This is a genomic window from Kribbella alba, assembly GCF_039529635.1.
GTDB lineage: Bacteria > Actinomycetota > Actinomycetes > Propionibacteriales > Kribbellaceae > Kribbella > Kribbella alba.
The window spans coordinates 182,646-240,316 of record NZ_BAAANE010000006.1 but is presented as its reverse complement, the minus strand read 5'-3'; the positions used below and the strand labels follow the sequence as shown (position 1 = coordinate 240,316).

General features: G+C 67.6%; 44 protein-coding genes, 1 pseudogene and 1 other annotated feature. Of the genes and pseudogenes, 32 read left to right on the top strand and 13 right to left on the bottom strand.

Annotated features, from left to right (window positions below; translation table 11 throughout):
• Positions 1 to 149: 149 nt before the first annotated feature.
• Both ABD210_RS17970 and ABD210_RS17965 read right to left on the bottom strand, forming a co-directional pair.
• The gene (locus ABD210_RS17970; RefSeq protein WP_344112752.1) at positions 150 to 1,358 is read right to left on the bottom strand and encodes a mandelate racemase/muconate lactonizing enzyme family protein; all 1,209 of its coding nucleotides are present in this window, start codon (positions 1,356 to 1,358) and stop codon (positions 150 to 152) included.
• Positions 1,359 to 1,426: 68 nt separating this feature from the next.
• Positions 1,427 to 2,437, bottom strand: a complete 1,011-nt coding sequence (locus ABD210_RS17965) for a zinc-binding dehydrogenase (protein ID WP_344112750.1) — start codon at positions 2,435 to 2,437, stop codon at positions 1,427 to 1,429.
• Between the two features lie 91 nt (positions 2,438 to 2,528).
• Between ABD210_RS17965 and ABD210_RS17960 the strand changes: the two genes are divergently transcribed.
• Together ABD210_RS17960 and ABD210_RS17955 are read left to right on the top strand one after the other, a co-directional pair.
• Positions 2,529 to 2,909, top strand: coding sequence for a winged helix-turn-helix transcriptional regulator (locus tag ABD210_RS17960; protein ID WP_344112749.1), 381 nt, complete (start codon positions 2,529 to 2,531; stop codon positions 2,907 to 2,909).
• A 68-nt stretch (positions 2,910 to 2,977) separates the two neighbouring features.
• Positions 2,978 to 3,751: an SDR family NAD(P)-dependent oxidoreductase gene (locus tag ABD210_RS17955; RefSeq protein WP_344112747.1), complete on the top strand. Its 774-nt coding sequence runs from the start codon at positions 2,978 to 2,980 to the stop codon at positions 3,749 to 3,751.
• 167 nt (positions 3,752 to 3,918) lie between these two features.
• On the opposite strand, the gene ABD210_RS17950 is transcribed toward ABD210_RS17955, so the two are convergent.
• Entirely contained in the window at positions 3,919 to 4,677 is a 759-nt protein-coding gene (locus tag ABD210_RS17950) for a DUF427 domain-containing protein (RefSeq protein WP_344112745.1), read from the bottom strand.
• A gap of 61 nt (positions 4,678 to 4,738) precedes the next feature.
• Entirely contained in the window at positions 4,739 to 6,937 is a 2,199-nt protein-coding gene (locus ABD210_RS17945) for a fibronectin type III domain-containing protein (RefSeq protein ID WP_344112744.1), read from the bottom strand.
• A 231-nt stretch (positions 6,938 to 7,168) separates the two neighbouring features.
• On the opposite strand from ABD210_RS17945, the gene ABD210_RS17940 reads away from it, so the two are divergent.
• Together ABD210_RS17940 and ABD210_RS17935 are read left to right on the top strand one after the other, a co-directional pair.
• A complete protein-coding gene (locus ABD210_RS17940; protein ID WP_344112743.1) occupies positions 7,169 to 8,734 on the top strand; it encodes a lysyl oxidase family protein in 1,566 nt (521 codons plus the stop codon).
• A gap of 102 nt (positions 8,735 to 8,836) precedes the next feature.
• Entirely contained in the window at positions 8,837 to 9,559 is a 723-nt protein-coding gene (locus ABD210_RS17935; protein WP_344112741.1) for an SRPBCC family protein, read from the top strand.
• A gap of 4 nt (positions 9,560 to 9,563) precedes the next feature.
• Here the strand turns inward: ABD210_RS17935 and ABD210_RS17930 are convergent, their stop codons facing one another.
• Entirely contained in the window at positions 9,564 to 11,096 is a 1,533-nt protein-coding gene (locus ABD210_RS17930; RefSeq protein WP_344112740.1) for an MFS transporter, read from the bottom strand.
• A 108-nt stretch (positions 11,097 to 11,204) separates the two neighbouring features.
• On the opposite strand from ABD210_RS17930, the gene ABD210_RS17925 reads away from it, so the two are divergent.
• Both ABD210_RS17925 and ABD210_RS17920 read left to right on the top strand, forming a co-directional pair.
• Positions 11,205 to 12,098, top strand: a complete 894-nt coding sequence (locus ABD210_RS17925; RefSeq protein ID WP_344112738.1) for a LysR substrate-binding domain-containing protein — start codon at positions 11,205 to 11,207, stop codon at positions 12,096 to 12,098.
• Positions 12,099 to 12,158: 60 nt separating this feature from the next.
• Complete coding sequence (locus ABD210_RS17920) at positions 12,159 to 13,934, top strand: thiamine pyrophosphate-requiring protein (protein ID WP_344112736.1); 1,776 nt, start codon at positions 12,159 to 12,161, stop codon at positions 13,932 to 13,934.
• On the opposite strand, the gene ABD210_RS17915 is transcribed toward ABD210_RS17920, so the two are convergent.
• On the bottom strand, positions 13,923 to 14,771 hold the full coding sequence (locus ABD210_RS17915) for a UbiA family prenyltransferase (protein ID WP_344112735.1): 849 nt from the start codon (positions 14,769 to 14,771) through the stop codon (positions 13,923 to 13,925). The two genes, ABD210_RS17920 and ABD210_RS17915, sit on opposite strands and share 12 nt — an antisense overlap.
• 18 nt (positions 14,772 to 14,789) lie before the next feature.
• On the opposite strand from ABD210_RS17915, the gene ABD210_RS17910 reads away from it, so the two are divergent.
• Genes ABD210_RS17910 through ABD210_RS17900 form a run of 3 tightly spaced genes read left to right on the top strand, consistent with a single transcriptional unit; the run spans position 14,790 to position 17,472 of the window.
• On the top strand, positions 14,790 to 15,836 hold the full coding sequence (locus ABD210_RS17910; protein ID WP_344112734.1) for a type III polyketide synthase: 1,047 nt from the start codon (positions 14,790 to 14,792) through the stop codon (positions 15,834 to 15,836).
• A complete protein-coding gene (locus ABD210_RS17905; protein ID WP_344112733.1) occupies positions 15,836 to 16,363 on the top strand; it encodes an isoprenylcysteine carboxyl methyltransferase family protein in 528 nt (175 codons plus the stop codon). The genes ABD210_RS17910 and ABD210_RS17905 overlap by 1 nt, the downstream gene beginning before the upstream one ends.
• On the top strand, positions 16,360 to 17,472 hold the full coding sequence (locus ABD210_RS17900) for an NAD(P)/FAD-dependent oxidoreductase (protein WP_344112732.1): 1,113 nt from the start codon (positions 16,360 to 16,362) through the stop codon (positions 17,470 to 17,472). Before ABD210_RS17905 ends, ABD210_RS17900 begins: the two co-directional genes overlap by 4 nt.
• A gap of 274 nt (positions 17,473 to 17,746) precedes the next feature.
• On the opposite strand, the gene ABD210_RS17895 is transcribed toward ABD210_RS17900, so the two are convergent.
• On the bottom strand, positions 17,747 to 19,294 hold the full coding sequence (locus ABD210_RS17895) for a PucR family transcriptional regulator (RefSeq protein WP_344112731.1): 1,548 nt from the start codon (positions 19,292 to 19,294) through the stop codon (positions 17,747 to 17,749).
• Positions 19,295 to 19,384: 90 nt separating this feature from the next.
• Between ABD210_RS17895 and ABD210_RS17890 the strand changes: the two genes are divergently transcribed.
• Entirely contained in the window at positions 19,385 to 20,662 is a 1,278-nt protein-coding gene (locus ABD210_RS17890) for an NAD(P)/FAD-dependent oxidoreductase (RefSeq protein WP_344112729.1), read from the top strand.
• 272 nt (positions 20,663 to 20,934) lie between these two features.
• Here ABD210_RS17890 and trxA read toward each other — a convergent pair whose 3' ends face one another.
• Together trxA and ABD210_RS17880 are read right to left on the bottom strand one after the other, a co-directional pair.
• On the bottom strand, positions 20,935 to 21,324 hold the full coding sequence (gene trxA, locus ABD210_RS17885) for a thioredoxin (protein WP_344112728.1): 390 nt from the start codon (positions 21,322 to 21,324) through the stop codon (positions 20,935 to 20,937).
• Positions 21,325 to 21,423: 99 nt separating this feature from the next.
• Complete coding sequence (locus ABD210_RS17880) at positions 21,424 to 22,299, bottom strand: aldo/keto reductase (RefSeq protein ID WP_344112727.1); 876 nt, start codon at positions 22,297 to 22,299, stop codon at positions 21,424 to 21,426.
• Between the two features lie 906 nt (positions 22,300 to 23,205).
• Here ABD210_RS17880 and ABD210_RS17875 point away from each other — a divergent pair.
• From ABD210_RS17875 to ABD210_RS17835, 9 genes are all read left to right on the top strand, one after another.
• Entirely contained in the window at positions 23,206 to 24,012 is an 807-nt protein-coding gene (locus ABD210_RS17875; RefSeq protein ID WP_344112726.1) for a conjugal transfer protein, read from the top strand.
• Between the two features lie 25 nt (positions 24,013 to 24,037).
• On the top strand, positions 24,038 to 24,322 hold the full coding sequence (locus tag ABD210_RS17870; protein ID WP_344112725.1) for a hypothetical protein: 285 nt from the start codon (positions 24,038 to 24,040) through the stop codon (positions 24,320 to 24,322).
• Positions 24,322 to 24,882 (top strand): hypothetical protein, encoded by a 561-nt coding sequence (locus ABD210_RS17865; RefSeq protein WP_344112724.1) that lies wholly within the window; start codon positions 24,322 to 24,324, stop codon positions 24,880 to 24,882. The genes ABD210_RS17870 and ABD210_RS17865 overlap by 1 nt, the downstream gene beginning before the upstream one ends.
• Positions 24,882 to 27,884 (top strand): ATP-binding protein, encoded by a 3,003-nt coding sequence (locus tag ABD210_RS17860; RefSeq protein WP_344112723.1) that lies wholly within the window; start codon positions 24,882 to 24,884, stop codon positions 27,882 to 27,884. Before ABD210_RS17865 ends, ABD210_RS17860 begins: the two co-directional genes overlap by 1 nt.
• Positions 27,881 to 29,863, top strand: a complete 1,983-nt coding sequence (locus ABD210_RS17855) for a TrbL/VirB6 family protein (RefSeq protein WP_344112722.1) — start codon at positions 27,881 to 27,883, stop codon at positions 29,861 to 29,863. The genes ABD210_RS17860 and ABD210_RS17855 overlap by 4 nt, the downstream gene beginning before the upstream one ends.
• Before the next feature lie 72 nt (positions 29,864 to 29,935).
• Positions 29,936 to 30,685, top strand: a complete 750-nt coding sequence (locus ABD210_RS17850) for a hypothetical protein (protein ID WP_344112721.1) — start codon at positions 29,936 to 29,938, stop codon at positions 30,683 to 30,685.
• 81 nt (positions 30,686 to 30,766) lie between these two features.
• Entirely contained in the window at positions 30,767 to 31,858 is a 1,092-nt protein-coding gene (locus tag ABD210_RS17845) for a VldE C-terminal domain-containing protein (protein ID WP_344112719.1), read from the top strand.
• A gap of 106 nt (positions 31,859 to 31,964) precedes the next feature.
• The gene (locus tag ABD210_RS17840) at positions 31,965 to 33,020 is read left to right on the top strand and encodes a M48 family metalloprotease (RefSeq protein ID WP_344112718.1); all 1,056 of its coding nucleotides are present in this window, start codon (positions 31,965 to 31,967) and stop codon (positions 33,018 to 33,020) included.
• Positions 33,017 to 34,672: a type IV secretory system conjugative DNA transfer family protein gene (locus ABD210_RS17835; RefSeq protein ID WP_344112717.1), complete on the top strand. Its 1,656-nt coding sequence runs from the start codon at positions 33,017 to 33,019 to the stop codon at positions 34,670 to 34,672. The genes ABD210_RS17840 and ABD210_RS17835 overlap by 4 nt, the downstream gene beginning before the upstream one ends.
• 552 nt (positions 34,673 to 35,224) lie before the next feature.
• Here the strand turns inward: ABD210_RS17835 and ABD210_RS17830 are convergent.
• Both ABD210_RS17830 and ABD210_RS17825 read right to left on the bottom strand, forming a co-directional pair.
• Positions 35,225 to 36,331, bottom strand: a complete 1,107-nt coding sequence (locus tag ABD210_RS17830) for a winged helix DNA-binding domain-containing protein (RefSeq protein ID WP_344112716.1) — start codon at positions 36,329 to 36,331, stop codon at positions 35,225 to 35,227.
• A complete protein-coding gene (locus ABD210_RS17825) occupies positions 36,328 to 37,431 on the bottom strand; it encodes a winged helix DNA-binding domain-containing protein (protein ID WP_344112715.1) in 1,104 nt (367 codons plus the stop codon). The genes ABD210_RS17830 and ABD210_RS17825 overlap by 4 nt, the downstream gene beginning before the upstream one ends.
• Before the next feature lie 224 nt (positions 37,432 to 37,655).
• Here ABD210_RS17825 and ABD210_RS17820 point away from each other — a divergent pair, with 224 nt between their 5' ends.
• From ABD210_RS17820 to ABD210_RS17805, 4 genes are all read left to right on the top strand, one after another.
• A complete protein-coding gene (locus ABD210_RS17820; RefSeq protein WP_344112714.1) occupies positions 37,656 to 39,164 on the top strand; it encodes a M36 family metallopeptidase in 1,509 nt (502 codons plus the stop codon).
• A 47-nt stretch (positions 39,165 to 39,211) separates the two neighbouring features.
• Entirely contained in the window at positions 39,212 to 40,123 is a 912-nt protein-coding gene (locus ABD210_RS17815) for an oxidoreductase (protein WP_344112713.1), read from the top strand.
• A gap of 84 nt (positions 40,124 to 40,207) precedes the next feature.
• Entirely contained in the window at positions 40,208 to 41,791 is a 1,584-nt protein-coding gene (locus ABD210_RS17810) for a CocE/NonD family hydrolase (protein ID WP_344112711.1), read from the top strand.
• Between the two features lie 154 nt (positions 41,792 to 41,945).
• Positions 41,946 to 42,851, top strand: a complete 906-nt coding sequence (locus tag ABD210_RS17805; protein WP_344112710.1) for an aldo/keto reductase — start codon at positions 41,946 to 41,948, stop codon at positions 42,849 to 42,851.
• Here ABD210_RS17805 and ABD210_RS17800 read toward each other — a convergent pair.
• Positions 42,848 to 43,723, bottom strand: coding sequence for a hypothetical protein (locus ABD210_RS17800; protein WP_344112708.1), 876 nt, complete (start codon positions 43,721 to 43,723; stop codon positions 42,848 to 42,850). The genes ABD210_RS17805 and ABD210_RS17800 overlap by 4 nt on opposite strands.
• Positions 43,724 to 43,956: 233 nt before the next feature.
• On the opposite strand from ABD210_RS17800, the gene ABD210_RS17795 reads away from it, so the two are divergent.
• From ABD210_RS17795 to ABD210_RS17780, 4 genes and pseudogenes are all read left to right on the top strand, one after another.
• On the top strand, positions 43,957 to 44,991 hold the full coding sequence (locus ABD210_RS17795; protein ID WP_344112706.1) for an AAA family ATPase: 1,035 nt from the start codon (positions 43,957 to 43,959) through the stop codon (positions 44,989 to 44,991).
• A gap of 4 nt (positions 44,992 to 44,995) precedes the next feature.
• The gene (locus tag ABD210_RS17790) at positions 44,996 to 45,988 is read left to right on the top strand and encodes a DUF58 domain-containing protein (protein WP_344112704.1); all 993 of its coding nucleotides are present in this window, start codon (positions 44,996 to 44,998) and stop codon (positions 45,986 to 45,988) included.
• Positions 45,988 to 46,941, top strand: coding sequence for a VWA domain-containing protein (locus tag ABD210_RS17785; RefSeq protein WP_344112702.1), 954 nt, complete (start codon positions 45,988 to 45,990; stop codon positions 46,939 to 46,941). The genes ABD210_RS17790 and ABD210_RS17785 overlap by 1 nt, the downstream gene beginning before the upstream one ends.
• Before the next feature lie 518 nt (positions 46,942 to 47,459).
• Positions 47,460 to 48,685: pseudogene (locus ABD210_RS17780) on the top strand (IS3 family transposase); the annotation flags it as partial.
• Positions 47,738 to 47,869: a sequence feature (AL1L pseudoknot), on the top strand. Its footprint overlaps the pseudogene before it by 132 nt.
• A gap of 218 nt (positions 48,686 to 48,903) precedes the next feature.
• Here the strand turns inward: ABD210_RS17780 and ABD210_RS17775 are convergent.
• Positions 48,904 to 52,224 (bottom strand): glycoside hydrolase family 9 protein, encoded by a 3,321-nt coding sequence (locus tag ABD210_RS17775; RefSeq protein ID WP_344112701.1) that lies wholly within the window; start codon positions 52,222 to 52,224, stop codon positions 48,904 to 48,906.
• Between the two features lie 392 nt (positions 52,225 to 52,616).
• On the opposite strand from ABD210_RS17775, the gene ABD210_RS17770 reads away from it, so the two are divergent.
• The 5 genes from ABD210_RS17770 (at position 52,617) to ABD210_RS17750 (ending at position 57,456) form a co-directional block, all read left to right on the top strand.
• Entirely contained in the window at positions 52,617 to 53,900 is a 1,284-nt protein-coding gene (locus ABD210_RS17770; protein ID WP_344112699.1) for an ABC transporter substrate-binding protein, read from the top strand.
• Positions 53,897 to 54,853, top strand: a complete 957-nt coding sequence (locus ABD210_RS17765) for a carbohydrate ABC transporter permease (protein WP_344112698.1) — start codon at positions 53,897 to 53,899, stop codon at positions 54,851 to 54,853. Before ABD210_RS17770 ends, ABD210_RS17765 begins: the two co-directional genes overlap by 4 nt.
• Positions 54,850 to 55,695, top strand: a complete 846-nt coding sequence (locus tag ABD210_RS17760) for a carbohydrate ABC transporter permease (RefSeq protein ID WP_344112697.1) — start codon at positions 54,850 to 54,852, stop codon at positions 55,693 to 55,695. Before ABD210_RS17765 ends, ABD210_RS17760 begins: the two co-directional genes overlap by 4 nt.
• Before the next feature lie 67 nt (positions 55,696 to 55,762).
• A complete protein-coding gene (locus ABD210_RS17755; RefSeq protein ID WP_344112695.1) occupies positions 55,763 to 56,776 on the top strand; it encodes a LacI family DNA-binding transcriptional regulator in 1,014 nt (337 codons plus the stop codon).
• A 182-nt stretch (positions 56,777 to 56,958) separates the two neighbouring features.
• Positions 56,959 to 57,456 carry a DUF3145 domain-containing protein gene (locus ABD210_RS17750; protein WP_132193951.1) on the top strand — a complete coding sequence of 166 codons (498 nt, stop codon included), beginning with the start codon at positions 56,959 to 56,961 and terminating at the stop codon, positions 57,454 to 57,456.
• The last annotated feature ends 215 nt before the right edge of the window (positions 57,457 to 57,671 follow it).

Below are 57,671 nucleotides of genomic sequence, written 5' to 3'. Positions count from 1 at the left end.
ACACCCCACCCAGCCCTCCGCGGCCCCCTGCCGAAAGGCATCATCACCCGCGTTCGCGCCGCCATCACCCGCACCAGGCGAGGCACCACCGTCCGCGCCACCGTCATCACGAACTACGGCGGTCGTACTGGTTGCCGACCGCACCCGAGTTAGTTGCCGAGGGCGCCGGAGACCATCCGCTCCACCTGATCGCCCTCGGCCAGCCCTTCCAGCAGCTTGACCCCATGGCCCGGCGCCGCGGTCGCGCCGACCCGGCCGTCGACGATCTCCGGCAGCCCTTCGACCAGTTCGGCGTACCAGGTGCGGAGGAAGGCCCGGACCGTTTCCTGGATCAGGCCGTTCGGAACCGCCTGGGTCAGGTGGATACAGGCGGCCAGAGTCGCGGGTCCAGTGCAGTCGTGCGGTGCCACCGGTACGCCGTACGTGTCGGCGAGGCTGGCAATCTTGCGAGCCTCGGTCAGTCCGCCCGTCCACTGGACGTCGACCGTCACCACGTCGACCGCGCCGCGTTCGAGCAGCGGCAGGAATCCGCGCCGCCCGACGACAGTCTCACCCGTCGCGATCGGCACGTCGACATCGCGGGCCAGAGCGGCGAGTGCGTCGACGGCGTCCGGGCGGATCGGATCCTCAACCCAGTAAGGGCGATAGGGCTCAAGCGCCTGCAGGATCGTGGTCGCGCCACGGCGGTTCCACAGCCCGTGCAGCTCGACCATCAGCGCCATCTCGAAGCCGACCTCGGCCCGGATCGCCTCGATCACCCCGAGCCCGCGGGCGAGTTCGGCCGCGGAGATGTCGGTACCGTTCGTCGCCTCGGCCGCTTGGTCGAACGGCCACACCTTCATGCCCCGGATGCCTTCGTCCCACAGTTCGCGAGCGAGCGCCGCCGGGCGGTTGAGGAAGGCGTCGAGGTCGTCCCAGCGCTCCGGCCCGCCGACCGGAACGCCCCAGTTGTCGGACCGCTGCCGCGTGGTTCGGCTGATGTAGCCGGGACCGGCGCAGGTGTTGTAGGTCGGCAGCGACTCGCGAACCGGTCCACCGAACAAGGCGACCAGCGGAAGTCCCGCCTCCTGCCCGACCAGGTCCCACAAAGCGAGATCCACTGCTCCGTTGCCCCGCGTCTCGACTCCGGCGCCGGCGTAGCCCGTGTACGACGACAACGTGCGGGCGACGGCCTCGGGCGTCGGGTTCTCGGTGGTCAGCAGGATGTCGGCGACGGACTCGTGCAGGTAGGACTCGACCGTCCGGCCGCCGAAGAACGCCTCGCCCAGCCCGATCCGGCCGTCATCCGCATGCAGTCGCACGAACAACAGGTTCGGTTGAATCCGGGGCCGGATGGTCTCGACCGCGGTGATCCTCATCCAGCGTCCTCCCAGTCGGCTGACCCCATCTTGTCAACCATCGGTGCGAAGGGCACCCGCGGGCGTGGTCAGTGTCGAGGTACTCGCGGACCCCGGCGATCAGGCCGTGCCTCGACGGAGTGGGTCACGACCGTTCTCGGATCGGTGCTGCTCACCGGTGCTGTCTCCTTCCGGATGCTGAGGACGGCGTTCCCGCGGATGCGCCGGTCCCGCAGGTCTTCGAGTACTTCGGTCGTGGCGGACCAGTCGTCGATCCGGCCGAGTTCGGGGTGTAGGCGTCCTGTGTCGACCAGCCGGACGAGGGTCGCGAGATCGGGTCCGTCCGCGGGCTCGGAGTCGTAGTGGAAGTGCTGGATCTGCGCCGAGTCGGGTCCGGCGAAGAAGTCGAAGAAGTCGATCCGGGGCGCCTGCCGGCTTGCCTGGCCGAACCAGATCAGCGTGCCGCCCGGCCTGACCTTGGACAGCGCGATCGGCAAGCTCGTCCCGCCCACCGATTCCAGTACGAGGTCGAACGGCCCGCGCGCGTCCGCAACGTCGTGCACGAGGGTTTCGGCACCCAGTTCGAGCAGCCGCTCGCCGCGTGCCGGCGACGACACGACGCTCGTGATCGAAGCACCGGCCGCGGCCGCGAGTTCGGTGAAGTAGTGCCCGACGCCGCCCGATGCTCCCGTCAGCAAGATCCGCCGGCCGAGGACGCTGCCGGCCGTGCGCATCAACCTGAGCGCGGTCAGCCCGGCCAGGGGAAGCGCCGCTGCTTGCTCGATCGAAACCGAATCAGGCAGTACTGCGACTTGCTCGACGCGGGCGACGGCGCGTTCGGCCCAGCCCGAGTGCGGCAGATGGGCGACCACCCGAGCTCCTATCGGCGGGCCGGAACCATCCGCGGCGGCCCTCAGCACCCGTCCGGCGATGTCCTTGCCCGGGCGCCAGCCGTCGCGCGGCAGCTCCAACTGGAACGTCTCGCCGCGGTTGACCGAGTAGGCGCCGACCTCGATCACAAGTTCGTGAGCGGCGGGCTCAACCTCCTCGATGTCGGTCACCTCGATCTTGCCGAGCCCGGCTGGTAAGACTGCCTTCACCGTTTCGCTCCTGTCACTAGACTCGGCAAGGACGCTACGGACCAGGCCGTGGCGGGCGGAAGACGGCACTTTCTACTGCTATAGGCACCGAATGGATACCGACCAGGTCAGCGGCAGGTGGGACGCCAACAAGGGCGCCTGCCCGACCCGTCAGGTGCTCGGCCGCATCGGCGACACCTGGACGATGCTGATCATCAGCACGCTCGAACGCGAGGGCACGCTGCGGTCGGGCCAGTTGAAGGCGAGCATCGAGGGCATCACCCAGAAGATGCTTACGCAGACCTTGCGGCACCTGGAGCGCGACGGAGTGGTCCGGCGTGAGGTGATTCCTACGGTGCCGACCACCGTCACCTATACGCTGACGCCGCTCGGCCAGAGCCTGGGGGCGGCCGTCGCGACCATGCGCACCTGGGCGTACGACCACATGGACGAGATCGTTGCCGCACGCAATGACTACGACACCCGCGACTGAGCCGCACCATACTGAGCCGCACCAGACTGAGCCGCACCAGACTGAAGCTGGGAACGAGGAGAGACAGAGTGGATCTGCAACTGTCCGGACGGACTGCCGTCGTCACCGGGGCGAGCAAAGGAATCGGCCTCGCGTGCGTCGAGGCGCTGGCCCGGGAGGGCGCCAAGGTGATCGGTATCTCCCGCGATCCCGCGAACCTCGCAGCCGCACAGCAGGCACTCGCCGACCAAGGGTTGACGTTCGAGGTCGAGGCCGTCGACCTCACCGATCCCGAGGCGTCCGCGGCGGCCTTCGACCGGATCGGCGCGATCGACGTCCTGATCAACTGCGCGGGCGCGGCCCGGCGGACGCCGCCGGCCGAGCTGGACAGCAAGGCGTTGCACGCGGCGATGGAAGCCAAGTACTTCACCTATATGCATGCGACCGAGGCTGTCATCCGCGGCATGGCGGAGCGCGGCGGCGGTGCGATCGTGAACGTGGTCGGCCAGGGCGGGCGGGCGGCGAACCCGCTGCACATCGGCGGCGGCGCGGCAAACGCGGCGCTGATGCTGGCGTCCGTCGGTTATGCGAAGGCGTACGCCGATCGCGGCGTCCGGGTGAACGTCATCAACCCCGGCATGACGCGCACCAGCCGCGTGGACGAGGGACTCGAGGCCGCCGTCCGGGCCACCGGCCGCCCGAAGGAGGAACTGCTGGCCGAGCAGGTCGCCGAGATTCCGATGGGCCGCGCGGGCGAACCCGCCGAGGTCGCCGACGTCGCCGTCTTCCTCGCCTCGCCCCGAGCCGGCTACGTCACGGGAGCGATCATCACCATGGACGGTGCGGTCACCTCGGCGATCTAGTCACGAAGCGGCGACCTTGAACACCAAACAGGGACCGCGGACACGAAATAACGTGTTCAAGGTCCCCACTACCTGTCCCAGGTCCCCACTCTTGGTCAAGGCCGCACCCCACCCAGCCCTCCGCGGCCCCCTGGCGAAAGGCATCATCACGAACTACGGCTGTCGTACTAGCTGGGATGGTGGCTCAGGTCCAGTCCGGGGTCGGAGAACGGGGTGTGGGGCCGGGGGATGAACTGACCGTCGATGCTCAGGTCGGTCTTCTCGTTGAAGAAGGCGACGTGGCCGGCGACCGGCAGCAGCGCAGCGGTAGGGAAGTCGTAGGACCAGGCCAGGTCGGGCCGGTTGCCGATCGACCAGTAGGCGCTCGTGATGCCCTTGTATGGACACGCGGTCTGGGTGTCGCTCGGCGTCAGGTGCGCGAAGTTCACCGCGGTACGGGGAAAGTAGTACCTCGGCGGCAGCCCGGTCTCGAACACCATCACCGTCGAGCGGGAGTCCGCCAGCACGGCACCGTCGAGCGCGACCTGCACGTGGCGGGACGACTTGACCGCGTCGACCCGGCTGTAGGGATTCCGCGGGTGGACGAATACCTCCTCGTCCTCCTCGAACCAGCTGTCCAGCGCATCCCAGTCGAACCGCACCCGCCCCGCGACCAGCCCCTCGTCGTACACGCGCGCCTTGCCTTTGCCGACCGTGTGGACCCGGGCGGTGCCACGATCGTGCTCCTCGATCTCGCCGGTGTCGAAGAGCACATCGTCGACCACATCAGCCAGCGGTACGTAGTACTGGGGATACGGCGGCCATTCCCACAGGTAGCTCGCCCGGGTGGTGTCCAGGATGACCTTCCCGTCCAGGGTGCCGCGGATCCTCCGCGGGACGGGTTCGGTGTGGTCGACCGGGACGAGGGGCTGCGGGTAGTTGCTCATGCGACCAGTAAAGGACGCGGGGCCGACCCCAAGGAAGGGCCGGCCCCGCGCAGGTCGTGGATCAGACGGTGATCCAGTCGATGTCGGCGATGTAACCGGTGGGGTTGCTCACCTTGATGGAGTTGGCCCCGGCGGCCAGCTTCATCGGCAGGTAGACGACCTGCGGTGTACCCCAGTCGTTGTCACCCAGACCGTGGTAGTTCACCCAGTAGCTGTCGGCGTTGTTGACTGTCAGCATGCTCTGGCGGCTGGTGTCGCCATCGGTGTAGGCGATCTTGACCAGGTACGTGCCGGCGGTCGGCACGGTGATGTTGTTCAGGGTCACCGTCGCGTCACCACCGATGTTGCCGACCTTGGCGCCACCGGAGCAGAGGGTGCAGCCCGAGACGCCTGCGTTACCGGTCAGCGTGCTCGTCGACGCCTCCGCCTCGTAGCGGACGGGACCGCCCGACTTCGAGGTGAGCATGTCGACCGGTGCGCTCGTTTCAGACGTCTTGCTGCCACTGACAGCCTTGACCTCGAACTTGTATTGCGTCTGCGGCAGCAGGCCGTTCACCACGACACTGGTCGTCGTGCTCGTCGCCACCTGCTTGCCGTTCGCGTAGACCTTGTAGGAGGTCGCGCCGGTGCTGGGACGCCAGGCGAGCGACACCGTCGTACGGCTGACGTCGGTCGCGTGGACGTTGGCCGGCTTGCCCGGCGAGACCACCGTGTTGGGGGTGATCTTGTACAGCTTCGACCCGTGCGCGGGTAGCGCGGCGCTGACCTGGCCGCTCACGTTACGGGTGTTCTGGCCGGCCCAGATGTCGCGGACCGTGGCCTTGCCCGTGATGCCCAGCTGGTCGAAGCTGCCGGTCACCGTGGCCGGGGTTTCGGCCAGGTTGAACAGGGCGACCGTCACGCTGCCGTCGGCGTTCTTGGCATACCAGGTCTGCTGCAGCTGGTCCTGGTTCAGCGGCCGGGCGGGGTTGCCGGACTGGTTGATCGCGATGACCTCGCGGTTGGTGAGCAGCTTCAGGCCGTACGGGTCCAGTTTGGTCAGGTCGTCACCGGCGAACAGCGGCGCCGCGTTGATCGCCCAGAACGTCATGTAGCTCTGCCGCTCGGCCTCCGTGAGGCCGTCCATCGCGCCGACGCCGACGTTGACGGCGTCGAGGTTGTTCCAGTGGCCTGGTCCGGCGTCGTCGATCCACTGCGGCAGGTCCCACCAGCGCGCCTTCACCGAGCTGTCCCAGCGGACGATGGTGTCGCAGTAGCACTCCACGTCGGTGTCGATCCGCCAGCCGTTGGAGTTGGCCTTCCAGGTGTCGGCGTACCGGTGGCTGAGCGACCAGGACAGGATGTACTGCATCGGGCGGCCGGAGTTCTGCACCGCACGCCACCAGGACTCGACGTCCTCGGTGTTGTTGTGGTTCGGGTCGTCCGGGGCGCCCTTCCAGGAGCCGGGGCCGACGCCGTCCATCTTGATGAAGTCGACACCCCAGTCGGCGAACAGCTTCGCGATCGAGTCCGCGTACTTCTGCGCGCAGGGGCTGGCGTAGTTGATCTTGTACGACATGTCCCAGCCGTTGGTCGTCCGCAGGTCCGGGTAGACGATGTCACGGGTGAAGCAACCCGGCGCGTCGTAGATCGGGGTGTTCCCGTCCCGGTAGGCGTCCATGCCGAGACCGACCACGGTGTAGATGCCGAACTTCAGCCCGAGCTTGTGGATGTCGTCGCCGAGCGGCGTCATGCCGCGCGGGAAGCGATGGGTGTTGGCGATCGGTCGGCCGTACTCGTCGGCGCCGTTCTGCCAGCCCGCGTCCACGTTGATGTACTCGTAGCCGTACGGCTTCAGCTTGGTGGCGAGGGCGTTCGCCTGGGTCAGGATGTTCTTCTCATTGATGAAGCTGCCGCCGCCTTCCAGGTTGTAGCCCGGATAGTTGGTGGACTGCAGACTCCAGCTGCTCCAGCCCATGTACGGCTTGGCGGCGACCTGGGGGTACTTGGCCGGCACCGGCATCTTCGCCAGTGGGGCTTCGATCGGGGTTTTGCCCTGGAAGCCGGAGTCCGGCTTCACCAGCGTCGGCTTGGGTCCTGGCTGGATACCGGCGGCCTGGACGCCGGCGCCGGGCTGGCTGGCGCTGGCAGGTGCGATCGAAGCCGCCGCCGACACCAGGGCGATAGCGGCTACGGCGGCGATCCCCGCGCGGCGCCTGCCGCCTCCGGGTAGTCGGCGTACCGGGTCCGCGGCGGGCGCGGTACCAGAGGGGACTGACATGTGTTCCTCCGTCTCGTCCGAGATCGGGGGGAGCGGGCGGTGCTCACCCCCGGCCGGCGCCCACGACCAACGACTGGGTAAGACGGCCCGGGCGGCGGACGCTGCCGAGCCTAGGGGTGATTAATTTACGCCGTCAAGTAACAAGCGCTCCTAACTGTCTGTAACGCAACTGCCATTCAACTGAGATCAACCGAAAGGGCCCGGCGACGGTCGTACTCCGGTGAGGGACTCGTGACCCGTGAGGCGGGTCAGCCCGAACGCGAGGGGTGGATCATCAACAATTCCAAGAGAATCGGTCGTACCGCGATCGCCATGACCGGAGCCGCCGCACTGGTGGCACTGGCCGCCGGCGCCGCCGGTGCCGCGGCATCCACGACCACGACGACAGCTGCCGAACCGGCTCTGAAGCTGGCTGCCGGCAGCACCGACGTGACGCTGTACCGGGTTCCGGACTACGGCGTCGACCTGGACCTCGGCACCCACCTGGTGGCCGGGAGGAAGCCCATCGAGGTGCGCGCCACGCGCAAGTCGTACGGCGATCCGATCGTGGCCTATCAGGTCGTCAACGCCCGATCGAAGGCGTTGCCGAAGGGCGCCGTGACGGACTTCGCCGGGCTCGGGAAGTTCTTGCACGTCACCATCACCGACTCGACCGGCAAGAAGGTGGCCGAGAAGGACCAGGCGGTCTGCCTGAACGGGGAGGGCTCTCGGACCCGGCCGGACGCGCCGGACACCTCGCCGTACCCGGACGGCTGCAGCGCGAACCCGTTCACCCTCGGTGCGGTCTGGGGTCTGCAGGCCGGGTGGTCGGCCAGCACGTTCACCTACGCCTGGGACGGTGGCAGTGCACCCGTCGACCTGCCGGTCGGCAAGTACAAGGTCAAGGTCAGCATCAACAAGCTCTACCGCGACTTCTTCAAGCTCGGGTCAGCCGGCACGAGCCTGTCGTTGAACGCCACGGTGACCGATGTCGACCAGTGCGGCCCACACGGCGTCCGCGGGTGTGTCGCGGCCAGGTTCGCGAAGAGCACCGAGGTTGCCAAGACGAGCGTGGCGCCGACTCCCAACGCGAAGCGGCCGACTGGCAAGGCGAGCGTGCCGAACGGTCCGAAGCCGGACCTGCGCCCGCTCCCGGCCTGGGGGATCAGCGTCGCCCCGGGAGAGGACGGTAACGCGGGTCGCGACTACCTCCAGTTCGCCGCGAACGTGTGGAACGCGGGTCCGTCCAACCTGGTGCTTGACGGGTTCCGCCAGCCCGGCAAGGACCTGATGGACGCGTACCAGTACTTCTACGACGCGAACGGCAAGCAGGTCGGCTACCAGAAGACCGGCACGATGGAATGGGATCCCCGCGACGGCCACACCCACTGGCACTTCACAGACTTCGCTCGCTACAGCCTGCTCGGCAGCAACCAGTCCGAGGTGGTCCGTAGTCAGAAGGAAGCCTTCTGCCTGGCCGCGACCGACTCGATCGACTACACGGTGAAGAACGCCAACTGGCACCCACAGAACACCGATCTGCACACCGCCTGCGGTGACCACGGCTCGCTGTCGGTCCGTGAGGTGCTGGACGTCGGTTCGGGTGACACCTACACCCAGACGCTGCCGGGTCAGTCCTTCGACGTGACCGACCTGAAGAACGGCACGTACTACGTGCAGGTGGTCGCCAACCCGGCGAACCGCCTGTTCGAGTCCAACACGAGGAACAACGTGTCGCTGCGCAAGGTCGTCCTCGGCGGCACCCTGCACCACCGCACGGTCAAGGTCCCGCCGGTCGGCCTGATCGACGCCCCCTGACCGGGTCTCGCGCCCCCGGCCCCCAACCCGGGGGCGCGAGCCCTTTCACCGTCTCTGACAGGACGTAGGTTGTCGGTGAGAACTCCTGTCAGGAGGCGCACGATGAGTGAGGAACGACGGATCGAGGTCGAGGTCCCTCTGGAGGGGACTCCCGAGCAGGTGTGGGACGCGATCACCACGGTCGAGGGAATGACCGCCTGGTTCGCGCCGATGAACCCCGCGCCGGACGAGAACGGCATCTCGGCCGACGGGGTGGTGACCCGGTGGGAGCCGGGCCACGGATACGCAGTACAGGCCGGCGAGAGCTCGTATGAGTACCTGATCGAGGCGGTCGACGGTGGTTCGGCCGTCCTGCGCTTCGCCCAGACGGGTTTCCAGAGTGATGACTGGGAAGCGGAGTACGAGGTGACCGCGCGTGGCTGGGACTTCTACTTCCACACGCTCGAGGTCTACCTGTCCGAGTTCAGGGGACAGCCGGCTACGTACGTCGTTGCCGAGGGTCCACAGTGGTCGAACACGGCCGAGGCCTGGGGCAAGCTCCTCGAGGTACTCGGCGCCTCGGCTGTCGGCGACACCGTCGAGTTGGACCTCTACGGTGTCGGCCCCGTGACGGGCGAGGTCGACTACCTGGGACCGAGTCAGCTCGGCATTCGGACCGACCAGGCGCTGCTGCGCTTCCACGGTCGCCACTTGCTCGGCATGTCCGTTGCCCTGGGCCACCACTACTACCAGCGCGGGCGCCGGGCGCGACCAGTCAGTGCCGAGGACGCCAGACGTCTGGAGGACGCCTGGCAGTCCTGGCTCACCGAGGTGTTCTTGGTCTGACGGTTCAGTGGTGCAGCGGCTTGCGCCTGGTACGGCGAGGACGCGCGTGCGGGTCGGTGCGTTGGTGGTGCCGGCGACCCAGCAGGAACGGGCGGTCCGCCCGGGGGATCGGTCGACCCTCAGGGGCAATGATCCGGATCGGCAGCTGCTCCAGGCCGAGGCGAACCGGCGGCGGCATCCACGGCGACCGGTTCGCGCGCACGATCACGACGCGGAACCGCCCTGCCCGGGCGAGTTTGATGCCGATCGCGATCGTCGCCGTGGCCGGGATCAGCCCAGCCAGCAGTAGGCCCGTCCGGGCACCCCAGTGCTCGGCGATCCAGCCCACCGTCGGGCCGCCGATCGCGCCGCCACCGATGAAGACCAGGTTGTAGATCCCGGCCACCCGGCCGCGGAGCCCGTCCGGCGTGGTGAGCTGAACCATCGACTGCGCCGCGGTGAGGAACATCAAGGTGGCCATGCCCAGCGCGCAGAGCAGCGGCAGGAACGTCCACAGCGACGGCTGGAGCGCGGCCACCATCTCGGTGATGGCCAGAATTACCGCGATCCCCACCAGGTTGCGCAGCCGCGTCGGCCGGATCCGGCGCGCCGACAGCAGCGCCCCCGCCAGTGAACCGACCGCGACGACCGAGTTCAGTACGCCGTAGCCGGTCGCGCCGGTGTGGAACACGACATCGGCGAAGGCGGTCAGCGTCACCGGCAGGCTGATGGTGAACATGCCGAAGATGCCGACCAGGACGACGGCCCAACGGACGGCCGGCTCGTGGAACGCGTACCTGACCCCGTCGCGGAGACCGTCCCGGATCCGGATGCCCTGGCTGGCCTTGCGAGCCGCCGACAGGCCGGGCATCTCGTGCTCGCGCATCATCAGCAGCGCGGAGATCGAGCCGAAGAAGGTGGCCGCGTTCAGCGCGAACGCCCAGCCGGTGCCGACCGCGCCGATCATCGCGCCGCCCAGTGCCGGGCCGATCAACCCGCCGAGCTGGAACGTCGAGGAGACCATGCTGATCGCGTTGCGCAGCCGCTGCTTGCCGACCAGCTCGGTCACGAAGGACTGCCGGGTCGGGTTGTCGACCGCAGTCGCCAGGCCGAGGATCAGCGCCAGCGTGTAGACCTGCCAGACCCGCACCTCGCCGAGCAGAGCGAGGGTCGCCAAGATCGCGGCCAGGGTGCCCATCGTCGACTGGGTGACCAGCAGGATCTTGCGCTTCGGGAAGCGGTCCGCGATCACGCCGCCGTACAGGCCGAGCAGGAGGGTGGGCAGGAACTGCAGTGCGGTGGTGATGCCGACAGCGGTCGCGCTGCCGGTCAGGGTCAGGACCAGCCAGTCCTGGGCGATGCGCTGCACCCAGCCGCCTGTCGAACTGACGAACAGGCCGCTGACAAGGAGGCGGAAGTTGCGAACCTCCAAGGCGCTGAAGGTCTCGCGGAAGCCCGGGCGGCGCTGCGCTGCCGGGATCTCGTCCGGCGTGGCCGGGGTGCGGTGGGTGTGGAAGTCGGGGACAGGGTGGACAGAGCCGGTGGCCCGGGTGGTCAAGAGTCATCCCTACGAAGTGGACGTGTCAGGGGAGGTCTGTTCTATCCTCACGGCAGTGGGCCGGATTCCGACAGCGAATTACTCCTATTACTCTTATTGCGTCCCGCAATGAGAGGTTTCAATCCTGTGGCCTATGACCCGGACCAGCTGCGCACCTTCCTCGCGGTCGCGCAGTCGCTGAGCTTCACCCAGGCCGCCGACCGGCTCGGCATCCGCCAGCCGACGGTGAGCCAGCACGTTCGCAAGCTGGAGACCGCGGTCGGCCGGCCGCTGTTCGTCCGTGACACCCGGACGGTGACGCTGACCGCCGACGGCGAGGCGATGGCCGGCTTCGCCCGCACTATCCTCGCCGCGCACGAGGAGGCGGCCGGCTACTTCACCGGCTCGGAGCTGCGCGGCCGGCTGCGGTTCGGCGTCACCGACGACCTGGCGCTCACGCCGCTGCCGCGGATCCTGCGCGACTTCCGGCAGCTCTACCCCCGGATCGACCTCGAGCTGACTGTTGCGCAAAGCCCCAATCTGCTCCGCCGGGTCGAGTCGGGCCACCTCGACCTCGCCTACGTCAAGCACCCCGTGGGCGCCGGGTACGAGCCGAACGGACGGCTGGTCCGGCGCGACCCGCTGGTGTGGGCCGGCATCTCCGGCACCCGGATCGCTGCCGACGGCCCGGTCCCCCTGGTGGCGTACCAGGCGCCGAGTCTGAGCCGATCACTCGGGGTGCAGACGCTGGAACAGGCCGGGCGGTCCTGCCGGATCACCTGCATCGTGCGCGGCGTCAACGGCGTACTGGCCGCGGTCCGCGCGGGGCTGGGGATCGCGATCTTCGCGCGCAGCCTGATGCCGGCCGACCTGGTCGAGCCACCGCCGAGCGCGGGACTGCCGGAGCTGCCGCCGATCGACCTCGTCCTGATCACCAATCCGCGGGCCGGCAAGGAGCCGGCCGAGGCGCTCACGGCCGCGATCCTCGGTAGCAACGCCCCCCTCAAGCCAGACGCTGCTTAGAGCTCCGACCACGGGGCACCGGGTTCCGCGAACGGACCCCCGACCGGCTGGAGGACGAGCATGACGGCGACGGTAGGCGACTACCTCTTGGAGCGGCTCCGGGCCTGGGAGGTCGACACCGTCTTCGGCTACCCGGGCGACGGCATCAACGGGCTGTTGGCCGCTTGGACCCGCGCTGAGGGGCCGCGGTTCATCCAGGCCCGGCACGAGGAGATGTCGGCGTTCCAGGCTGTCGGCTACGCCAAGTTCACCGGCCGTGTCGGCGTCTGCGTGGCCACCTCCGGCCCCGGCGCGATCCACCTCCTGAACGGTCTGTACGACGCGAAGCTCGACCACGTGCCGGTGGTTGCCATCGTCGGCCAGACGAACCGTTCGGCGATCGGCGGGTCCTACCAGCAGGAGGTCGACCTGCACTCGCTGTTCAAGGACGTGGCCAGCGAGTTCGTCGAGACCGTGATGGTGCCGGAGCAATTGCCGAACGTGCTCGACCGGGCGATCCGGACGGCTCTGGCTCGCTCCGCGCCGACCGCGCTGATCCTGCCGGCCGATGTCCAGGAACTCGAGTACACCCCGCCCTCGCACGCCTTCAAGATGGTGCCGTCGAGCCTCGGGTTCGAGCGGGGTACAGCTGTGCCGGACGAAGCGGCGCTGCGCCGCGCAGCCGACGTCCTGAACAGCGGCGAGCGCGTCGCGGTACTGGCTGGGCAGGGTGCTCGGGGGGCTCGGGCCGAACTCGGGGAAGTGGCCGAGTTGCTCGGCGCGGGCGTAGCCAAGGCGCTGCTCGGCAAGGACGTGCTGAGCGACTATCTGCCGTATGTGACCGGGTCGATCGGGCTGCTCGGGACGCGGCCGTCGTACGAGTTGATGCGTGAGTGTGACACGTTGCTCACGGTCGGCTCCAGCTTCCCCTATTCACAGTTCCTGCCGGAGTTCGGCCAGGCGCGGGCCGTTCAGATCGACGCGGACCCGACGATGATCGGGATGCGGTACCCCTACGAGGTGAACCTGGTCGGGGACGCGGCGGCCACCCTGCGCGCGCTCACGCCGTACCTGGAGAAGAAGCAGGACACCTCGTGGCGCTCGGGGATCGAGGAGAACGTCGCACGCTGGTGGGATGTGATGGCCGACGTCGCGCAGGTCGAGGCGGATCCGGTGAACCCGCAGCGGTTGTTCTCCGAGTTCTCGACCCGGCTGCCGGAGAACTGCATCGTGGTCGCGGACTCCGGCTCCGCCGCCGACTGGTATGCCCGGCAGTTGCGCTTCAAGGACTCCACCCGCGGATCGTTGTCCGGGACTCTCGCGACGATGGGCTCCGCCGTGCCGTACGGGATCGGCGCCAAGATCGCGCACCCGCGACAGCCGGTGGTGGCGTTCTCGGGCGACGGCGCGATGCAGATGAACGGACTCGCGGAACTGATCACGATCAAGCGGTACTGGCAGGAGTGGGGTGACCCGCGGCTCGTCATCGCAGTACTGCACAACAACGATCTCAACCAGGTGACCTGGGAGATGCGGTCGTTGCAGGGGGCACCGAAGTTCCCGGACTCGCAGACGCTGCCGGAGGTCGACTACGCCGGCTTCGCCCGGTCGGTCGGGCTGGCAGCGATCACCGTTCGCGAGCCCGACGCGCTCGCCTCCGCCTGGGAGACCGCGCTGGCCGCCGATCGGCCGACCGTGCTGGACGTGTACTGCGACCCGGACGTCCCGCCGATTCCGCCGCACGCGAGCTGGGACCAGATCACCAAGCTGGCCAAGTCGCTGGCGAAGGGTGACGAGGACCGCTGGGGCGTGCTGAAGGAAGGCGTGAAGTCGAAGCTGCAGGAACTAAGGCACTAGCGCGTTGCCGCGGGCTACCAAGGCCAGGATGCTGACGGCCGCCACCGCGATCGTGACCAGGAAGGGCGCGTTCTTCCACGCCACGATCGCCACCAGCAGGACAGCGTTGACGGCGAGGGTGACCCAGCCGATCACGCCGATCGGCCCGTCGGGCGCGACCACCAGCAGCACAGTCGCAACGGCCAGTGGAAGCGGGGCGAGCAACCGCGAGAGTGACCCGAGCCGCTGCGGCCAGCCTCGAACGCCGGTGGCCAGATCGTCGGCCAGATCCGGTACTACGTTCGCGAGGTGCGCGCCGACCCCGAGCAGAGCCGTGGCGGCTGACGCCCACCAAGGCGCCCAGGTATCAGCGGTTCCGAGCGTGACGAACGAAGGCAGCAGGCCGAACGCGACGGCATACGGAACCCATGAGACCGGGGTCGATTTGAGCTTCAGGTTGTATGCCCAGGCGGCCGCGACAGTGCCGATATGCGTCAGGCCGGCGAGGAACCCGCTGGCCAGGGAGAGCGGGAGGCAGACGGCCGCCATCACGACGGCGCCGATCCAGACGGTACGGCGACTCACCAGTCCGATCACGATGGGTTTGTCTCTTCGGTCCACACTGGAGTCGCGGGTTGCATCGATCGCGTCATTGCTCCAGCCGATTGAGAGGTGGCCGGTGAGGACTGCTGCGGCGACTAGGAAGCACCCGGCGGCGCTCCTGCCGGTTGACCAGGCGACCACCGTGACCAGCGTGGTGACGGCAACCGTCGGCCCGGGGTGGCTCGCCATCGCCAGGCCCTTCAGCGTGCGCGCCAGGCTGCTCCCGGCCGGTGCGGTACCGCTCGCGCTCGTCACTGAAGCAACGATGCCACGATGACGCGCATCGCCGCCGTCCAGGCCGCGTTGCCGCCGAACCGCTACGCGCAGCACGAACTCACCGACGCCTTCGCCGAGATCTGCCTCCCCGATGGCAAGGGGCACGCGCTGCTCCGCCGTCTGCACGCTAACGCCGGGGTGTCTTATCGACACCTGGCCCTGCCGCTGGAGCAGTACGGCGTACTGAAGGATTTCGGCGCGGCGAACGACGCCTGGATCTCGGCGGCCGTCGATCTCGGCGCGGAGGCCGTGTCAGGGGCTTTGGCCGCGGCTGGGTTGTCGGTCGACGACGTGGATGTACTGATGTTCACCACGGTGACCGGAGTGGCCGCGCCGTCGATCGATGCGCGGGTCGCGATGCGGCTCGGCCTGCGCGAGGACCTCAAGCGGATGCCGCTGTTCGGGCTGGGTTGTGTGGGTGGTGCCGCTGGGATCGCCCGGTTGCACGACTACCTTAAGGCTTGGCCCGGTCATGTCGCTGTGCTGCTCTCCGTCGAGTTGTGCTCGCTGACTTTGCAGCGGGACGACTCTTCTCTGCCCAACCTGGTCGGCGGCGCCTTGTTCGGCGACGGCGCTGCGGCGGTGGTGCTGACCGGCTCGGACCACCCGGCTGCTGCGGGTCCGTCCGTCGTGGCGACGCGGAGTCGGCTCTACCCCGACTCGGATCGGGTGATGGGGTGGGACGTGGGCTCAGGCGGATTCCGGATCGTGCTCGGCGCGGACGTGCCCGAGGTGGTCCGTAAGTATCTCGGCGGTGACGTCTCGACCTTCCTGGCATCGCACGGGTTGACGGTGCCCGAGATCGGGACCTGGGTCAGCCACCCGGGCGGTCCGAAGGTGCTGGAGGCGGTGTCGGAGACGCTGGGGCTGCGGCCGGGCGCGCTCGACCTGACCTGGAAGTCGCTCGACGCGGTCGGCAACTTGTCCTCGTCATCGGTGCTGCACGTGCTCGGTGACACCCTCCGCCTGGATCCTTCGGGTAAGGGACTGCTCCTGGCCATGGGTCCCGGATTCTGTTCCGAACTCGTCCTGCTGGAGTGGTGATGGATACGTCGTTGTGGTGGTACGCCGCACTGGTGCTGCTGGTCGGCCTCGAACGAGTGGCCGAGCTGGTGGTGTCCCTCCGCAACGCGAAGTGGAGCTTCGAGCGGGGCGGGGTCGAGACCGGCAAGGGGCACTACCCGTTCATGGTGGTGCTGCACACCGGGTTCCTCGCGGGTTGCCTGGTCGAGGCGATCGTCGCGGACCGGCCGTTCATCCCGGCGCTCGGGTGGACGATGCTCGCCGTGGTGCTGCTGGCGCAGGGGTTGCGCTGGTGGTGCATCACGGTGCTCGGTCATCAGTGGAACACCCGGGTGATCGTCGTACCGGGGTTGTCGTTGGTTGCTGCTGGCCCCTATCGGTGGATCCGTCACCCGAACTACGTCGCGGTGGTTGCCGAGGGCATCGCGCTGCCGCTGGTGCACACCGCTTGGGTCACGGCAACGCTGTTCCTGCTTTTGAACATCCCCCTGCTGGCCGTGCGGATTCGTGCCGAAGAGGCCGCGTTGGACACCGCCTTGACGAAGTGATCGACCTCCTCGTCGCCGGAGCCGGACCGGCCGGAGCGGCGACCGCGATCAGGGCCGCGCTCGCCGGGCTCGAGGTCGTCGTGGTCGAGCCGAGGCAGGCGCCGATCGACAAAGCCTGCGGCGAGGGGATCGCGCACAGCGCTGTCGACTACCTCGGTCGGCTCGGAGTGCCCCTGCAGGGGCGACCTTTCTATGGGATTCGTTACCTGGACTCGTCGCACTGTGTTGATGCGCGTTTCGCCGCCGGTCCCGGGCTCGGAGTACGGCGGACTGTCCTGCAGCAGGCGCTGGTGGATCGGTTGGCCGCGTTGGGGGTGCCGGTGGTGACGGGGAGGGTTGGGGCGATAACGCAGAACCAGACCTCGGTCACGGCTGCTGGTCTGACAGCCCGCTATCTGGCTGCGGCCGACGGGCTGCACTCGCCGATCCGCCGGCAACTCGGCCTCGCCTCGGTGGCCGGCGAGGGGCGGCCCGTTGTGCGGCCTGGTGTGCGGCTCGGTGCGCGGCTGGGCAGCGGTGAGGTGCGGCTTGGGATCGGTGAGACCCGCAGAGGGACCGGTGAGAGTCGGCGGGGGCTTCGGAGGCATTTCCGCGTGTCGCCTTGGAGCGAGTTGGTGGAGGTCTACTGGTCCGGACTGGGTGAGGCGTATGTGACGCCTGTCGCTGAGGACCTGGTCGGCGTGGCCGTTCTGACCTCGGCCCGTGGCTCCTTCGATTCACATCTCGAAGCGTTCCCGGCGTTGAAGCGTCGGCTGGCCGGTGCTTCCGAGGCGACGGCCGTGCTGGGTGCTGGGCCGCTTCGGCAGCGCGTCCGGGCACGCGTGTCCGGCCGGGTGCTGCTGGTCGGAGATGCGGCAGGTTATGTCGACGCGCTTACCGGCGAGGGGATCGCGGTGGCATTGCGAACCTCGGCGGAGTTGGTTCGCTGCGTTCTCGAGGATCGGCCGGCGTCCTACGAGGCCGCCTGGCGCCGGGTGTCCTGGGAGTGCCGCTTCCTCACCGGGTCGTTGCTTTGGGCCCGCAACAGGTCGTTGCTCGCTCCCCGCATCGTTCCCGCCGCCGCGCTGCTGCCCGGCGTCTACGGCGCGATCGTCAACCGCCTGGCATGAAAATGCGAGGGCCCGGCGATCGCTCAGACAATCGCCGGGCCACGCGTTGCCGGAGCATCCTGGTGAAAAGCTCCGACGGTTGTCCCAGCTTCCTGGTGAAAAGCTGGGACGGTTGCCCCAGCATCCTGGTGAAAGCTGGGACAGTCCTCGGCAGTTCGGCCGGCCCACCCTTGCGAGCGGCGGTCCTCCTTGCTGAACCCAACCATTCCAGTCGGATGTTGCCCAACCATTGCCGGAATATGAAGCCTTGTTACCTTGCGCTGTGGCGAAGATCTCAATGCTCGGTCCGGACCGCCGCGATCTGCAGTTGAAGCGCCAACCGCTGGCGCGGATCAGTCAGGTCCAGCTTGGCGATCTCGCCGATCCGCTTCATCCGGTGACGCAACGTGTTGGTGTGCAGGTGCAACTCCTTGGCTGAACGCTGCGGCTGGCCGGGGTAGTTCAGCCAAGCCTCCAAGGTGTCGACGAACGCGGTGTCGTTCTCGATGTCGTGTCGCAGCAACGTGGCGAGCGGCCCGTCCAGCTTGGTCGTGTCCAGCGAGGTGACCGCGCGGTGGACCGTCAGGACGTGCCACGCCTGCTCCACCCGGAGCGCCGGCCCCGGAGCCAGCCCACGGCGTACGAGACCTAGGAGTTCGACCGACTCGGCCCGGGAGCTCGGAAGATCGGCGGGACCACGGGCGCGACCACCGGCGGCCGCGGTGGTGCCAGGTGTCTCCTTGGCGAGGTCGATCACCAGACGGCGCAACCAGCGCCACGAACCCGGCCCGTCGCCGTCCGAGACCACCGCCAGCACTGTGCCGTCGAGATCCGCCAGCGCCGGCTCGCTCCACCCGTGGCGCCGACCTGTCGACTCCCACAGATCCAGCTCCTGCGGTACGTCGTACCCGCCGGGCGAGCCGAGAGCCACCACCCGCCAAGGTGCAGGGGGCAGCCGGACGTCGACGGTGGTGTCCGGCGAGAACTGCCGCAGCAGAGTGCGCAGGCGATCTATGGCGCTACGCCGGGCGACGTCTGCCTGAGCACGCAGCCGCAGCAGGTGCAGCGCCAACACAGAGGCCGCGTTGCTCAACTCTGCCGTCACGTCTGCGCTCACCGGCCCGTCCACGACCGCCCAGATGGACCCGAGCCACTCACCGCCGGCCCTGACCGGTACTACCAGACGCGGGCGGATGCCGTTCGGCCCATCGGGCACCAGGAAGGGTTCACTCGACCTGGCCAGGCGACGGAAGACGCCCCGGGCCCGGAAGTGCGCGATCACCTCACCGGGCACCCGGCGGCCGACGATGGTCGAGACCCGGGCGGGGTCCGTCAGATCCTGCCCTGATGAGTGGGCCAACACCCGGGACTGGTTGTCCTCGATGGTCACCGGAGCGTCCACGATCGCGGCGGCCGCGTCAGCGAGAGCGAAGAGTTCCTGGTGGACGCCGGCATCGCCGGCGGCAGGGGAGTCCGGAGCAGCTGCTCGATCGATCACGCCGCGCAGCAACCAGACCACGTGCGCCCAGGTGACACTCGGCTGCAGTGCGATCAATGTCAGCTCGCAGTTCTCGGCTGCCGCGACCACTGTGGGCTCCTGCGCCAGCCCGACCCGCAGTACGACGCCTGAGGCGCTACCGGCGGCGCAGCGCTTGAGCAGCTCGACGGCCTCCTCGGCGTCACGGAGGCCTAGACCTAGCACTAGATCGCCGGGTTGGCCGGTCGCCGCTTCCTGCGGATCCGCTACGAAGACGTCGCGCACCTCGCTGTCGCCGTGGCCGGTGACGACCACCTCGAACAGGGCAGGCCCTACGGCGACGACCAGGCCAGGCGCAGTGATCATGAGGTTATTGTGCGCATGTCACCGTCATTTCGCACATCAGTGGTGCGATCGCACCATGACAGCCCCTTTGCCCGGCCGCACCATCGATACATGGTCGCAGTCGGTTCTTCAGCACAGGGCACTCACACCGTTCCCGATCGGGTCGCCATCGTCGGCGCCGGCATGGTCGGCCTCGCCACCGCTTGGTTCCTGCAGGAACGCGGTATCGAGGTCACGGTGCTCGATCGCCGAGGCGTCGCCGCGGGCGCGTCCTGGGGCAACGCCGGGTGGCTCACCCCCGGCCTCGCCACGCCACTGCCGGAACCGGCCGTCCTCAAGTACGGCGTCCGCGCGGTGCTGAGCCCCTCCTCGCCGGTCTACGTACCGCCGAGCGCGAGCCCCAGGCTGCTGTCGTTCCTGACCCGCTTCGCTCGCAACAGCACTGCCGGACGCTGGAAGACCGCGATGGAGTCGCTGGTCCCGATCAACCGGCAGGCGCTCGGCGCCTTCGACCTGCTAGCCAAGGCAGGCGTCGAGGCGGAGACCTATGAGGCGAAATCGTTCCTGGCCGCCTACCGCACCGAGGCGGAGCGGACCGTGCTGCTGGAGGAGATCCAGCACATCCACGCGGCCGGCCAGGGCATCGAGTTCGAGGCGATCAGCGGTGACGACGCCCGCGAGATCGAGCCGTCGCTGTCCGACGAGATCGGTGCGGCCATCCGGCTGCACGGCCAGCGCTTCATCAACCCGGGCGAGTACGTCCAGATGCTGGCCGACTCGGTCGTCGCCCGTGGCGGCCAGATCATCCCGAACGCGAACGTGGCCGACGTGGTCGACGAGATCCGCGGCGTCCGCATCGTCACCGCCGACGGCGAGAGCGAGCCCTACGACGCGGTGGTGATGGCCACTGGCGCCTGGCTCGGGGATCTCGCCCGGCGCTTCGGCGTCCGCACCGTCGTACAGGCGGGTCGTGGCTACAGCTTCAGCGTGCCGATCGCGCACGTGCCGGCTGGTCCGGTGTACTTCCCGGCGCAGCGGATCGCCTGCACGCCGATGGGTGACCGGCTGCGGGTCGCAGGGATGATGGAGTTCCGCAAGCCCGACGCCAAGCTGGACCCGCGCCGGATCGATGCCATCGTGGAGGCGGCCCGGCCGCTGCTGCGCGACGCCGACCTGGACGCCCGCACGTACGAGTGGGTCGGCCCGCGGCCGTGCACCCCGGACGGACTGCCGCTGATCGGCGCTACTTCCTCGCCGCGCGTCTTCGCGGCCGGCGGCCACGGCATGTGGGGCATCACCCTCGGCCCGGTCACCGGACAGTTGCTCGCGGAGACGATCACCACCGGACGCCGCCCGGTCGAACTGGCGCCCTTCAACCCGCTGCGCTGACCCTCGACGTCCCGGCCGGCTGACGTCTCGACCCCCACGATCAACCGGTCGGCCGGGACCCTCCACCCGCAACGACCCGCCTCGCCTGGCGGGGTAGCCGCACCGGGCCGCGGGGGCCCGATGCGGCGAGAGCGTGGCTCCCCGGTATCCGCCGCCCTGCGCGGCGCAAGGACCCGGGAGGCCACGCTCTCGAGCAGGTCCCCACAGTGAAACAGGCGGCTCCGACCAATGGTCAGGACCGCCTGCTCTGTCTGTTTGATACAGGTGCTTAATCAGTGCGTGTGAGGCTCAGTGCCGTGCTCGGCCTCGTGGGCCGCGATCTGGGCGCGAACCTCTTCCATGTCGACCGCACGCAACTGGCCGATCAGGTCCTCCAGCGCGGCGGCAGGCAGCGCGCCCGGCTGGGAGTAGAGCACGACGCCGTCACGCACGGCCATCAGCGTCGGGATGGAGCGGATCTCGAAGGCCTGGGCCAGCTCGACCTGGGCCTCGGTGTCCACCTTGCCGAATGTGATGTCCTCGTGCTGCTCGGACGACTTCTCGAACACCGGCCCGAACATCTTGCACGGACCACACCACTCTGCCCAGAAATCGACCAGGACGAGCCCGTCGGAACCGACGACCTCGTCGAAGTTCTGCTGGGACAGCTCGACCGTTGCCACTGCGACCTCCGAAGTTAGACGAATACGTCTCCTACAACAGCGCGGGGCCGCCCGGTGTTCCCCGGCCGGCCCCGCGCTGCCCCGCGGCGTACCGGAGGATCAGATCGGCATGTCGACGAAGGGCGAGGCGTAGTCCTGCACCTCGTCCAGGATCGCCGCCGCGTCCTGCGGAGTCAGGTCGGCGCGCTCGCGCTCGGCCGTGATCATCTGCTGCAGCAGCCGGGTCTCACCGGCCGTAGCCAGGCCGGTGATCTCCGGGTGACCGTTCAGCAGCCAGGCAGTGGCTGCCGTCACGTACCGCTGCTCGTCGAACGGGCGGTACCAGGTGTCGTAGGCCTTCTCCTCGCCCTCCTGCCAGTTCCGCCGGGCGATCATCTTGATCGTCATCAGCGCAGCGTCCGAGGCCTTGATCGCCTCGACCAGCGCTGCGTAGTCATCGGCGTACTTCGGGTCGGTGGACAGCCGGTAGTTCAACGGCGTCAGCACGCTGTCGAAGTCGAACCGCCGGAGTCCCTCGCGGTGCACCGACGGCGCCTCCGCGGTGTGACCGGTGATCCCGATCGCCCGGACCATCCCTTCTTCCTTGGCGCGGATCGCTGCCTCGAGCGAGCCACCCTTGCCGGTGACCAGGTCGAGGTTCTCCAGATCGCACACCGCGTGCATCTGGATCAGGTCGACGTGGTCGGTCTGCAGCCGCTCGAGCGAGCGGTTGATCTCGAACCACGCCTCGTCGTACGTGCGGCGGCCGGTCTTGGTGGCCAGGAAGATCCGGTCCCGGATCTCCGGCATGCGCGGGCCGAGCCTCAGCTCGGCGTCGCCGTAGTCGGCCGCCACGTCGAAGTGGTTGATGCCGGCGTCGAGAGCCTCCTGGATCGAGGCGTCGGCGCGATCCTGGTCGACGCCGCCCAGCGAGGCGGCCCCGTAGATCAGTACCGAGCTCTGATGTTCCAGTCGTCCCAGTCGACGAGTCTCCATTGCTTGTCCTCTCAGAGGTCAGAAGTCAGTGAAGACCCTAGTACTTTGATCCCTCGAAACGGAGGGTTTTCCACAGGGTGGGCATCAAAATCGGTTACTATGAGTGATCGCTTGCGCTGTCTTTTACCATGTTGTTCGCACGGATTTTCGAACCTGTCGGGTCCATGTGGCATGGTTTGCGCTGCCTGATCGAGCAGATCCGGCATGGGAGAGGAGCTATGACGACGGCACCGAAGATGTCAGGCTTGGAGTCGAGGTGTGCAGCTACCCCCGAGTGGGGTAACAGTATGGCTGCGGGGAGCGATGGAGCATCCGGATCCTGGTCTCAGGACTCCCGGTGGACAGTTGCTTGCCGTATTCTCCCGGCTACTGTCCGCATAACTGCTGTCTGAGGGGCGGGTAGCGATGAGTTGGTGGCGAACGTTGCTGAATCTGCCGCCAAAAGGTGAGCACTGGGCGGACCAGCGGCGCACGAAGAAAACGGGCAAAGGACGCCCGCAGAACACCGCACCGGAGTGGTGGTCCCACCCCGATGGACCGGTGTCACCCACGCCTCGGCAGGCGCAGGGAGTAGCAGCGCAGTACAGCGCACCCCCGGCCCCGCCGGGCGGCGTCATGGCGCCACCTCGTCGACCCCAGTCACCAAACCCCCGTACTGCGGGGCCGGGTCCGGCCCCGGCTGCTGGTCCGGGGCAGGCTCCTGGTCCGGGGCAGGCTCCTCGTCCCGCCGAGGCCCCGGGGGTCAGACCACCCGAGCGGCTCCGGCAGAGATCCACCCACGGAACGCAGGGGGCAACCCAGCCGCTGCGGGGTCCACTCGAGCCCGGCCAGACTCCTTGGGCGACCGAGCCCGAGTCCTCTTTCTCCACCTGGGCCCGGCGGTTCTTCCGCGGCCTGGTGGTGGCGGTGTTGCTGCTGGCCGCCGCCAGCGGAGTACGGTCCTGGATCCGTCCGAACAGCGCGCCCTCGACCGTGGTCACCGGCCAGTCGACCTTCCCGGTCAACGAGGCCCGCGCGGTCGGGACCAGGTATGCGGTGTCGTACCTGAACTGGGACGAGCGCAACCCGGACAGCCGGTCCACCGCGCTCGGCCTGGATCTCGCGGCCGGGCTCGACACCCGGGCCGGCTGGAGCGGGCGCGGAGTACAGACCGCCAATGCGGCCTACCCAGGTGAGGTCACGGTCGATCCGGGCGGCGTCACCGCGCAGGTGGACGTGCGGGTGCAGGTGCGCGCGTTCACTCAGGTCGGTCGCAACTGGCTCGCCGCTGCCTACAGCTGGCGGCGGTTGTCGGTGCCGGTAGCCCGGACGGCGTCGCGCGTCGTGGCCACCGGTCCGCCCACCTTCGTCTCCGACCCGCGGGTCGCACTGCCCGACAACATGCCGGAGGCAGGCGTCCCTGACGACGACCTGACCGCGGCGACGCTGAAGGATGCCGAGGCCTTCTTCAGCGCGTATGCCGAGTCCGACGCCAAGGTCGCCGCGGTGACCGCACCGGGTGCGGCCATCAGCAGCCTGAACGGCGCCGTCAAGCTCGATCAACTCAAGGACTGGCAGGTTTACACCGGAAACGAAGACGAGCGTCGGGCGACGGCGTCCGTCACCTGGGACGGCGCCGGGGACACCACCCTCGACCAGACCTATTCGCTCACGCTTCGGCGCAGCGTCGCCGCGGACGGGGCACAACGATGGCAAGTGGCTGCCGTCGGATGACATCGGCAACAAGGGAGATACCGCAATGACGACGAACCAACTGGCCGCGAGCGTGGTGGAGCTCGCCGCGCCACTGGCTGCCAACGTCCCGACGGGCGCGGATTTCAAGGACTGGGTCCTGGTCATCGCGGGGAACATCTTCATCGCCATCCTCGTGCTGCGCGCGATCGGCCACTACTTCAAGCGCGAGTGGGGCGAGCTGTTCGGCCACCTCGCCGCCGGCGTCCTCGTCGGCGGGCTGATCTACGCCAACAACCAGACGATCAACGTGCTCAAGGGTTTCTGGGGATTGCTGTCCGGAGGTAATTGATGCGAGTCGGCCGGACCCTGACCCACCACTTCGAGATCGAGACCCGGCAGTACGACCTGCTGGGGGTCGACCTCGGAGAAGGCGCCCGTCGACGGATGATCATCTTCGGTGCGGTGATCATCCTCGTCTGGATAGCGTTGCTCGTCCCCTTCATCGGGATGCCCAAGAAACCCACCGTCAGCCTGTACGTCGTCCCGCCGTTCGTGATCACCGCGTTCGGCTGGCGTGCGGGCAAGCACCATGAACGCCGCCGCCGCGTGACCGAGTGGGCGCTCGCCGTCCGCTATGCGTTGCGCGCCCACCGCCCGATCATCGGACTCGGCGCCCGGGCCGCCGACAAGACGGAGTACCTGCCATGGCGTGAGCGCGTCGCGACCCAGAAGGTGGCCAACCTGGCACGGGCCAGGGTGACCCCGGAGTGGGAACGCGAGGTCGTGGTGGAGATCGACCCCCAGGTCCGCGCGGGTGCGGACATCACTGTGAATCAACGGGCCCGCCTGCTGGGGGCGGATCACGTTCAGAGGGTCAGTCGCAGGACATCGTCGGGGAAGAGGAACTGATGAAGATCGCTGACAAGCTCCTCAATCTGGTCGGGATCGGCCGGGACCGCGGCCTGCCACCGCCACGCCTGGTGGCCATCGCCGACGGGCTCCTGGTGACCGAGCGCAACGCCGAGGCCTGGTTCCTGATCTCGGTGGCCAACACCGACCTGGCCACCGAGGCCGAGCAGGACGCCGCCCTGGACGCCGCGGTGAGTGCCGCCGCGACCATCCTCGGCGACCGGCTCAGCCACCTGAAGGTGGTCTGGGGCCGCTCGACAGGCCAGGACTACATCGACAGCGTCGCGGGCCACTACCGGCTCGGCGACCACGAGGCCTGGGCGCAGACCCGGGCGGACCGGATCGACGAGATGCGGATGCCCGAGCGGTACGTCGCGCTCGGTGTGCACCTCAGCGACCGTGATCCCCGAGCCACCGCGCAGGTTCGCGGCTCGATCAGCGACGCCCTCGGCACCACCTCGTGGCGGGTCAGCGCCCGTGAGCTCGCGCACCTGGACGAGCGGGTCCGCAAACTCGGCCGCCAGCTCGCCTCCACTGTCTGGCGCGCCCACACGGCACCCGCCGAGGTGATCTCCTGGCTGATCAGCCGCGAGATGCACCGCGGGGCAGTGGCCGCACCTCGCCGTGGCCTGATCACCGGCGCCTCGCTGGCCCGGTTGACCTCGGGCCGCGTCGTGCCCTACACCGACCACCTGCGCATCTATGACACCCGCGGCCAGGTCGCGGCGTACACGACCGTGCTCGCGATGACCGACTTCCCCGAGGAGCTGGAGACCCCCGGCGCCGGGGAGTGGCTGCGGACGCTGAGCGAGATCAAGGCGATCGACGACGACGGCGACGAGATCGACGTGACCGTCGAGGCGTCCGTCCGGTTCCGGGTGCTGACCAAGAAGACCGCGCGCCACCTCGTCGACGAGACCCGCAAGAGCGCCAAGGAACAACGCCGCTCGGCCGCGAAGGGCACCGCCGAGGAGACCGCCGACGAGATCGTCGAGACCGAGCGGGTGATGCGCGAGGTCAAGCGCGACATCAATCGCAGCGGCCTCACCCTGGTCGAGGACCACCCCCGCCTGCTGGTCAGCGCGGACACCCGCGAGGACCTGGAGACGTACGTCGACGCCGTCGTCGCGCACTACGCCGACCGCGGCATCACCGTGGCCGCGGGCGCCGACGAGCAGCGCGACCTCTGGCTGGAATCCCTGCCAGGTGACCAACTTCGTGTGCCCGACCTCGGACACGTCCGCGAGTCCACCGCGTTCTTCGGCTCCTGGTTCTGGGGCGGCGCCTCGATCGGTGACGCGACCGGTCCTTCGATCGGGTACCTGACCGGATCCACCCCCGGCCTGGTTCGCTTCGACGCCGCCGCTGGTTCGGCTCTCGGTGACGCGACCACCACCTTGTTCCTGGGCCGCTCAGGTCGAGGAAAGACCACGGCCGCGATGCTGGGCGGCCTTGATTCCGCCTTCGCCGGCGCGTGGGTGCCCTTGCTGGATCTCAAGGGCGACGCCGCGGGCGTATCCGCCGTGGCCGCTGAGTACGGCGTGCCGACTGCTGTCATCGAGATCACCGCCCAGTTCTCCGGTGCCGCGGACCTCCTGCGCGTCTTGCCCGTCGACGACGCCCTGCTGCAGGCTCCTTCGCAGTTGATGCTGCTGCTTCCGCCACACCTCCGCGGTGCCGCCGAAGCACCAGTCATGGCCGCGACCCGGGCCGAGATCCAGTCGCCCGATCCTTCTTCCTGGGGTGTCATCCAGCGCCTCTGCGCGTCGGAGTCGGAGACCACCCGAACGGTCGGATTCGCGCTTCGCGACCTGGTGGAGACTGGGCTTGGCTCGGTCGTCGCAGGTCCGCCCTCCGGCCTGTCGTCGTTGACGACCAACCCGGGCCTCTGGGTCGTCCAGATGCCGGGCCTGACCCTGCCTTCCCCCGAATCGGCGCCGGAATCATGGTCCCCGATCGAACGTGTAGGCATGGCCTGCCTCCGCGGTTGCCTCGCCTGGATGGTCCGTACCACGGGTCGCCGGGAGTTCCGCGGCCGCTCCAAGGTCGTGATCGTGCCCGAGGTCCACCTGCTCACCAAGACGCCGGACGGCGCGAGCTTCCTGGACTACATCGCGCGTGTCGGCCGTGCCCTCGGCGCCTCCCTGGTGCTGGACACCCAGGACCCGGCTTCGATCCTGAAACTGCCAGGTCTGGTCGAGCAGATCACCACCCTGTTCGCGTTCAGCCTTCGCTCCCGCGAACAGGTCGACTCGCTCCTGGAACTTCTCGGCCGCCCGCAGACCCCGCCGTACCAGACGCTCGTCCGCGGCATCAACACCGCCGCCAACGGGAAGAGCATCCGCCACGGCCACTGCATCATGAGGGACCGCTGGGACGAGGTCGCGACCGTGCAGATCGACATCCCGAGCCAGCGCGTCGCCGAACTCCTCCGCACCACCCCCGAGAGCGAACACGACCTCGAGCCGACCGTCCCGATCCTGCCCCCGTACGAGGAGCCGGACCCCTTCGCGGACGACGACGAGTTCGACGACGCCATCCTCCCCGAACCAGCCGCCCAGGCCCACGCCCAAGCCCAGGCCCACACCCAAGAACCACCCCAGCCACCCGCCCAGGACCAGCCGGCCCCGTCGCCGCACCCTGAACCAGCACCCGCCGCCCAACACCAGCCACCTCAAGAGCACCCAGCCGCGCCCGCCCAGCCCAGCCCGACACCCGCGCCACAGCACATGATGGCGCCGGGGCAGCCCACAACGGCACCTGCCCACAACGGATCGGCGCCTACACAGCACCAGCCGACAGTGGCCCAACAAAACGGCTCAGCCCCCGCCCCGGCAGCCCCGAACGGCCACGACCGCAGCCACTCCGGTCGCTACGACGAGCCGATCGGCCCCGACGAGGTCTACGACCAAGAGGCCGACGAAGCCGCCTACAACGAAGCCATGTACCCCGCCACGGTCGAGGACGCCGCCACCCCCGGCAAGAAGGAGCACGTCGCATGAGATGGTCGCGCCGCATCCGAACGGCGCTCACCGTCCTAGCCATCTCCTTCATCGTCACCACTCAGATAGCCCTGGCCGCCGACCCCAACTCCGGCCCCACCAACCCCACCGGCTTCGGCGATCTCCTCCCCACCCCCGACCTAACCCACGGCGACACCCGAACCCTCTTCGAGCAATACACGCCGATGGCATACAGCCTCGATTTCGAAGGCAGCTTCAGCGATCCTTTCCGGCCGGTCTTCAACTCATTCGCGCAGATGCTGATGCTGTACATCGTCGCCGCTACACGCGCGGCGATCGCGATCGGCTGGTGGCTGTTCTCGTTTACTGACATCCGGCCGCTGATGGACTCGACCACTCATGCGATCGGAGATGTCAGCACCCAACTCACCGGCTGGCTGTTGCCGTCGGCCCTCGCGCTGGGCGCGATCGCCGCCTACGTCCAACGCAGGTCGAATGGCTCTGCGATGGGACAGCTCGTCTGGGTCTTCGCAGCGGGGTTGCTGGCGATCAGCTTGGCGATGGGGCCCGCCACCTGGCTGAAGGGTGTCGACGGGGCTCGCCAAGTCGGTGCTCAGACTGTCATGGGAGCATCCGGCCAGGTCGTCGGCGGCACGATGAAAACACCGATCGAAATGCCTGAGCCTGCGTTCTCAGGCACGGCGCGGGACACGATGCTCAGGAAGTCAGGAGATTCCGCCTGGCGCGGCTTTGCTGCCACGCCGTGGTGTATCGCGGAGTTCGGGTCTCTGGAGGCCTGCAAGCGGTATGGCAAGGGGATGCTCGACGTCGGAATCGACTCGAGTGCTCGTATGGACTACATCAAGAACGACGTCGCGAAGGCAGAGGGCGGCGGTGACACAGCCACGGTGAAATGGGCGAAGGGTGAGAATCCTTTCGGCCGGATCGGTGTGCTGATCATCGCAGCGGTCGCAGCGACCTTGTTCGCGTTCTTGAACATAGGACTTGCAGCGACAGCGCTGATGGCATTCGTGGGGTGTCTGGTGATGCTGGTGGTCGGCGTCGTCTTCGCGTGCCTGTTCATCATTCCTGGGCGGTCACGGCAATGGGGGATGAACTGGCTCGAGGCGTTGCTGGGACTGGTCCTTCAATCAGTGGCAGCGATGCTTGTCTTCGGAGTCGCCCTTTCGTTGATGACCGCGGTCTTCAGCCTCAGCCAGAGTCTGGGCTGGTTGCCGGTCACCGGTCTGGCCTTGGTAGTGCTCATTGCCGCATTCCGCCTGAGGCGTCTACTTGAGTCATTGACCACCATGATGCGGCCGGGAGTAGGCAGCATGATGATGGGCTCCTACGCACGCCGCGGCGCGGTTCAAGCGGTACGTCGGGTCATGACTGCGATCCGCAGTCGTGGATCTGCTCCCGAGGTGTCAGAACGCCAGAGGGAACGGGGGCGGTCATCCGAAGGAGGGGAGCCGGGGGAGCGCACAGACACGACTCGGATCTATCGAACGATGCCCAGTCCTGGCGCTGGTCGTGTGCAGCAAGCCGATGTCGATGAGCGATCGCCCGAGAAGCCCGGCCGGGCAGGGAGTCCAACCAGACCAGGTGTCGGCGGATCCAGCAACCGGCCTACGGGTCGTCGGAGTACGGTTGGCGGCCTATCAGGCGGCGTCGCTGCCCCAGTTTCAGCCGGTGGACAGTCAGCCTCAAGCCGCGTGTCGAGGGACATCTACCAGGGCGGCACCTTCGAGCAGGGCAAGTCGACGGTCGGTTCGAGCAGAAACTCGACGGAGCGAAGCTCCGGGCGTCATGCCAAGCAGTCACTAACCGCTGCACAACTGCGTCAGGGCGGTTACGAGCCGCGGCGGCATGTGCACTCAGCCAGCCTCAGGGAAGGGCCTGCCAAGGTCGCGCGGGAAGTGCGTAAGCCTGCGGTCTCACAGCCGAAGCGCTTCCGCGAATACTCGGCTGCGAGGAGCAGTGGGCCAACCAGCCATCGGTCTCCAGGCGGGCGGTGATCCGGCGTGGGCTCACGGTCAGGACGCGGCGAGGGGAACCGGAAAACCTCGTCTGATGGCGATGATCTTTGGATGACCACTCCTGCAGAGGAGGCACCAGGGCATCGGTCTCGGAGGCAACGTCGGCGGGACGACGCTGCCAAGCAGCGGGCCATGCTGCGCGATCAGCGGCAGAACGAGCCGGCCAGTCCGGTCGGTGTCATCGCTGTGATCATCCTGCTCGCGATCCTCGTGCTTGGTATCGGCGGTGGGTTGCCGCGCCTGCTCAAGGGCGACTCCGGCGACCAGGGACCTGTTGGGTTGTTGACCCCCGCGGCGTCCGGAACCAACGTGCCTGAACCCACGCAAGCGGCGACATCCACGGATGGTTCGACCGGTACCCCTTCCAACAGCACACCTCCGATCCAGACGGAAAGGCCGGGAGCAGCGGAGACCGCGTCCGCCAACCAGATCGCGACGAGTTGGGCCAACCTGTTCTACACGCGGACACCGGCGGCTGAAACCTACGAGCAGCTGGTCGATCGAGCGGCGCAGTTCACGACGTCAGAATTGGCATCCAGCTTCACTAGTGCAGGTGACGCGACCTACGAGGCTCTGTCGGCGGCGGGTGGGGCATCGAAGGTGTTATCAGTATCAGTCGTGGCTCCACGGCCTGATACGGCTCCGGTGGACACGCCGACCAGAATCACCAGGCTCGTCACAGTCAGAGTCGCCACGACCGGCAAGGGTGCTGGCCAGTTCGACGTTCCTCTGTTGGTGACCGTGATTCCGGAGGGCCAACGGTGGGTCGTGAGTGCTGTCAACGGCGGGACCGGCCCATGAACGCAGACAACCTCGGCGAGCGAGATGTATAGCGCGAGGGACCTGGCGCAGGCGTCCGGCCTGGGCGCTGCGAAGGGCGCCATGACCAAAGTCGCTGCAATCGGGGGCTTCATCGTTCTGATGGTCGTCGTCATGCTGGCTCCGTTCGGAGCCAGAGGGGATCAGGTCAGTGCAGCATGTCCTCCAGGCGCGCCGGGAGGCGCGAACGATCCGCAGCCCACGGGGCCTCTTCGCGTTATTCAGGTCGCCTACGCGAGGATCATCGACGGGGTGGCAGTCTCTCGAGGCCTGCCTGGCCAGGCCACCTTGGTCGCCCTGATGACAGCCCTACAAGAATCGCAATTGCAGAATCTCTCCTACGGGGACAGAGACTCTGTCGGCCTTTTCCAGCAACGACCGTCCGCCGGATGGGGAACAGTCGCGCAGATCAGGGACCCGGTCTATGCGGCGGAAGCATTCTTCGGCGGTGACAAACCGCCAAGCCCGCCGGGCCTCGTCGACATCAATGGCTGGGAATCGATGCCCTACACGGTTGCGGCACAGGCCGTCCAAGTATCGGCTTTCCCCGACGCGTATGCACGCCAAGAAGACTCGGCACGCAGCATCGCAGAAGAGGCAGGCATCGACCTGAACAGGCCTGGCGACCCCTACGCGGGCCGATCCGGAGCTCACCCGGCACCATCCGCCGCGCCGCCGTCGGCGGTGGCAGCAGCTGCACAGTGCGGCGGCGGGTTGACGAACGGAAAACCTATCGCCGGTACCTGGCCTCCCGAGGTTCAGTCGGTTCCCGATCCGACCGGTACTGGCGGCATGCTGACGCCCCGAACGGCGGCCTGGGTTGCGAAGGCTCGCACAGCCCTCCAGAACCTGAGCATGTCCTGTTGGGACGCCCACCTGTGGAATCCGACCAGTGATCATCCCAAGGGAAAGGCTTGTGATGTGATGGTCGGCGCGGATGGTCGCAAGTCTGCGTCTGCGCGTACCAAGGGCGATCAAGTCGCGAACTGGACACTACAAACCGCCGGCACCACCGGTGTTCGTTACGTCATCTGGTACGGCAGGATCTGGAGTGCGCGCACTGGTCAATGGCGACCGTACAACGGTGGCGGTGTCTACAATCCCTCGGATGCAACCGGCGGCCACTACGACCACGTGCACGTGTCGATGTACTGACTCGCGTGCATGAGAGAGGCCTGGGTGAAGACGTGGGTCGAGTACCGTGTGGGTCACAGCGAAAGGATGTCCGGAGTGCAGCCGTCCGAAGGGTCGAGGAGGTCCGATGAGCGGATCTGATGGCCCCGACGACAAGCCGGGTTCGTTCTCGCCAGATGATTGGCAGCCGCCGCGCCGACAGGATGGCGGTGGCGCCCCCGATGCCCCCGATCTCGCTCCGGGGTCCTTCTCGTCAGCCGACCCGCGACCGCCGATGCCGGCCACTTCCCAGGGGCCGAGAATGTCGGTGCCGTCAGCAGCCGAATTGCTGCTCGGCCTCCCCTGGGCGCTGTGGAGCTTCGGTGTCGTCGCCTGGATCGCGGCTCTGCTGTTCGACGGCGTTTGGGCCGTGCTGTTGGTGGTCCTCTGGATCTTGTCAGGATTGGTGATCTTCTGGGCGCCGATGGAGGACTATCTCGCCAAGTACCTCTTCCGACTGCGACGGCCAACAGCGCTGGAGCAGCAGAAACTCGAAATTGCCTGGCGGGCTGTGTGCTCGCGCCTAAACATCAATCCGCAGTACTACAAATTGTGGGTTGAGGAGTCCGACAGTATCAATGGGTTCGCCATGGCAGGCAGGTCGATCGCGGTGACCCGGTGGGCGCTCAACGTCTTGTCGCCCCGGCAACTACAGGCCGTTCTGGCCCACGAGTTGGGCCATCACCGAGGCGGACATCCGTGGGCCGGGTTGGTGGCGTTCTGGTACGCGTTACCGGGTCGGGCGTTGGTGGCGCTGGTGCGCAGCGCTTTCAGAAGGGCGGCGCAGGTGCCAGCGCTCGGATGCTTGATCGGAGCGGTGGTGTTCCTCGGCCTTGGCGGCTTGTTCCTGAACTCCCTTTGGTTCCACCACGGCTTCGGCTGGGTGTTCTACTCAATGCTGCCGATCATCGTGCCCATACCGCTGGCGTGGTTCAGCAGACGCGGCGAGTTGATGGCAGATCAGGTCGCAGCACAGCTTGGCTATGGCCGTGACACTGTCGCCATGCTGTACGACCTTCAGGCCCAGGGCGAGGATGTCGCCAGACGTGCTGCGGGCTGGCGTGGGGCTCTCTACTCGACTCATCCGTCTGTTGCTGATCGCATTACTGCCCTCGAGCGCTACCTCCAGAGCAGCGGATCATGAACAAGCGCTTCCCGCAGCTTGATGCTGTCAAGAAGAAGCTGGCCGCCCTAGCGGAGGCCATTTCCCACCCGCCTGACGAGATCTCGCACCCCGTCCCCGTTGTCAGCACTCAACCCTGGGAGTCGATCAGGAGTTCGCAGCCCGCTCTGGCAAGTCAACTCGACCAGTTGGCGGCAGCTGCTGACTTCGGAGATGTCGACCGCGCGCGGATCGCCTTCGCACTTCGGCAGACGGCCGCAGACCCCGCAAGCCTGGAGCGGCTCGCCCGGGCAATCGAGGCGGATCGCAGTGCGGCGCTCGTTCATCCTTCGCGGCAACGCGACCTACCGGGCGCTCGCTTCGCGAGACACAACCTGCTTGCCGGGCAAGTTCGCCTTGGTGAGGTGGTGCCGGACCACCGGAGTGACTTCGAGATCACCGGGGACTTCGGCATTGACCTGGATGTGCTGAGGACATCGATGCTCGTCATCGGGCCGCCAGGATCGGGTAAGACTCGTGGCATCGCTACTCCGATCGTGGAGCATCTGTCGCTGGCGGCGCTAGCGGGGAAGGCGAGCATGGTCGTCGTCGACCCGAAGTCGACGGACTTCGCGTATGACGGATGGTTCGATGTCACGATCGACCCGTTGAATCCGACCTGTGGGTTCAGCCTCTTTGGTGGGTCTCGCACTGCCGACGTTGCAGCTGACCGGCTGGCATCGGCCTTGCTGCCGCCCCAGGTCAGCGACGACAAGGCGTACTTCATCGACGCCTCGAAGAACGCCTTGTATGCCTGCCTGGCGCCATTCGAAGCTGCCTACGAACGCTGGCCGACGGTGCCGGAGTTACTCGGGCTGCTTCGAGCGGAGCAGTCGTCGATAGATCGGGTCAAGGAACGCCTCAAGGGGCCTGGATCCAAAGAGCTGAAGGCTCTTCTCGATACTCGCAAGAACCAGACGCAGCGGACGGCGGATCCGGCAGCCAGCTTGGTCGAGAGGTTCGCCTTGCTTGACCGGCCTGCCCTGCGCAGGCTGCTCGATCACCCAGGCCCCACGTTCCAGATGCGCGATCTCAGCAGACCTGTCCGCGTGCGGGTGGCGCTGCCAGAGGCGGAATACCCGGATGCGTCCCGCATCCTGGCAAGGCTCGTGGTCTCACAGTTCGTCCAGATCACCTCGTCCTCCGAGACCGACCGCTCGATCTTCAAGGCGTTGGTGATCGACGAGGCTGGTCGGTTCGTTGATGACTATGTCGCCCGGGGCGTGCAGAAGCTCCGATCGAACAATGCCGGGTTGGTGCTGCTGTCGCAGACCATGTCGGACTTCCCGATCGAGGTGCGAGCGACAATCTTCGGATCGACCGGATGTAAGGCAGTCTTCGGCGGCATTGATCCGCAAGACGCCGACGTGTTCTCGCGATGGTTCGGCGACCAGTACGTGACCGAGACGACGATCAACCGGAGTGCGCAGACAGGCACGCAGTACAACCAGTTCGGGATGCCGGATGGGCGGAGTCAGAGTCAGACGTCGGGATTCAGCGTGCGCCGGATTGAGCGGGCGCGGTGGACCGTGTCGGACATCATCACGGGGGTTTCGGCCGGGCACGCGCTGGTTTCGCTGGCACGGTCGAATGGCGCCCGCGTAGGCCCGGTACTCGTCAACCTTCGGGCTTAGCAGACCGCGGCGCACGGAGTTCGGTCCGTTGATGCGCCGCGGTCTCATCGGCATCATCGGTGTTCGCGCACCTCCGCCGACATCAGAACCATACCGGACGCTTAGACAGCACCGCCCGGAACTTGCCTGGCCGGTGCACCATTCGCCTTGTTAACCTGGGCGGACAGACAGAAGTACCACTCGGTGCTTTTCGTTCACTTGTGATCGATTCGCCGAGTGGTTGTTCGCGCAGCCATGGCACTCGTTCACCTGACCTAGGGAGTTCGGCCCTATGGCGTTCGCAAACACCCGCCACAGGCGCACATCTTTCGTCAAGAAAGTTGAGCGTTGGGATGCCAACTTGGTTGCCTTGACCTCGTTGTTGGTCACACTGGCTGGTTTGCTACGGCAGATCGCTCGGGTTGTCCTCATCGTGGTTGCTGCCGTGACGGTGTTCTATCCGGGGCTTTTGCCGCTCGTGGCTGCGACGTCGGCTCTGCTTCTGCAGATTCGGCGAGCGTAAGTGCGAGACGCGGACAGCTCGATCCCTTTGGGGTCGAGCTGTTCGTGCGTTCAGGGGACGCTGGCGAATTCGATCGTGTGGGATTGGGCGGTGGGGGCGAGGAAGGTCAGGAGGCGGTAGGCCTCTGCCTCTATGGCGCCGCGGTCGTGCTTGGGGATGGCGGTGAGGGGTGTGAGTTCGAGGTGGGCGGTGGACTTGGTGAGGGATGCCTTCCAGGTCGCGATGGGGAGGCCGTTGTGGAGGACGGTCGCTTTGATGATGCCGTTGTTGGTGAAGACCTTGGGGCGGTGGGCGTCGGCGAGGATACGGGTTCGGTCGGCGTGGGACAGGTAGAGGTTGTCGAATTCGGGGAGGAAGCGCACCGGGGCCGGGGTGTCCCGGTCCGGCAGTGTGATTGAGGCGAGGTCATAGAGCCGGCGGCGGGTTTCTTCGTGGGTGTAGGTGCGGAGTTGGGGGAGTAGGCGGTCGAAGATCTCGGTCAGGTGGGTCAGGCCTGACCATTGCTGCATGTCCATGGGGGAAGCCGGGCCGAAGGCGGCTAGGTAGCGGAGGACCAGGGTCTCCAGCGTGTATGGGGTGAGGGGCCGGTCCAGCCAGGACTCGAGGGTGGTGGTGATGGGCTGGCCGCCTTTGCCCCAGATGCCGCGGGGCGGAACTTGTACTCCGGCGAGGAGATCCCGCACAGCGCGGGACAATGCCGCCGGTTCGTAGCCGGGGAACTCCTCAGCAAGGGCAGCCCCGAGGTCGGGGCCGCTGAGAGGCTGAGCAGAGAGTAGGCGCCTGCCGGCGACCGCCAAGGCGTCGAGGTCGATCGTGGCGCGGAGTGGCGCGATCGTCTGGTTGGACGCCAGGCCGCGGGCGTGGACGGGCCGGGTGAGGGGATAGATGCCGAGGGCATCGGTCGCGCTGACCAGGTGGATGGTGCTTCGCATCAGCGACAGGCGGACCACCGAGCGGTCGTGCATGAGCCCGACGAGTTCCGCCGGGTCGAAGTCCACCAGCCGCGTCCAAAGACCTGTGTACGGCGCGAGCGCGGCCTGCGACTGCATCCCGACCAGCTGCTCGATCGCCTCCAGGGCGGAGGCGGGGCGACGTTCGAGCAACCATTGGCGGGACAGGGTGGCTCGGTTCAGGGCGCGCTGGCTGAGTACGGTCACCCGACGATCCTGACGTCAACGGTGGCGGCTGATGAGGCAGCGAACTCGATCAAACGCAGGCCCTCCGCCTGCACCGACGAGCGGGCACGTGCGGTCAGCTTGTCGATCGGTTCGACCTCCAGTACGGCGGACTTGTTTCCCTGCTTCTCCAGCTTCCACATCGCCGCGACGCGGCCGTCGACGAGCACGGATCCACGCGTGAGCACCTCCCGAACCAGCAACTGTGAGCGTTGCGTGTCGTCGATCCACCGGTTGCGGTCGGCGTGGGACAGCAGAAGATTGTCGTACTCCGGCAAGAACCGGGTCGGGACCGGGAGGTCGGGATCGGGGAGGGAGATGGTGGGGAGGTCGTAGAGGATACGGCCGGATTCGGCGTCGGTATAGGTACGCAGATCGAGGCGGTCGAACACCTCGGCCAGCCGGGTCAACCCCGACCAGGCTTGGGCGTCGGCGACAGAGGCGGGCCCGAACGCGGCGAGATACCGCAGTACGAGCTGGTCAAGTGAGGGCGACGCGTTCAGAGGCGAGCCGAGCCACAACTCCGCGGTGGACATCGCCGGGTTGCCGCCCTTGCCCCAGACACCGCGCGGCGGAACCTGGATCGTCGGCAACAGGCACCGTACTGCGTGCGCAAGCGAAGGTGGTTCCCGATCCGGCCATAGCGGCCCGAGGTGTTCCCGCAGTTGCACAGCGGTAGCGGGACCCGCGGCCATCAAAGCCGAACCGGCAGTGAGCACGGCGGGCAGGTCGAGGCCCTCCAGCCGCTTCCGTCCGTAGCTCTGGTTCTGGTAGATCTCCCGATCCATGCACGGTTGCACCAGCGGCCGGATCTCCAGGAAGTCCCGGCTCGACATCAGGTGGATCGTTGCCCGCATCATCGAACCGCGAACGGCTTCCCGGTCCTCCAAGAGTCCGGCGAGCTCGGAAGGTCGAAAGCCCTCCAGCCGCGACCACAGCCCGACGTACGGGGAGAGCGGGATCTGGGCCTGCATGCCGACGAGGTGCTCCACAGCGTCGAGAGCGGAAGCGGTTCGGCGTTCGATCAGCCATTGCCGCTCCAAGGTGGCGCGGTTCAGAGCTCGCAGACTCAACTTCGACATGGCTGATCCTCTCCTGTTGGCGAGGTCAACGCTAAGGCGAGAAGCGGCCAGGTTCCGTCCGCTACCAACGGCCAGCCCGGCTGATGGCCGGGGATAGATGTTTTCCCTTGCCCGCCCTTACCGACGCGGAGATTTGCTTCCCAGTGGGGCCCGGGGCCAACTAGGGTCGCGACGGACCGTAGTCGTACCGCTACGGTCGTCGTCGACACCGGGAGGGAATGCGTATGACGAAACAGGTGCAACGCCAACTAGCGGCGATCACCGCGGGTTGCGCGGCACTTGCGCTGGGAATGTCATTCACCAGCGCCGCGGGAGCAACTCCGGCCGGCACCGCCGCCGCCAACGCGGCCGTCACCAGCTCCAGTACGGCGGCACTACCGCCGAACCTCAAGCTGATCCGCACGAAGACCTCGCTGCTCGGCAAGCACTACTGGTACCAGCAAACCTTCAAGGGCCTGCCGGTGATCAACGGGTACTACGCGAAGCACATCGACAAGTTCGGCAAGGTCGTTCAGCTCTCCGACGGACGGGACGCCGTACCGGAATCGCTGGACGTGTCCGCATCGGTGCCTGCGGCAACCGCCACAAAGTCGGCCAACACCGTCGTGACGGCACGGGCCGCCCGGAACCGGATCGCGGCGCCGAACAAGGGCGTCACCACGACCCCAGCGGCAACTCAGGGCGCCGCCCAACTCGCAGTCGTCGGCGGCTCGAACGCCCGGCTGGTCTGGAACGTCACGTCGCGTTCGACCGAGGGCGTCAGCCGCTCACTGGTGGACGCCAAGTCCGGCGTGGTGGTCGAGTCCAAGGTCATCAGCGACAACGTGGACGGCAAGGGGTCCGTGTTCGACCCGAACCCGGTCGTGTCGCAGAAGAACGAGAACCTGACCGACCAGAACGACAAGAACCAGAACGAGCTGTTCCTGGCGCAGAAGAACGTGATCCTGCGCAACCTGGACGGCAGCGGCAAGCTCAACGGCACCTACGTCAACATCACGGAAGCCGCCGGCGGCGTCGCGCAGAACAAGAACAACACGTTCGTCTACCAGCGTGCCAACGGCCGCTTCGAGCAGGTGATGGCGTACTACCACGTCAACCAGACGCAGGAGTACATCCACTCGCTCGGCTTCACCGAGGTCAACAACGAGTCCCAGGACTTCTCGATCAACACGATCCCGGACGACAACTCGTTCTACGACCCGTCGGCCGACATGATCACGACCGGCACGGGTGGCGTCGACGACGCCGAGGACGCCGAGGTGATCTGGCACGAGTACGGCCACGCCATCCAGGACGACGTCGTGCCCGGCTTCGGCGAGACGATCGAGGCGGGCTCCATCGGCGAGGGTTTCGGGGACTACTGGGCCGTAACGATGTCGGTCCCGGTCAGCAAGGGCTACGACTTGCCGTGCGTGATGGATTGGGACGCCACGTCTTACACGAGCGGCCCCAAGCACTGCCTCCGCCGTACCGACACCGGCAAGACCACCGATGACATCGACGGTGAGGTGCACGACGACGGCGAGATCTGGTCGAATGCGCTGTGGGACATCAGCAAGGCGCTAGGCCGGACCAAGGCCAACAAGGTGATCCTGCAGGGCACGTTCTTCTACACGCCCGACACCACCTTCGCGGCGGCTGCAAAGGTGACCGTGCAGTCCGCTCGCCTGCTCTACGGCAAGGCCGCGGCCGACCAAGTCACCCAGGCCTTCAAGGCCCGCAAGATCCTCTGACAGCAAACCGACAAACCAGCTCATGCGCCCAGCGCTACTGTGGGCGCATGAGCTGGAGCACTGCGGACATCCCTGACCTCACCGGCCGTCGCGCCGTCGTCACCGGTGCGACCAGCGGCCTCGGTTACCAGACCGCTCTCGAACTCCTCAGACACGGCGCCGAGGTCATCGTCGCCGCGCGCAACCCGGAGAAGTCCGCCCGGGCCGCGACTGAGCTCGCCGCCGCCTCGAACCGCGACAAACCCCAGGTCCTCGATCTCGACCTGTCGGACCTGAGCAGCGTCGAGAAGGCCGCCGCGCAACTGACCGAACCGCTCGACCTCCTGGTGAACAACGCCGGCGTGATGGCAACGCCGTACCGGCAGACGGCCGACGGGTTCGAGTTGCAGGTCGGCACGAACCACCTCGGGCACTTCGCCTTCACCGCGCACTTGTTGCCGCTCCTGCTGCGAAGCGAGCACCCGCGGGTCGTGACCGTGAGCTCCTTCGTGCACAAATCCGCCCGTGGGATCAGCCAGGCCGATTTCAAGGCCGAGAACGGCTATCGCAAGTGGGACGCGTACGGGAAGTCCAAGCTCGCGAACCTGCTCTTCATGCTCGAGCTCGACCGCCGGGCGCGATCCGCCGGCTCCAACCTGCTGAGCGTCGGGGCGCACCCCGGCTACGCGCAGACCCACCTCCAGACGACCGGCCCTCAGCTCGGCGGCGTCAACCTCGAGGCCCGCGTCCTCAGCCTCGGCACGAAGCTCCTGGGCCAGTCCGCCGCGGACGGTGCCATGCCCAGCCTGTACGCCGCGACGTGGCCCGACGTGCGCCCTGGTACTTACGTCGGTCCGCGCTTCCTCGAGCAGCGCGGGGCTCCGAAGGTGGTCCAGCCGTCCAAGATCGCGCAGGACCCCGAGCTCGCCAAGCGCCTGTGGGACTGGTCGGTGGAAGCCACCGGCGTCAACCTGTTCTGACTCGCAGTATTCAGCTAGTGACACAGCGGCAACTTCCTGGTTACCCTTCGGTAAAACTGCGGAGTAACCCAGTCGGAGGTCGCCGTGCGCAGAGTCCTGCTTGCCCTTGCCGTCATCGCCGCGAGCGTCGGCCTTGCCCCGATGACGGCTGATGCCGCGCCTGGATTCAGTACGGCGTACCAGCGCATCCCCGGCGCGGGTGGCACGGAGATCGGTGCGGTGGTGCTCACTCCGACCGGCCAAGGCGCCGGCCCTTTCCCGCTGGTGGTGATGCCGTCCAGCTGGGGTGTCCCGAACGTCGAGTACGTCGGTCAGGGGTCCAAGCTCGCGACCGCCGGATTCCAGGTGATCTCGTACAGCAGTCGTGGGTTCTGGGACTCGGCCGGCGGCATCGACATCGCGGGTCCGCCGACGGTTGCCGACGTCAGCAAGATCATCGACTGGGCCGACGACAATACTCCCGCGGATACCAGCAAGGTGGCGGCCGTCGGCATCTCCTACGGCGCCGGTGTCTCGTTGATCGCGAGCGCGCAGGACCCGCGGATCAAGGCGGTCGGCGCACTCAGCGGCTGGGCGGATCTGATCGCGTCGCTCAACCCGAACGACACGGTGAACCTTCAGTCGGTCGCCGCCCTGCTTGCCCTGGGCAACCTCACCGGCAGGCCCGGCCCGGAGCTGCAGTCGCTGCAGACGAAGTTCGTCGTCGGCCGGTACGACGAGGCGATCGCGGAAGCCCAGGCGCTCGCGCCGGTCCGGTCCGCGGCGACCGTGGTCGACCGGATCAACGCGAACCGTCCGGCGATCTTCCTGGCGAACGCCTTCGAGGACTCGATCTTTCCGCCCACTCAGTACACCGACTTCTTCACCAGGCTGACCGGTCCGAAGCGGCTGCTGTTCGCCCATGGCGACCACGCGACGCCCGAGGCGACCGGGGCGATCGGCCTGCCGAACGAGACCTGGGACGAGCTCGCTCCGTGGTTGCGGCATTACCTGACCGGCGCGGACAACGGCGCTGACGGAGAGGCGCCCGTGCAGTTGAAGTCGCAGCGTGGCGTGTGGCGCGGCTACCCGAACTGGGCAGCGGTGGGATCCCCGCGTACGTCGTACTTGTCCAAGCCGGCGGGGTTGTCCCGCACCGGTGGGCTGCAGGCGAACGCCTCGACCGGGTGGTCGAACGGCATCGGTGCGGGCGTTCCGACCGTTGCCGACAGTGGAGTCGCGATCTTGTCGGGTGCCTTGCAGGGCTTGCTCTCGATCCCGACCGGGGTGGGGACACCGCTGGTCGATCGGACCTTCGCGGGGGTCTGGTCGGGACCGGCGTACAGCTCCGCAGTCGTGCTGAACGGGTCGCCGCGGCTGCACGTCACGGTCACGCCGAGCGGGCGCGACACTTCGCTCTTCGCCTATCTGTACGACGTTGATGCGCTGGGCGTCGGGTCGCTCGTCTCCCACAAGCCATTCACATTGCGCGGGGCAACTCCAGGCAAGGCTCTCCCGATCGACCTCCGGCTGGAGGCGACGAGCTGGGAGGTAGCGGCCGGCCATCACCTGGTCCTGGTCGTCGACACGGTCGACCCGCGGTACCTCGGCCGCAGCTCGCTCGGCACCACCGTCGCCTTCAGCTCGCCGGCGGGAGATCCGTCCTGGCTCAGCGTTCCAGTTACGTAGATGGAGATCAGGGGGCGCTCACAGGACCACGCAGTCTCCCTGCCACTAACTGGTGCCGGGGTGGGTCTCACCTCGGCATCGTCAATTCGAGATGCGAGGATGTCGCAAATCCCTGATCCTGGTAGTGACACCGACCAGGGATGGGAGGAGCCCGATGCCAGCTCCCAGCCATGCCGTCCCCAGCCGCGTGACCCGGAAGTTCCGCCCGCCACGATTCGGCCTGGGCGGATCCCCGATCGGCGAACTGCCCGACCCCGACGGTGACGCCCGCGCCACCGCGACCCTCGACGCGGCGTACGGAGCGGGGATCAGGTTCTTCGACACCTCACCGGCCTACGGCCTGGGCCGTTCCGAACAACGCTTCGGTACTGCGCTCGCCCGCCGCCCGCGCGGGGAGTACCTCGTGTCGACGAAGGTCGGCGGGATCGTCACGGAGCAAGGGCTGCGGACCGATTTCTCGGCCGCCGGGATCAGACAGTCCATCACCGAGAGCCTTGAGCGGCTCGCCCTGGACTCGGTTGATCTCGTCTTCCTCGAGGATCCGGGGGAGCACTGGCAGCAGGCGATCGACGAGGCCTACCCGGCGCTGCACGAGCTTCGCGAGCAGGGCGTGACGCATGCGATCGGCGCAGCCGCGGACCGTTGGGAGCTGCTCGACAGACTCGTCCGCGACACCGAGCTGGACGCGATTCTGCTGGCCGGTCAGTACTCGTTGCTCGACCAGTCCGGTCAACCGCTGCTGGATCGTTGCCAGGCCCGTGGGGTGGCAGCGATAGTGTCCGGCGTACTGACCCGGCAGGTGCTGCAGACGGACCGTTCCAAGGAGGCGGCGGACGACGTCGGCAACGTCAAGGCTCGCCGGATCGCCGCGGTCTGTGAGGGGTACGGGATCTCCCTTCCGCAGGCCGCTCTGGCCTTCCCCAGCAGGCATCCGGCCGTCACGTCGGTGTTGATCGGCGCGGCGAGTCCGGCCGAGATCCGGGCCGATGCGGCACTGGTCCGCCAGCCCGTGCCGGCCGCTCTCTGGCGCGACGAGGAACTGCGGAAGCTGATCGGCTAGAAGCGGTCGCTCGGGTCGCTGCCCGGGCTGCCAGGAGTGCCGCCAGTGGGGAACGGTCCGGTAATCGTCGCACCCGGGCTCGGCGTCACAGTGACGGTGGACGTCGGTGTGCCTGGCCCGGGGCTCGGCGAGACGGTGCCTGGGGGCGGCGTCGTCGGGGTGACCGTGACTGTCGAGGTGCCGCTCGGGGTCGGGATCACCGGGCCCGGGTCGACCTCGGGGGCATTGCGGAACAGCAGCCACGCGATCAACATCGCGAGTCCCATGATCAACGCCATCGTGACCAACGCCAGGATCAGCGCGACACGGGACGCCGGGCGCAACACGGCGGGCCAGGGCAGCGGCCAGATCCGGAACAGGCCTGGGCGGCGGCGGTTCTCCCAGTAGTGCCGGAAGTCCGGACCGCGGAACCGCCCGAGCTGCGGGACACGGTCCATCAGCACCGCGGACAGCACATCCTCACCGCGACGCTCGGCGATGATCCGCTCGTCCGAGGCCGAACTCGAGCCGTCGTCCGGGCGGACCGGCCCGAGCGCGACCCACAGGGCCAGGTCGTCGTCATCCGAGTCGTTGTGCGCCAGCACGGCTTCTGTCGGCAGTTCGTCGACCGCGGTGACGAACCGGTCCCGGGCGGCCGCGTCGTCGGCGGAACCCTCGGTCATCATCGCGACGACCGCGCGCTGGCCGCTGTCGTCACTCGCCGCGTAGAGATAGCCGGCCGCGTTCGCGCCCAGCCGGGACTGCAGCCAGAAATCGCCGACCCGCGGCGGATCCTCCGGCAGCAGCGGCAGGCCGTCCGGAACCACCCGCGCGGGCTCGCCGGCCGGGGGAGTAGCCGTCGGCGCAGCGGATCGGGACTCGGTCGCGGTCATCGCATCCAATCCAACCAGACCAGTGGTAGAGATGTCGCCCACGCCCGGCGATACGTCGTACCGGGACTCGTCACAGACTGCGATCAGGAACGCCGGAAGTGTCCCGATTTGGCTGGGTGGGGAGGATAGGAGCGGGCCCGGGCGGGGCGTGCTCGTGCGCGGCCCCAGGGATCTGATGGAATGGCGGGAGTTCCCGAGCACACAAGGTCCGTGTGGACCCCGGAAGGACAGGCATGACCGAAACCACTGTGCCCGCTGGGTCAGTCGCCCAGCAGTCCCACCTGGTGAGCGAGGCCATCAACGAGGTCAAGCGTGTCATCGTGGGGCAGGAGCACATGGTCGAGACGCTGATGGTGTCGCTGCTGGCCAAGGGGCACTGCCTGCTCGAGGGCGTGCCGGGTGTCGCCAAGACGCTGGCCGTGCGGACCTTCGCCTCGGTCGTCGGTGGCTCGTTCGCCCGGATCCAGTTCACCCCTGACCTGGTGCCCTCCGACATCGTCGGCACCCGGATCTACCGGCAGACCCGCGAGGCGTTCGACATCGAGCTCGGCCCGACCTTCGTGAACTTCGTCCTCGCCGACGAGGTGAACCGGGCGCCGGCCAAGGTGCAGTCGGCGATGCTGGAGCTGATGGCCGAGCGGCAGGTGTCGATCGGCGGCCAGACCTTCCCGATGCCGAAGCCGTTCATCGTGATCGCGACCCAGAACCCGATCGAGTCCGAGGGCGTCTACCCGCTGCCCGAGGCGCAGCGGGACCGGTTCCTGGTCAAGATCGACGTGCCGCACCCGCGCGGGCATGAGGAGTTCGAGATCCTCCGCCGGATGAGCGTTGACCCGCCGCAGGCTCGTCAGGTGCTCCAGCCCGAGACGATCATGGAGCTGCAGCGCTCGGCCGAGCAGGTTTTCGTGCACAACCTGGTGGCGGAGTACGCGGTTCGCCTGGTGATGGCGACCAGGACGCCGGCCGACTTCCACCTGCCAGACCTCGAGCCGATCATCGAGCTCGGCGTCAGCCCGCGTGCCACCCTGGGCCTGATCTCGTCCGGCCGCGCGCTCGCGCTGATCCACGGCCGCGACTACCTGCTGCCCAGCGACATCCAGACCGTCGCGCTCGACGTGATGGGCCACCGCCTCGGCCTGACCTTCGACGCGGTCGCCGACAACATCGACCCGCGCGCGGTGATCGAGCGCATCCTCGCCACCGTGCCGCCGCCGCAGCCGGTCTGGCGGGACGGCAACGACGGCTCCGGGCGCCCGGAGTTCGTGTAGCTCTATGGCAGCCAAGCGACCTGACCCCCGGGCTGCGATGACGATCTCGCAGCTCGCTCCGGAGCGTGCGCTGCGCCGGCTGGAGCTGACGGTCGTCCGCCGGCTCGAGGGCTACCTGCACGGTGAGCACCTCGGCCTGCTGCCGGGCCCCGGCACCGAGCTGGCCGAGGCCCGCGAGTATCAGGTCGGCGACGACGTCCGCCGGATGGACTGGGCGGTGACAGCCCGTACTACGGTTCCGCACGTCCGCGACCTGATCGCGGACCGTGAGCTGGAGACCTGGGCGATGGTCGACCTGTCCGCGTCGATGGACTTCGGCACCAGCCAGCTCGAGAAGCGTGAACTCGCGGTAGCGGCCGTCGCGACCGTCGGGTTCCTCACGCATCGGCTCGGCGACCGCTTCGGCGGCCTGATGCTTCGGGACTCGGCCCTGCGCCGCTGGCCGGCGCGATCCGGTCGACTGGCGCTCTACGGGCTGCTCCGGGCACTGCTCGCGGAGAAGGGCAACGGCGACCACCAGGCCCGCAGCGACCTCGCCGGCGCGCTCGACTCGATGGCGCGCACGCAGCGCAAGCGCGGCCTGCGGGTGATCGTGTCGGACTTCCTCACCCCGGAGGACGGCGAGATCGACAGCCGGCTGGAACCCTCCTGGGAGCGAGCGATGCGCAAGCTGACCGCGCAGCACCAGGTGCTGGCGGTGGAGATCGTCGACCCTCGCGAGCTGGAACTGCCGAACATCGGGGTGGTCATGATCGGCGATCCGGAGACGGGCGCGATCCGTGAGATCGACACCCGTAAGCGCCGGGTTCGCGAGGAATATGCTGCGGCCGCACTTGCTCAGCGGGAACGAACCAGGATCGCCCTACGTAGGGTAGGAGCGGGGCATCTGGTTCTGCGGACCGACCGCGACTGGGTCGCCGACACCGTGCGGTTCGTCCTCGCCTACCGCCGAATGGCGCCACGCCTGCACCAACCGCCGAAGGGAGTGGCTCGCTGATGCAGTTCCTGTCTCCGGCCAGACTGTGGTTCCTGCTGTTCATCCCGCTCGTCATCGCGGGGTACATCTACCTCCAGCACCGCAGAGCGCAGTACGCGCTGCGCTTCACCAACATCGCCCTGCTGGACCGGGTCGCACCGCGGCGGCCGCAGTGGCGCCGGCACCTGGCGGTCGTCATGGCGCTGCTAGCGGCGACATCCTGCATCCTGGCGTTCGCGCAGCCCAAGGCCCAGGTCAAGGTGCCGCGGGAGCGGGCCACCATCGTGGTCGCGATCGACGTCTCGCTGTCGATGATGGCCACCGACGTCGACCCGAACCGGCTCGAGGCCGCGAAGAAGTCGGCGAAGAACTTCGTCAGCCAGCTGCCGGCCAAGTTCAACGTCGCGCTGGTCAACTTCGCCGGTACGGCGGCCATCATCGTGCCGCCGACCACTGACCGCGCAACCGTGCAGCGCTCGATCGACGGGCTCGAGCTGGCGGAGTCCACCGCGACGGGCGAGGGCATCTTCACGTCGCTACAGGCACTCACCCAGGTCCCGCCGGATCCCCAGCACCCGAACGACCCGGCGCCGGGTCGGATCGTGCTGCTGTCCGACGGCAAGCGGACCGTGGGACGCACCGCGCAGGAAGGTGCCCAGGCGGCGAAGGCGAAGAACACGCCCGTCTACACGATCACCTTCGGCACCGACTCCGGCTTCATCGAGATGGACGGCATCCGGCAACGGGTCCCACCGGACCGCGCCGAACTGCGCAGCGTCGCCGAAATCACCGGCGGCAAGGCCTACACGGCCGAGTCCGCCGGCGAGCTCGAGGACGTCTACAAGGACATCGGCTCCTCGGTCGGTTACGACAAGGTCGACAAGGAGGTGACGGCGAGATTCGCAGGCATCGCCATGCTCTTCACCCTCGCCGCCGCCGGCGCCTGCATCGCCCTAGCGTCCCGCTTCCCCTAACCCCGCCTCACGTCCTTGCGTCCTTGCGCCCGCTCGTCCTCGCGTCCTCGCGTCCTCGCGTCCTTGCGTCCGAAGGAGCGAGGGGCCTGCCCCCGGATCCTTCGGACGCAAGGAGTTGGTTGCGGTTCTCGGGTTTTTGCGTCCGAGCGGGTGTGGGGTGTGCCCCCGGGTCGTTCGGACGCAGGGGGTTGGTTGTGGTTCTCGGGTTGTTGCGTCCGAGCGGGTGTGGGGTGTGCCCTCGGGTCGTTCGGACGTACGGGGTCGGTCACGGTTCTCGGGTTTTGCGTCCGAACGGGTGTGGGGCCCCCCCCCGGATCCTTCGGACGCAGGGGGTTGGTTGTGGTTCTCGGGTTTTTGCGTCCGAGCGGGTGTGGGGTGTGCCCTCGGGTCGTTCGGACGCAGGGGGTTGGTTGTGGTTCTCGGGTTGTTGCGTCCGAGCGGGTGTGGGGTGTGCCCTCGGGTCGTTCTGAACCGCCCCGGCATGTCTGGAGACTTCATTTGTTGGAAGGATGAAGTCCATGGGACGTCCGTCGTCGTATTCGCCCGAGATCCGTGAGCGCGCGGTCCGGCTGGTTGCTGAGTCCAAGGCTGACTATGGCTCGGAGTTCGAGGCGATCAAGTCGGTTGCGTCGAAGCTGGGGATCGGGTCGGCCGAGACGCTGCGCAAGTGGGTCCGCCGGGCCCAGATCGATGCCGGGCAGCGGCCCGGGGTCACGACCGAGGAGTCGGAGCAGCTGAAGGCGTTGAAGCGGGAGAATGCCGAGCTGCGGCGGGCGAACGAGATCTTGAAGTCGGCAGCGACTTTCTTCGCGGCGGAGCTCGACCGCCCACAGCGATGATTGTTGCTTTCATCAACGATCACAAGGACCGGTTCGGGATCGAGCCGATCTGCAGGGTGCTGTCCGAGCATGGCTGCAAGATCGCCCCATCCACCTACTACGACAACGCGAATCGTCAAGCCAGTAAGAAGAAACTCCGCGATGCCGAACTGATCGGCGAGATCGAGAAGGCACGCAAGAACCAGTTCGTGCGGCTGTTCGGGGCGCGCAAGATGTGGCTGCATCTACGGGCACTGGGGCACGATGTCGCTCGCTGCACCGTGGAACGGCTGATGACCCAACTGGGCATCAGTGGCGTGGTCCGCGGCAAGACACCGCGGACCACCATCGCTGATGAGTCCGCGAACCGGCCGCCGGACCGGGTCGATCGCCGCTTCGTCGCCTCGGCACCGAACCGGTTGTGGGTAGCCGACTTTACTTACGTGGCGACCTGGACCGGGATGGTCTACGTCGCGTTCGTGATCGACGTGTTCTCCCGCCGGGTCGTCGGCTGGAGAGCAGCCACACAGATGACCACGCCGCTGGTCCTGGACGCGCTCGAGATGGCGTTGTGGACCCGCCGAAAAGACGGTGTCACCGACCTGGCCGGGCTGGTGCACCACAACGATGCCGGCTCCCAGTACACCTCGATCGCGTTCACCCAGCGCCTCCTCGACGAGGGCGTCGACGCCTCGGTCGGGTCCGTCGGCGATGCCTACGACAACGCCCTGGCCGAGTCCCACATGGGCCTGTTCAAGTCCGAACTGATCCACTCCTACGGGCCCTGGAAGGACCGCGACCACGTCGAAGCCCAGACCCTGGACTGGGTCCACTGGTTCAACACCCAGCGGCCTCACGAGTCGATCCAGGACCTGACACCGATCCAAGCCGAGCAGACTTACTACACTCACCGAACCGGTCTCGCCGAGGCCGGTAAACACGTAACGAAGTCTCCGGACTCGCCGGGGCGGCTCATTCGGACGTACGGGGTTGGTTGTGGTTCTCGGGTTGTTGCGTCCGAGCGGGTGAGGGGCGTGCCCTCGGGTCCTTCGGACGCACGGAGTTGGTTGCGGTTCTCGCATCCTTGCGTCCGAGGAAGGGTGGGGCGGGGCCCCGGATCCTTCGGACGTAAGGGGGCGGTGCTCTACGTTCCGTTGATCAGTTGTACTGCGAGGTCGGGGCTGAACTGGCCCGCTGGGATGGTGGGGGCGGTTCCGCAGGGGCCGTCCGAGTTGCCGGGGACCTTTACCCACAGGAGCAGTTCCGCGCCACCGCCGCCGCCGACCTGACTCGTCGTCCCCAGCTTGCGCCCGGCCGGGTTACACCACTGGCCGTTCGACCCGTTGCCGTTACGGCTGGTGTCGACCACGAAAGGTTTCGGGCTGGACAGGCCGCTCCGCACATTGGTCGCATACGTGACCGACGCCGAGGTCGTGTAGTAGTTCGACACGTTCACCACGAACCCGTGCGCGTTCGCGATCCCTGCGCCGTTCAGGCGTTGCGCCATCGTGGCAGCTGGGACCCAGCCGGCATTGCCCGCGTCGAGGTAGGCCCAGGTGTTCGGCGCTCGGTCGCGGAACTGCTGGGTGGCGAAAGCAAGCATGCCGTTGCGCTCGGCAATGGCCGCGGAGTCCATGCACTCGAAGTCGCCGAGCGCGTCCGGCTCGATGATGATGATCGCCGGCCGGGTGCCGATCGAGTCGGCGAACGCCGCGATCCAGGTCCGGTACGCCGCGGGTGATCCCGCGCCGCCGCCCGAGTGACCGCCACACGCATCGCGGCCAGGCAGGTTGTACGCGACGAGGATCGGCAACCGGTCGGCATTGTCGGCAGCTCCGACGAACGCGCCGACCGCAGCGCCGATGGTGGTCCCCGGTGTGTTGCCGAACCACTTGGCCATCGGCTTGGTCGCGATGCCGGCGTTGATGCTACCGGCCCGGGAGTCGCTGCCATGACTCTTCACCCAGGTCGCGGGCGTCGAGTTCGGATCGACATAGAACCCGTTCGTCAGCTCCACTGGACTAGCCAACACCTTCGCCGGCGCATCCGCATCACCCGCCGCAGCACCCGCCGAACCACGCGCCGCAGCACCGGCCGGACCACCCGCCGCATCGCTTGCCGGACCACGCGCCGCATCACCCGCTGCAGCACCGGCCGGACCACGCGCCGCAGTACCCGCCGCAGCGCCGGCCGTCGGAGTGCCACCTGCGGCCGGGCTCGCAGTATGGCCCTCGGCGTCGGCGAAGGCGGTCATCCAGGCGAGGGCGGAGTTCCAGTTCACCGCTACCTCGTTGGTCGAGTAGGAGCCGATGTCGTCGACGTAGCACGCCGCCGGCGAACATCCCTGAAGGTTGCGTTGGGCAACCGGATCCTGCAGCCCGGAGTTCGGTCCACCAGCCATGGATCCCGGAGCGGGCGACGGCAGCGACGGATCCAACGAGTGGGCCCAGAACCGGTGGTGCTGGTTGTGGCTCGCGCGCTCACCATAGCCGGTTACGTACGACTGGTTGATCGCGTTCCGCCCGAGCAGATAGTCGAGCGACTCCAGCGCCGCGTCGCGGTACTTTCGAGTGCCGGTCAGGTCATAGGCCGTTGCCATGATCATCGAGTTGTTGGCCACCGCGCTGTTGGATCCCCACACGTACTTCCCGTCAGCCGGGAGGTAGGGGTTGGCGTAGCCCTGCGCCCCGATGTCGGCGACATACTGATCGGCGACGTTGCTGAGGCGCTTACGGAGTTTCGCCTGGTCGGGCGGAGAAAGCCGCCAAGGCACCCGCGCGAGGGCGAGATCCGCGAGCCCACCGGTCTCCTGCCAGGAGAACCCGTCCGCCGCCTTCAACTCGGTGGTGATCGCGCGCTTGTACGACGGAAGACCCGTCGTCGCGAAGTTCTCGGCCGCCGCCCAGGAGAACTCGTCGGTCACCTTCGTGTCGTCGTACGCTCCGCCGCCTTCGCCGCCGTCCGGGGCGTAGATCGCGGGATGCTGCTGCGCCGCCTTCCACGCCTTGTCAGCAGCGATCAGACACTTCGCCGCGAACTTGAGATCCCACCTCGCGAAGACTCGCGCGCACCGAGCACCGACTGCCGCGACGTTCAAGGTGGCAGCGGTCGATGGGGGATAGAGGTAGCGCGGCTGAGCATCGGCCGCGGGCCGGGTCGGCAGGCCGGTCCACTTCTCGTCGTGGATCTTGTGGTGGACCATCCCGGCCAACGGCTGACCGGCCGGCACCTGCATCCGCAGCAGGAAGTCGATCTCCCACTTCGCCTCGTCGAGGACGTCGGGATCACCGTTGCCCGCTTCAGGAATTCGGAGCGTCCCGTCGGCGACGCCACGATCGCGATTGTCGGCAGATCGCTCGTACAGGTCGAGCAACTGCCACGCCGCGAGCGCCCCGTTCACGACGTACTTGCCGTGGTCTCCGGCGTCATACCAACCACCCCGTACGTCGAGGCTGTAGCCGCAGGTCCCCGGGAAGCAGGGGACCGACGTGTCGCCCCGGTTCGGCGCGACGCCGAGATGGCCGGCAGGTCGGGCGTGGGCGTCGCCCACGTAGGCGGCCTCGATCGGGGTGCCGCTCCGGTTGTTGTAGAAGTACGCGAGCGCGTCCCGGCGGAGCGGCTGGTAGAGGTTGTCGCCGATGTCGAAGGGCTCGCTCAGCTCGGTCCCGACGGCGAGCCGATACCCCTGGCCCGAGCCACGGAAGGTGCCGAAGTCCACGAGTTGCACGTTGTCCCCGGACATCGCGTCCGCGCCGTACGGGGTCGTCGTACCGGTCGCGACCGGCTGGTCCGCGGAGTCCAGCAGACTCCAGCTGAGCGGACTCGTCGCCGCAGTCACCACGGTCGCGCGCTTGGGGCCGTCGGAGAGGTAGCCGAGCTGGTTCACCCGCACCGGAGAGCCGAGATCCCGTGCCCCACCAGGTGGCACGATCCCGCCGACGAAGGAGATGTTGTCCAGGCACAGCGTGTAGGGCTCGGTCGCGCCGCCCGCCTGGAAGGTGACCTGGCCGTGCGAATCTGTCACGGTCGAGGTGCCGGTGAACTGAAACGTCTGCGACGTCGTGCCGACCGTGACCCCCTTGTTCAGCACCGTTGTGTGCGGAGCCGCCGCCAGCTGGACGGCTGTGCGGAACTGGACCGCGCGGCTGGCCGACGCGTCGAACCGCAGCGTGTACGGCTGCCCGCTCTCCAGCGGCACGTCGTCCTGCCCGATCATCGAGTCCCACGGGTTCACCGTGCCGCCCGGGATCTGCGCGCAGAGCTTGCCGTCGGTGACACCCGACGAGGTGTTCCCACTGCTCCACCACGGACTCTTGCTGCCGGAATCGAAGGACCCGTTCAAGACCCGCTCGTACTGCGGGGCGTCGGCTGGGGCCGCCTGGGCGGAGAAGGTCGGCACTGCAAACGGAACAGCAAGGGAAAGGGCGACCAGGGCGGTACCTGCCCGCCGTCGGATTGTGGACATGCGGTGCCTCCGGAAGGCTGAACGGGAGGGTAGGGAATGAGCAAGAGAATGAGCAAGAGCAAGAGCAAGAGAATGAGCAAGAGAATGAGCAAGAGCGCTGGGAGCGCTTTCAACTCTGGCCATCGATCCAGCGGCGTCCCTGAGCATGCTGCCCACGGGGTCGGGGCGTGTCAAGACTGAAATTCGCCCGAAATTGCCTCTTCCCAGACCGAGCCGGTTGCTCTATGGTCGCTGGAAGCGCTCCCAGTTTTGGTGCCGATCACCGCCCTTCGTCAGCGATCGAAGGGATCCGCCGGGCGCTGACTCAGCGGCGTCACCGTGGCCTCAGTGCCGGTATCGCTGGGAGCGCTTCCAGTTTCTGTAGGTCTCATTGTTCGGCCCGAGGAGGGTCCATGTTCATGCGATGCGGGAAAGCGCTTACCGTCGCAGCGGCGGTCGCGTTGCTCGTTGCCGGCTGCGGCGGGAAGTCCGGCGACGAGGCGGCGGCCGGAACGGTCACGCTGACCGTCAAGACGTTCGGCCAGTTCGGCTACGACGACCTGATCACGCAGTACGAGTCGTCCCATCCGGGCATCAAGATCAAGCAGGAGAACATCGCCAAGCTGGCCGACTACACGCCCAAGCTGCAGCAGTGGCTCACTGCGGGCAGCGGCGCGGGCGACGTCGTCGCGCTGGAGGAGGGCATTCTCGTCAAGCTGATGGGCAAGCCCGACCAGTTCGTGAACCTGCTCGACCAGGGCGCCGGTGACTTGCAGGGCAACTTCCTGGACTGGAAGTGGAAGCAGGCGTTGACGCCGGACGGCAAGAAGCTCGTTGGCCTGGGCACCGATATCGGGGCCCAGGGCATGTGTTACCGGACCGACCTGTTCGCGAAGGCCGGACTGCCCACCGATCGCGCCAGGGTAAGCGAGCTCTGGCCGACCTGGGACGGCTACCTTGCCACCGGCAAGCGTTTCGCCGCGGCCGACACCGGGGTGAGCTTCTTGGACACGGCCGGACCGGTCTACCAGAACATCCTGATGCAGCAGGGCGACCAGACGTACTTCGATCGCGACAACAAGTTGATCGTCGACACGAACCCCGGAGTCCGGACCGCCTGGGACCGGACGGTCGCGATGATCGACGCCGGGCTGTCCGGCAAGATCCAGATGTGGAGCCCGGCCTGGAACGCGGGCTTCAAGAAGGGCACGTTCGCGACCATCCCGTGCCCGGCCTGGATGCTCGGCGTCATCAAGGACCAGGCCGGTCCGGAGAACGCGGGCAAGTGGGACGTGGCCCGGGTGCCGGGGGAGGGCGCCGTGCGTGGCGGCTCGTTCCTGGCCGTGCCGGCACAGAGCAAGCACCCCAAGGAAGCGGCTGAGCTGGCGAAGTTCCTGACCAGCCCGCAGGGGCAGACCGCGGCCTTCAAGGCGAAGAACAACTTCCCCTCATCGCCGCAGGCGATCGACGACCCCGCGGTGTCCAGTGCGGTGAACACATACTTCAACAATGCTCCGGTCGGAAAGATCTTCGGCCAGTCCGCGAAGAGTCTTCGCCCGGTTTACCTGGGCCCGGACAACCAGGTCGTCGGCGACGGCATCGGTGACGCCCTGACCGCTGTCGAGCAGGGCAAGCTCAAGCCCGACGAGGCGTGGACGAAGGCACTCGACGACGCCAAGCGAGCCGTACAGAAGTGACTGCGACCCTCACCCCCCGGCCGGTCCGGCAAGTTGCCGCGCCGGCCGCCGGTCAACGAGCCTGGTTGAACCGCCTGGATCTGCACGGTTCTCCCTACTTCTTCATCGCGCCGTTCTTCATCCTGTTCTCGCTGTTCGGTTTGTTCCCGCTGGCCTACACCGCGTGGGTCTCGCTGCGGTCATGGGACCTGACGGGTGACGCCGGCTTCGTCGGGCTGGCGAACTACTCGCGGCTGATGGGCGACCCGGACTTCTGGAACGCGATGGTGAACACCCTCGGCCTGTTCGTGCTGTCGACCGTGCCGCAACTGTTCTTCGCGTTGATCATCGCGGGCCTGCTGAACCGGCCGATCCGCGCGCTGATGGTGTTCCGCCTCGGCGTACTGGCTCCGATCGTGACCTCGGTCGCGGCGGTCGCGATCGTCTTCGGGCAGCTCTACGGCCGGGATGCCGGCCTGGTCAACGGGTTGCTCGGGCTGGTGGATGTCGGCCCGATCGACTGGCAGGCGAGCAAGGGTTCGTCCTGGTTCGCGGTCGCGAGCATGGTCAACTGGCGCTGGACCGGCTACAACGCGCTGATCTACCTGGCCGCGATCCAGGCGATCCCGCGCGAGCTCTACGAGGCGGCGCAGCTCGACGGGGCCGGTGCGATCCGCCAGTTCCGCGCGATCACCGTGCCGCTGATCCGGCCCGCGTTGATCTTCACCATCGTGATGTCCACGATCGGCGGCATGCAGCTGTTCACCGAGCCGCTGCTGTTCGGCCAGGGCGACATCTCGGGCGGGAGTCTGCGGCAGTTCCAGACCATCGCGATGTACATGTTCGAGCAGAGTTTCCAGAACTTCGACTACGGCTACGGCTCGGCGATCGCCTGGATGATCTTCCTGCTCACCGTGCTCGCGGGGATCGTGAACGCGCTGATCGCGCGGCGGCTGAAGGGCGGCACCCGATGAGGCTCAGGGCGAGGCGTGACGCGCGGTCCGGCAACACCCTGGTCTATCTGACGCTGCTGGTCAGCCTCGTGCTGTCCGTCTTCCCGCTCTACTGGCTCTTCGTGGTCGCCACCCGGTCCAACGACGTGGTCGGCCAGCTGCCGCCGCCGCTCGTGCCGGGCGGCAATCTCGGCGCCAACGTCCGCCGGCTCTTCGGTGCCGAACAGGCCAACTTCGCGCTCGGCCTGTTCAACTCCGCGGTCGCGTCGATCGCCGTCACGGTATCGGTGGTGTTCTTCTCCTCGCTGGCCGGCTTCGCCTTCGCGAAGCTGCGCTTCCGCGGCCGGAACGCGCTGTTGATCGCCGTCCTCGCGACCATGATGGTCCCGGTGCAGATGGGGATCGTGCCGCTCTACATGGTGATGGTGAAGCTCGGCTGGCAGAACCAGTTGCAGGCCGTCATCGTGCCGTTCCTGGTCTCCGCCTTCGGCGTCTTCCTGATGCGCCAGTACGCCGAACGCGCCGTACCGGATGAGCTCATCGAAGCGGCCCGGCTGGACGGGTGCAGTACGTTCGGCCTGTTCGTCCGGGTTGTGGCCCCCGCGCTCCGGCCCGGTGCCGCAGTACTGGGGTTGTTCACCTTCATGGGCACCTGGAACGAGTTCCTCTGGCCCCTGGCGATCCTGGAGGCGGACAACCCGACCGTGCAGTTCTCGCTCAGCCAGTTGGCAACGCAGTACTACACCGATTACACACTGATGTTCTCCGGCACGCTGATCGCAACTGTGCCGCTGTTGCTCGTGTTCATCCTGTTCGGCCGTCAGTTGATCAGCGGCATCATGGACGGCGCTGTCCGGTCATGAGCGGGCTCGTCCGCTCATGACGGGGATAGGCTTTCGGCCAGGCAAGGCAGACAAGGAGAAGGATCAGGTGGCGACCGAGACGCCCAGACGGCAGCCCACGCTCGATGAGGTCGCCGAGCGGGCCGGTGTGTCGCGGTCGGCCGCGTCGCGGGTGATCAACAACGCGCCGCACGTCAGCCGCGCCAAACGAGAAGCCGTACGCCGTGCCGTCGACGACCTGGGATACGTGCCCAACGCAACGGCCCGGGCCTTGGCCACCCAGCAGGTCGGGGCGGTCGTGCTGGCGATCTCGGGGGATGACCCCGCGATGTTCGCGGATCCCTTCTTCGCGGAGGTCGTCGTCGGAGTGAACTCTGTGCTGGAGGAGACCGACCTCGAGCTGATGCTGTCGCTCGCCACGTCCACGCGCGGCCAGGCGCGGCTCGAGCAGTTGCTGCGAACCCACCAGGCCGACGGCGTGATGCTGATGTCGCTGCACGGCGACGACCCCTTGGCGGCTCTTGCGGACCAGGTCGCAGTGCCCGTGGTGTTCGGCGGTCGCCCGTTGAACTTCGAGCCGCGGTACTACGTCGACGCCGACAACCGAGGCGGTGCCCGGCTGGCGACGGAACACCTCGTCGCGGCCGGCCGGACCAAGATCGCCACGATCACCGGTCGGATCGACGAGGGCGCCGGTATGGCCCGACTCCAGGGCTTTCAGGACGCGCTGGCGGTGGCGGGGCTGGACAGCAGCCGGATCGAGCACGGCGACTTCAGCGAGGACGGCGGGAGTCTCGCGATGAGCAGACTGCTCGAGCGCTACCCGGACCTCGACGGAGTGTTCATCGCCTCCGACCAGATGGCGGTAGGCGCGCTCCGGGTGCTCGGCCAGGCCGGACGATCGGTGCCGGGGGATGTAGGCGTCGTCGGCTTCAACGACATCGCCAGCGCCCGCCACACTGCGCCACCCCTGACTACCGTCAACCAGCCCATCCACGCCCTCGGCCGCGAAATGGCCCGCATGCTGCTCGCCCTGATGGCAGGCGAACAACCGAGCCCACTGATCCTCCCGACTCGCCTGGTCGTCCGCGGCTCCGCCTGAGGGGTCGCGGCGCCGCGGTCCGGAGTACGGGCATGAACTGCGACACGACGGTGATGTAGTTGACACGGCGAGGTTGCTGGTGTTGGTGGGGTCGGTGGTGCACTATGTACTAGCTGTCCAGGACTTTCGAGACGGTGTTCGAGAACGCTGGGGAAGGCGCCCCTCGAGCACAGGAGGTCCCGGTGGCGACGACTCGTGGCGTTCTTTACGTCCACACGGTGCCGTCAGCGTTGTGCCCGCATGTCGAGTGGGCAGCGGGCGGCATCCTTGGCGTGCCCGTGAAACTGGACTGGACCCCGCAACCCGCGGCCCAGGGCACTTATCGGGCCGAGCTGTCGTGGCAGGCCGAGGCCGGCACGGCGGCCAAACTGGCGTCCGCTCTTCGCGGTTGGCAGAAGTTGCGCTTCGAGGTCACCGAGGAGCCGAGCAACGGCGTCGAGGGTGAGCGCTACTCCTTCACCCCGACGTTGGGCGTTTTCCACGCGACCACCGGAGTTCACGGCGACATCATGGTGCCGGAGGAGCGGCTGAAGGCCGCGATGCTGAAGGCGGCCAGCGGTGAAGCCGACCTGACCGAGGAGGTTGAGCGCCTGCTCGGTCGACCGTGGGACGACGAACTCGAGCCGTTCCGCTATGCCGGCGACGGTGCTCCTGTCCGTTGGCTGCACCAGGTCGTGTGAGCCGGAGTCCCTTAGAGAACAGGCGTTTGCGGGAAACCGGACGTTTCCTGAGAACTTCTGAAGAAAGCAGTGAAGGAGCAGATTTCTTCCAACTTTTCGCCGATGCTGGGAGTCAGACTTTTTCGCCAGGTGGGAGGAGCCGTGGCCGCTGGGCCACCGGGTGTCGGGACACCCCCGGTTGTCGAAAACAGCGGCCGCACCACTTCGAAGGGCGC

Coding starts and splice junctions, on each gene's coding strand:
- ABD210_RS17970 (WP_344112752.1), bottom strand. CDS start 1,358: ATGAGGATCACCGCGGTCGAGACCATCCGGCCCCGGATTCAACCGAAC.
- ABD210_RS17960 (WP_344112749.1), top strand. CDS start 2,529: ATGGATACCGACCAGGTCAGCGGCAGGTGGGACGCCAACAAGGGCGCC.
- ABD210_RS17950 (WP_344112745.1), bottom strand. CDS start 4,677: ATGAGCAACTACCCGCAGCCCCTCGTCCCGGTCGACCACACCGAACCC.
- ABD210_RS17945 (WP_344112744.1), bottom strand. CDS start 6,937: ATGTCAGTCCCCTCTGGTACCGCGCCCGCCGCGGACCCGGTACGCCGA.
- ABD210_RS17935 (WP_344112741.1), top strand. CDS start 8,837: ATGAGTGAGGAACGACGGATCGAGGTCGAGGTCCCTCTGGAGGGGACT.
- ABD210_RS17925 (WP_344112738.1), top strand. CDS start 11,205: ATGAGAGGTTTCAATCCTGTGGCCTATGACCCGGACCAGCTGCGCACC.
- ABD210_RS17920 (WP_344112736.1), top strand. CDS start 12,159: ATGACGGCGACGGTAGGCGACTACCTCTTGGAGCGGCTCCGGGCCTGG.
- ABD210_RS17910 (WP_344112734.1), top strand. CDS start 14,790: ATGACGCGCATCGCCGCCGTCCAGGCCGCGTTGCCGCCGAACCGCTAC.
- ABD210_RS17905 (WP_344112733.1), top strand. CDS start 15,836: ATGGATACGTCGTTGTGGTGGTACGCCGCACTGGTGCTGCTGGTCGGC.
- ABD210_RS17895 (WP_344112731.1), bottom strand. CDS start 19,294: ATGATCACTGCGCCTGGCCTGGTCGTCGCCGTAGGGCCTGCCCTGTTC.
- ABD210_RS17890 (WP_344112729.1), top strand. CDS start 19,385: ATGGTCGCAGTCGGTTCTTCAGCACAGGGCACTCACACCGTTCCCGAT.
- ABD210_RS17880 (WP_344112727.1), bottom strand. CDS start 22,299: ATGGAGACTCGTCGACTGGGACGACTGGAACATCAGAGCTCGGTACTG.
- ABD210_RS17870 (WP_344112725.1), top strand. CDS start 24,038: ATGACGACGAACCAACTGGCCGCGAGCGTGGTGGAGCTCGCCGCGCCA.
- ABD210_RS17865 (WP_344112724.1), top strand. CDS start 24,322: ATGCGAGTCGGCCGGACCCTGACCCACCACTTCGAGATCGAGACCCGG.
- ABD210_RS17860 (WP_344112723.1), top strand. CDS start 24,882: ATGAAGATCGCTGACAAGCTCCTCAATCTGGTCGGGATCGGCCGGGAC.
- ABD210_RS17855 (WP_344112722.1), top strand. CDS start 27,881: ATGAGATGGTCGCGCCGCATCCGAACGGCGCTCACCGTCCTAGCCATC.
- ABD210_RS17850 (WP_344112721.1), top strand. CDS start 29,936: ATGACCACTCCTGCAGAGGAGGCACCAGGGCATCGGTCTCGGAGGCAA.
- ABD210_RS17845 (WP_344112719.1), top strand. CDS start 30,767: ATGACCAAAGTCGCTGCAATCGGGGGCTTCATCGTTCTGATGGTCGTC.
- ABD210_RS17840 (WP_344112718.1), top strand. CDS start 31,965: ATGAGCGGATCTGATGGCCCCGACGACAAGCCGGGTTCGTTCTCGCCA.
- ABD210_RS17835 (WP_344112717.1), top strand. CDS start 33,017: ATGAACAAGCGCTTCCCGCAGCTTGATGCTGTCAAGAAGAAGCTGGCC.
- ABD210_RS17825 (WP_344112715.1), bottom strand. CDS start 37,431: ATGTCGAAGTTGAGTCTGCGAGCTCTGAACCGCGCCACCTTGGAGCGG.
- ABD210_RS17820 (WP_344112714.1), top strand. CDS start 37,656: ATGACGAAACAGGTGCAACGCCAACTAGCGGCGATCACCGCGGGTTGC.
- ABD210_RS17815 (WP_344112713.1), top strand. CDS start 39,212: ATGAGCTGGAGCACTGCGGACATCCCTGACCTCACCGGCCGTCGCGCC.
- ABD210_RS17805 (WP_344112710.1), top strand. CDS start 41,946: ATGCCAGCTCCCAGCCATGCCGTCCCCAGCCGCGTGACCCGGAAGTTC.
- ABD210_RS17800 (WP_344112708.1), bottom strand. CDS start 43,723: ATGACCGCGACCGAGTCCCGATCCGCTGCGCCGACGGCTACTCCCCCG.
- ABD210_RS17795 (WP_344112706.1), top strand. CDS start 43,957: ATGACCGAAACCACTGTGCCCGCTGGGTCAGTCGCCCAGCAGTCCCAC.
- ABD210_RS17790 (WP_344112704.1), top strand. CDS start 44,996: ATGGCAGCCAAGCGACCTGACCCCCGGGCTGCGATGACGATCTCGCAG.
- ABD210_RS17785 (WP_344112702.1), top strand. CDS start 45,988: ATGCAGTTCCTGTCTCCGGCCAGACTGTGGTTCCTGCTGTTCATCCCG.
- ABD210_RS17775 (WP_344112701.1), bottom strand. CDS start 52,224: ATGTCCACAATCCGACGGCGGGCAGGTACCGCCCTGGTCGCCCTTTCC.
- ABD210_RS17770 (WP_344112699.1), top strand. CDS start 52,617: ATGTTCATGCGATGCGGGAAAGCGCTTACCGTCGCAGCGGCGGTCGCG.
- ABD210_RS17760 (WP_344112697.1), top strand. CDS start 54,850: ATGAGGCTCAGGGCGAGGCGTGACGCGCGGTCCGGCAACACCCTGGTC.